This is a genomic window from Halobacillus litoralis (genome assembly GCF_020524025.1).
In the GTDB taxonomy this organism is placed as follows: domain Bacteria; phylum Bacillota; class Bacilli; order Bacillales; family Halobacillaceae; genus Halobacillus; species Halobacillus litoralis_D.
In genome coordinates, this window is the sequence record NZ_JAIVKN010000001.1 from 748,494 (window position 1) to 806,164 (window position 57,671).

54 protein-coding genes and 2 riboswitches (2 of these 56 cut by a window edge) are annotated in these 57,671 nt (G+C 43.7%); of the genes, 49 read left to right on the forward strand and 5 right to left on the reverse strand.

The annotated features are described in order from the left end of the window. The 10 genes from LC036_RS04020 to LC036_RS04065 all read left to right on the forward strand — a co-directional run. Positions 1-428 carry the 3' end of a carbamoyl phosphate synthase small subunit gene (locus tag LC036_RS04020; protein ID WP_226578561.1) on the forward strand. The gene continues 682 nt to the left of window position 1, outside the view, so only the last 428 of its 1,110 coding nucleotides appear in the window; its start codon lies off the left edge, out of view; the stop codon is at positions 426-428. After that, entirely contained in the window at positions 407-3,607 is a 3,201-nt protein-coding gene (gene carB / locus LC036_RS04025) for a carbamoyl-phosphate synthase large subunit (RefSeq protein ID WP_226578564.1), read from the forward strand. Before LC036_RS04020 ends, carB begins: the two co-directional genes overlap by 22 nt. Next, entirely contained in the window at positions 3,604-4,365 is a 762-nt protein-coding gene (locus LC036_RS04030) for a dihydroorotate dehydrogenase electron transfer subunit (protein WP_226578566.1), read from the forward strand. Before carB ends, LC036_RS04030 begins: the two co-directional genes overlap by 4 nt. Then, positions 4,362-5,294, forward strand: a complete 933-nt coding sequence (locus LC036_RS04035) for a dihydroorotate dehydrogenase (RefSeq protein WP_226578568.1) — start codon at positions 4,362-4,364, stop codon at positions 5,292-5,294. Before LC036_RS04030 ends, LC036_RS04035 begins: the two co-directional genes overlap by 4 nt. Then, positions 5,260-5,982: an orotidine-5'-phosphate decarboxylase gene (gene pyrF / locus LC036_RS04040; protein WP_226578570.1), complete on the forward strand. Its 723-nt coding sequence runs from the start codon at positions 5,260-5,262 to the stop codon at positions 5,980-5,982. Before LC036_RS04035 ends, pyrF begins: the two co-directional genes overlap by 35 nt. Next, a complete protein-coding gene (gene pyrE / locus LC036_RS04045; RefSeq protein WP_226578572.1) occupies positions 5,957-6,586 on the forward strand; it encodes an orotate phosphoribosyltransferase in 630 nt (209 codons plus the stop codon). Before pyrF ends, pyrE begins: the two co-directional genes overlap by 26 nt. 39 nt (positions 6,587-6,625) lie before the next feature. Next, complete coding sequence (locus LC036_RS04050) at positions 6,626-6,790, forward strand: hypothetical protein (protein WP_226578574.1); 165 nt, start codon at positions 6,626-6,628, stop codon at positions 6,788-6,790. An 897-nt stretch (positions 6,791-7,687) separates the two neighbouring features. Continuing rightward, complete coding sequence (locus LC036_RS04055) at positions 7,688-9,265, forward strand: BCCT family transporter (RefSeq protein WP_226578576.1); 1,578 nt, start codon at positions 7,688-7,690, stop codon at positions 9,263-9,265. Between the two features lie 278 nt (positions 9,266-9,543). After that, positions 9,544-11,712, forward strand: a complete 2,169-nt coding sequence (locus LC036_RS04060; RefSeq protein WP_226578578.1) for an FUSC family protein — start codon at positions 9,544-9,546, stop codon at positions 11,710-11,712. A gap of 36 nt (positions 11,713-11,748) precedes the next feature. Then, complete coding sequence (locus LC036_RS04065; RefSeq protein ID WP_226578581.1) at positions 11,749-12,225, forward strand: DMT family transporter; 477 nt, start codon at positions 11,749-11,751, stop codon at positions 12,223-12,225. 532 nt (positions 12,226-12,757) lie between these two features. On the opposite strand, the gene LC036_RS04070 is transcribed toward LC036_RS04065, so the two are convergent. Next, the gene (locus LC036_RS04070) at positions 12,758-14,467 is read right to left on the reverse strand and encodes an NFACT family protein (RefSeq protein WP_226578584.1); all 1,710 of its coding nucleotides are present in this window, start codon (positions 14,465-14,467) and stop codon (positions 12,758-12,760) included. A 152-nt stretch (positions 14,468-14,619) separates the two neighbouring features. Here LC036_RS04070 and LC036_RS04075 point away from each other — a divergent pair, with 152 nt between their 5' ends. The 15 genes from LC036_RS04075 (at position 14,620) to spoVM (ending at position 27,946) form a co-directional block, all read left to right on the forward strand. Beyond that, positions 14,620-15,159: a YicC/YloC family endoribonuclease gene (locus LC036_RS04075; RefSeq protein WP_226578587.1), complete on the forward strand. Its 540-nt coding sequence runs from the start codon at positions 14,620-14,622 to the stop codon at positions 15,157-15,159. Then, positions 15,156-15,500, forward strand: a complete 345-nt coding sequence (locus LC036_RS04080; RefSeq protein WP_226578590.1) for an endoribonuclease YicC domain-containing protein — start codon at positions 15,156-15,158, stop codon at positions 15,498-15,500. The genes LC036_RS04075 and LC036_RS04080 overlap by 4 nt, the downstream gene beginning before the upstream one ends. A 79-nt stretch (positions 15,501-15,579) precedes the next feature. Then, a complete protein-coding gene (gene remA / locus LC036_RS04085) occupies positions 15,580-15,843 on the forward strand; it encodes an extracellular matrix/biofilm regulator RemA (RefSeq protein ID WP_027954142.1) in 264 nt (87 codons plus the stop codon). Positions 15,844-15,857: 14 nt separating this feature from the next. Continuing rightward, positions 15,858-16,472, forward strand: coding sequence for a guanylate kinase (gene gmk / locus LC036_RS04090; RefSeq protein WP_226578592.1), 615 nt, complete (start codon positions 15,858-15,860; stop codon positions 16,470-16,472). 2 nt (positions 16,473-16,474) lie between these two features. After that, entirely contained in the window at positions 16,475-16,702 is a 228-nt protein-coding gene (gene rpoZ / locus LC036_RS04095; protein ID WP_226578595.1) for a DNA-directed RNA polymerase subunit omega, read from the forward strand. Between the two features lie 110 nt (positions 16,703-16,812). Continuing rightward, complete coding sequence (coaBC, locus tag LC036_RS04100; RefSeq protein ID WP_226578598.1) at positions 16,813-18,018, forward strand: bifunctional phosphopantothenoylcysteine decarboxylase/phosphopantothenate--cysteine ligase CoaBC; 1,206 nt, start codon at positions 16,813-16,815, stop codon at positions 18,016-18,018. Continuing rightward, positions 18,015-20,423: a primosomal protein N' gene (gene priA, locus LC036_RS04105; RefSeq protein ID WP_226578601.1), complete on the forward strand. Its 2,409-nt coding sequence runs from the start codon at positions 18,015-18,017 to the stop codon at positions 20,421-20,423. Before coaBC ends, priA begins: the two co-directional genes overlap by 4 nt. 16 nt (positions 20,424-20,439) lie before the next feature. Then, positions 20,440-21,387: a methionyl-tRNA formyltransferase gene (gene fmt / locus LC036_RS04110; protein WP_226578605.1), complete on the forward strand. Its 948-nt coding sequence runs from the start codon at positions 20,440-20,442 to the stop codon at positions 21,385-21,387. Further along, a complete protein-coding gene (rsmB, locus tag LC036_RS04115) occupies positions 21,380-22,726 on the forward strand; it encodes a 16S rRNA (cytosine(967)-C(5))-methyltransferase RsmB (RefSeq protein WP_226578608.1) in 1,347 nt (448 codons plus the stop codon). The genes fmt and rsmB overlap by 8 nt, the downstream gene beginning before the upstream one ends. A 70-nt stretch (positions 22,727-22,796) precedes the next feature. Then, positions 22,797-23,558 carry a Stp1/IreP family PP2C-type Ser/Thr phosphatase gene (locus LC036_RS04120; RefSeq protein WP_226578610.1) on the forward strand — a complete coding sequence of 254 codons (762 nt, stop codon included), beginning with the start codon at positions 22,797-22,799 and terminating at the stop codon, positions 23,556-23,558. Beyond that, complete coding sequence (pknB, locus tag LC036_RS04125; protein WP_226578613.1) at positions 23,558-25,534, forward strand: Stk1 family PASTA domain-containing Ser/Thr kinase; 1,977 nt, start codon at positions 23,558-23,560, stop codon at positions 25,532-25,534. Before LC036_RS04120 ends, pknB begins: the two co-directional genes overlap by 1 nt. 12 nt (positions 25,535-25,546) lie before the next feature. Beyond that, entirely contained in the window at positions 25,547-26,428 is an 882-nt protein-coding gene (gene rsgA / locus LC036_RS04130) for a ribosome small subunit-dependent GTPase A (RefSeq protein ID WP_226578615.1), read from the forward strand. A gap of 2 nt (positions 26,429-26,430) precedes the next feature. Then, on the forward strand, positions 26,431-27,081 hold the full coding sequence (gene rpe / locus LC036_RS04135) for a ribulose-phosphate 3-epimerase (RefSeq protein WP_226578618.1): 651 nt from the start codon (positions 26,431-26,433) through the stop codon (positions 27,079-27,081). A gap of 81 nt (positions 27,082-27,162) precedes the next feature. Further along, the gene (locus tag LC036_RS04140) at positions 27,163-27,816 is read left to right on the forward strand and encodes a thiamine diphosphokinase (protein WP_226578620.1); all 654 of its coding nucleotides are present in this window, start codon (positions 27,163-27,165) and stop codon (positions 27,814-27,816) included. Between the two features lie 49 nt (positions 27,817-27,865). Then, on the forward strand, positions 27,866-27,946 hold the full coding sequence (spoVM, locus tag LC036_RS04145; RefSeq protein ID WP_035531293.1) for a stage V sporulation protein SpoVM: 81 nt from the start codon (positions 27,866-27,868) through the stop codon (positions 27,944-27,946). A 194-nt stretch (positions 27,947-28,140) separates the two neighbouring features. On the opposite strand, the gene rpmB is transcribed toward spoVM, so the two are convergent. Continuing rightward, complete coding sequence (gene rpmB / locus LC036_RS04150) at positions 28,141-28,329, reverse strand: 50S ribosomal protein L28 (RefSeq protein WP_226578622.1); 189 nt, start codon at positions 28,327-28,329, stop codon at positions 28,141-28,143. A 240-nt stretch (positions 28,330-28,569) separates the two neighbouring features. Between rpmB and LC036_RS04155 the strand changes: the two genes are divergently transcribed. Together LC036_RS04155 and LC036_RS04160 are read left to right on the forward strand one after the other, a co-directional pair. Beyond that, complete coding sequence (locus LC036_RS04155) at positions 28,570-28,932, forward strand: Asp23/Gls24 family envelope stress response protein (RefSeq protein WP_226578624.1); 363 nt, start codon at positions 28,570-28,572, stop codon at positions 28,930-28,932. Between the two features lie 30 nt (positions 28,933-28,962). Further along, positions 28,963-30,630 carry a DAK2 domain-containing protein gene (locus LC036_RS04160; RefSeq protein WP_226578626.1) on the forward strand — a complete coding sequence of 556 codons (1,668 nt, stop codon included), beginning with the start codon at positions 28,963-28,965 and terminating at the stop codon, positions 30,628-30,630. Between the two features lie 36 nt (positions 30,631-30,666). Here the strand turns inward: LC036_RS04160 and LC036_RS04165 are convergent, their stop codons facing one another. After that, complete coding sequence (locus LC036_RS04165; protein WP_226578628.1) at positions 30,667-31,560, reverse strand: sulfite exporter TauE/SafE family protein; 894 nt, start codon at positions 31,558-31,560, stop codon at positions 30,667-30,669. Positions 31,561-31,672: 112 nt separating this feature from the next. Continuing rightward, a riboswitch (SAM riboswitch) is annotated at positions 31,673-31,770 on the reverse strand. 173 nt (positions 31,771-31,943) lie between these two features. Next, positions 31,944-32,049, forward strand: a riboswitch (SAM riboswitch). Between the two features lie 87 nt (positions 32,050-32,136). On the opposite strand from LC036_RS04165, the gene LC036_RS04170 reads away from it, so the two are divergent. From LC036_RS04170 to LC036_RS04220, 11 genes are all read left to right on the forward strand, one after another. Further along, a complete protein-coding gene (locus tag LC036_RS04170) occupies positions 32,137-32,862 on the forward strand; it encodes a phosphoadenylyl-sulfate reductase (protein WP_226578631.1) in 726 nt (241 codons plus the stop codon). A 16-nt stretch (positions 32,863-32,878) separates the two neighbouring features. Beyond that, positions 32,879-34,024 (forward strand): sulfate adenylyltransferase, encoded by a 1,146-nt coding sequence (gene sat, locus LC036_RS04175; RefSeq protein ID WP_226578633.1) that lies wholly within the window; start codon positions 32,879-32,881, stop codon positions 34,022-34,024. A gap of 5 nt (positions 34,025-34,029) precedes the next feature. Next, complete coding sequence (cysC, locus tag LC036_RS04180) at positions 34,030-34,641, forward strand: adenylyl-sulfate kinase (RefSeq protein ID WP_226578636.1); 612 nt, start codon at positions 34,030-34,032, stop codon at positions 34,639-34,641. After that, on the forward strand, positions 34,642-35,418 hold the full coding sequence (gene cobA / locus LC036_RS04185; RefSeq protein WP_226578639.1) for a uroporphyrinogen-III C-methyltransferase: 777 nt from the start codon (positions 34,642-34,644) through the stop codon (positions 35,416-35,418). A 17-nt stretch (positions 35,419-35,435) separates the two neighbouring features. Then, positions 35,436-36,197 (forward strand): sirohydrochlorin chelatase, encoded by a 762-nt coding sequence (locus tag LC036_RS04190; RefSeq protein ID WP_226578642.1) that lies wholly within the window; start codon positions 35,436-35,438, stop codon positions 36,195-36,197. After that, on the forward strand, positions 36,194-36,826 hold the full coding sequence (locus LC036_RS04195) for an NAD(P)-binding protein (RefSeq protein WP_226578644.1): 633 nt from the start codon (positions 36,194-36,196) through the stop codon (positions 36,824-36,826). The genes LC036_RS04190 and LC036_RS04195 overlap by 4 nt, the downstream gene beginning before the upstream one ends. Next, positions 36,807-37,628, forward strand: coding sequence for a uroporphyrinogen-III synthase (locus tag LC036_RS04200; RefSeq protein ID WP_226578647.1), 822 nt, complete (start codon positions 36,807-36,809; stop codon positions 37,626-37,628). The genes LC036_RS04195 and LC036_RS04200 overlap by 20 nt, the downstream gene beginning before the upstream one ends. A 14-nt stretch (positions 37,629-37,642) precedes the next feature. Beyond that, entirely contained in the window at positions 37,643-39,454 is a 1,812-nt protein-coding gene (locus LC036_RS04205) for an assimilatory sulfite reductase (NADPH) flavoprotein subunit (RefSeq protein WP_226578650.1), read from the forward strand. 68 nt (positions 39,455-39,522) lie between these two features. Beyond that, complete coding sequence (gene cysI / locus LC036_RS04210) at positions 39,523-41,187, forward strand: assimilatory sulfite reductase (NADPH) hemoprotein subunit (RefSeq protein WP_413229849.1); 1,665 nt, start codon at positions 39,523-39,525, stop codon at positions 41,185-41,187. A gap of 70 nt (positions 41,188-41,257) precedes the next feature. Beyond that, positions 41,258-41,710 carry an Hsp20/alpha crystallin family protein gene (locus LC036_RS04215; protein WP_226578656.1) on the forward strand — a complete coding sequence of 151 codons (453 nt, stop codon included), beginning with the start codon at positions 41,258-41,260 and terminating at the stop codon, positions 41,708-41,710. 83 nt (positions 41,711-41,793) lie between these two features. Continuing rightward, positions 41,794-42,177, forward strand: a complete 384-nt coding sequence (locus LC036_RS04220; RefSeq protein WP_226578659.1) for a hypothetical protein — start codon at positions 41,794-41,796, stop codon at positions 42,175-42,177. A 525-nt stretch (positions 42,178-42,702) separates the two neighbouring features. Here the strand turns inward: LC036_RS04220 and LC036_RS04225 are convergent. After that, positions 42,703-43,971 carry an NCS2 family permease gene (locus LC036_RS04225; protein ID WP_226579991.1) on the reverse strand — a complete coding sequence of 423 codons (1,269 nt, stop codon included), beginning with the start codon at positions 43,969-43,971 and terminating at the stop codon, positions 42,703-42,705. Between the two features lie 231 nt (positions 43,972-44,202). On the opposite strand from LC036_RS04225, the gene sdaAB reads away from it, so the two are divergent. The 9 genes from sdaAB (at position 44,203) to rnc (ending at position 52,397) form a co-directional block, all read left to right on the forward strand. Continuing rightward, on the forward strand, positions 44,203-44,865 hold the full coding sequence (sdaAB, locus tag LC036_RS04230; RefSeq protein WP_226578664.1) for an L-serine ammonia-lyase, iron-sulfur-dependent subunit beta: 663 nt from the start codon (positions 44,203-44,205) through the stop codon (positions 44,863-44,865). A 22-nt stretch (positions 44,866-44,887) separates the two neighbouring features. After that, positions 44,888-45,772, forward strand: a complete 885-nt coding sequence (gene sdaAA, locus LC036_RS04235; RefSeq protein WP_226578667.1) for an L-serine ammonia-lyase, iron-sulfur-dependent, subunit alpha — start codon at positions 44,888-44,890, stop codon at positions 45,770-45,772. A gap of 6 nt (positions 45,773-45,778) precedes the next feature. Further along, positions 45,779-47,815: an ATP-dependent DNA helicase RecG gene (gene recG, locus LC036_RS04240; RefSeq protein ID WP_226579993.1), complete on the forward strand. Its 2,037-nt coding sequence runs from the start codon at positions 45,779-45,781 to the stop codon at positions 47,813-47,815. A gap of 260 nt (positions 47,816-48,075) precedes the next feature. Further along, on the forward strand, positions 48,076-48,636 hold the full coding sequence (gene fapR / locus LC036_RS04245; RefSeq protein WP_226578670.1) for a transcription factor FapR: 561 nt from the start codon (positions 48,076-48,078) through the stop codon (positions 48,634-48,636). A gap of 17 nt (positions 48,637-48,653) precedes the next feature. After that, positions 48,654-49,658, forward strand: coding sequence for a phosphate acyltransferase PlsX (gene plsX / locus LC036_RS04250; protein WP_226578672.1), 1,005 nt, complete (start codon positions 48,654-48,656; stop codon positions 49,656-49,658). After that, a complete protein-coding gene (fabD, locus tag LC036_RS04255; RefSeq protein ID WP_226578677.1) occupies positions 49,655-50,593 on the forward strand; it encodes an ACP S-malonyltransferase in 939 nt (312 codons plus the stop codon). Before plsX ends, fabD begins: the two co-directional genes overlap by 4 nt. Beyond that, positions 50,593-51,333, forward strand: coding sequence for a 3-oxoacyl-[acyl-carrier-protein] reductase (gene fabG / locus LC036_RS04260; protein ID WP_226578680.1), 741 nt, complete (start codon positions 50,593-50,595; stop codon positions 51,331-51,333). The genes fabD and fabG overlap by 1 nt, the downstream gene beginning before the upstream one ends. Positions 51,334-51,394: 61 nt before the next feature. After that, complete coding sequence (acpP, locus tag LC036_RS04265; protein WP_027954176.1) at positions 51,395-51,628, forward strand: acyl carrier protein; 234 nt, start codon at positions 51,395-51,397, stop codon at positions 51,626-51,628. A gap of 76 nt (positions 51,629-51,704) precedes the next feature. Next, the gene (gene rnc / locus LC036_RS04270) at positions 51,705-52,397 is read left to right on the forward strand and encodes a ribonuclease III (RefSeq protein ID WP_226578683.1); all 693 of its coding nucleotides are present in this window, start codon (positions 51,705-51,707) and stop codon (positions 52,395-52,397) included. A gap of 96 nt (positions 52,398-52,493) precedes the next feature. Here the strand turns inward: rnc and LC036_RS04275 are convergent, their stop codons facing one another. Beyond that, complete coding sequence (locus LC036_RS04275) at positions 52,494-52,715, reverse strand: DUF1128 domain-containing protein (protein WP_226578688.1); 222 nt, start codon at positions 52,713-52,715, stop codon at positions 52,494-52,496. A gap of 180 nt (positions 52,716-52,895) precedes the next feature. Here LC036_RS04275 and smc point away from each other — a divergent pair, with 180 nt between their 5' ends. Together smc and ftsY are read left to right on the forward strand one after the other, a co-directional pair. Further along, positions 52,896-56,456 (forward strand): chromosome segregation protein SMC, encoded by a 3,561-nt coding sequence (gene smc, locus LC036_RS04280; protein ID WP_226578692.1) that lies wholly within the window; start codon positions 52,896-52,898, stop codon positions 56,454-56,456. Between the two features lie 13 nt (positions 56,457-56,469). Then, positions 56,470-57,671: the 5' portion of a signal recognition particle-docking protein FtsY gene (gene ftsY, locus LC036_RS04285; RefSeq protein ID WP_226578694.1), read on the forward strand. Its footprint extends 85 nt past the window's final position; the window shows 1,202 of its 1,287 coding nt (coding positions 1-1,202); it begins with the start codon at positions 56,470-56,472; its stop codon lies beyond the right edge, outside the window.

Consider the following 57,671-nt stretch of genomic DNA (forward strand, 5'->3'; position numbering starts at 1 on the left):
CAATTCAGACGATTCGGAAGCTGATCGGTCAGGTACCGATTTTCGGCATATGTCTCGGCCATCAACTGATTGCCCTTGCTTCTGGTGCGGATACATCCAAGCTGAAGTTCGGACACAGAGGCGCCAACCAGCCTGTGAAAGACTTAGCAGCGAACCGGACTTACATGACCTCTCAAAACCATGGTTATGCGGTCGATGAAAATTCGTTGGCGTCTACAAACCTTAAACTTACGCAAGTGTCTTTAAATGACAACACAGTAGAGGGCTTAAAGCATACGTATCATTCTGTCTTCAGTGTACAATACCATCCGGAAAGTTCACCTGGACCAGAAGACACCGGCCATCTATTCGATGAATTTTTAACGAACATGGAAGAAGCTCAAGTGAAAACGAAGGAGGATATCTCATGCCTAAACGTACAGATTTAACAAAAATTCTTGTCATCGGATCCGGTCCGATTGTGATCGGTCAGGCGGCTGAATTTGATTATTCCGGTACACAAGCCTGTCAATCTCTGAAGGAAGAAGGATATGAGGTAATCCTTGCAAACTCGAATCCAGCAACGATTATGACCGACCATACCTTTGCAGATCAAGTGTATATGGAGCCGCTCACGCTTGAATTTTTAAAGAAAATCATTCGAAAAGAAACCCCCGATGCGATTCTTCCTACGCTGGGCGGGCAGACGGGATTAAACTTAGCCGTTGAATTACATGAATCAGGAATCCTGGATCAGTATCGTGTTGAATTGTTGGGAACACCACTGGAGGCGATTCAGCGTGCTGAGGACAGGGAAAAATTCCGCTCTCTTATGCATCAGTTGAACCAGCCTGTACCAGAGAGCGAGATTGTCAGTTCCGTAGATCAGGCTCTGACGTTTGCTGAAGAGATCGGCTATCCCGTTATCGTCCGGCCGGCGTATACAATGGGTGGTGCCGGCGGCGGTATGTGCGACAACGAATCTCAGTTGAGAGAAACAGCCCGGAACGGTCTTGCTCTATCTCCGGTCAGTCAGTGCCTGATTGAGAAAAACATTGCTGGATTTAAAGAAGTCGAATACGAAGTGATGCGGGATAAGAGGGACAATAAAATTGTGGTCTGTAATATGGAGAACTTTGATCCAGTTGGGATTCATACAGGAGACTCCATTGTTGTCGCTCCTTCCCAGACGCTTAGTGACCGGGAATATCACATGCTTCGAAATGCTTCGCTTGAAATTATTCAGGCGCTCGAAATCGAAGGCGGGTGTAATGTCCAGCTCGCCCTTGATCCGGACAGCTTCCAATACTATGTCATTGAAGTAAACCCAAGGGTCAGCCGTTCCTCTGCTTTAGCTTCAAAGGCCACCGGCTATCCGATTGCGAAAATTGCTGCGAAAATTGCCGTAGGTCTTACTTTGGATGAAATAAAAAATCCAATTACAGAAACGACCTATGCCTGCTTTGAACCTGCGTTGGATTACGTGGTGACAAAGATCCCGCGGTGGCCTTTTGATAAATTCGCAAAAGGCAATCGTACGCTTGGCACCCAGATGAAAGCGACAGGGGAAATTATGAGTATCGGACGGTCGCTGGAAGAATCACTGCTTAAAGGAGTGCGGTCGTTAGAAGGAGAAACGGAGGAATTTTATCTGCCTTCTGCTGTTCAGTTAACCAATGAAGAATTGAACAAGCGTCTGAAAAAGGCAGATGATGAGCGTATCTTCCTGCTGGCAGAAGCGTTAAGACGTTCTTATTCTTTGGAAGACCTCCACGAACTGACACGGATTGATTTCTTTTTCCTTCACAAACTGAATCGCATCATTGATCTGGAAAAACAGATTCTGAGGGAAGGATTAACCTCAGGATTGTTAGTCAAAGCAAAAAGGATGGGCTTTTCAGATGCTCAAATCGCACGTGTAGCGAATACAACAGCTTCTGAGGTCATGAACGAACGACGCGGCAGTGACATTCGTCCAGTATATAAAATGGTCGATACATGTGCAGGGGAATTCGCTTCGGAGACGCCTTATTTTTACAGTAGTTATGAAGATGAAAACGAATCAGCTGCAAGTGACAATAAAAAAGTCCTTGTTATAGGATCCGGACCAATCCGAATCGGGCAGGGAGTGGAATTTGATTATGCCACTGTTCATTCTGTACTTGCCTTAAAAGAAATGGGTTATGAGGCAATCATTATGAACAACAATCCGGAAACAGTATCCACGGATTTCAGTGTGTCAGATAAATTATACTTTGAACCCCTGACCCTTGAAGACGTTATGAATGTGATTGACCTGGAACAGCCGGAAGGTGTAATCGTTCAATTTGGTGGTCAGACAGCGATCAACCTTGTAGACAGCTTAACTGCACAGGGTGTGAAAATACTCGGCACAACAATGGATGCCATAAATCAGACGGAGGACCGTGACTTATTTGAGCAGCTTTTAAATAAGCTCGAGATTGCCAAGCCGGGCGGAGAAAGCGTAACGAGCGAAGAGGAAGCTTACGCAGCAGCAGAAAAGATCGGCTATCCCCTGGTCGTCCGTCCATCTTATGTGCTTGGAGGAAGGGCCATGGCCATTGTCTATTCACATGAAGAACTGGAATCTTATTTAGAAACCAATGTAACCGTTCATAACGGACATCCAATTCTCATCGATAAGTATATGACGGGTATGGAAATTGAGGTGGATGCGATCTCGGATGGGGAAGATGTATTCATTCCTGGAATTATGGAACATATCGAAAGAGCAGGCGTTCACTCTGGAGATTCAATGGCCGTATATCCAACGCAGCGCCTGACAAAAGAGCTTGAGCAGCAGTGTATTGATGCCACAGCAAAAATTGCCCGCGAGCTGAATATGAAAGGGCTGATCAATATTCAGTTTGTCGTTTATAAAGGAACCGCCTACGTGCTCGAAGTAAATCCAAGAGCCAGCCGGACCGTTCCTTTCTTAAGTAAAATTACAGGGGTGCCTATGGCCAGGCTTGCCACACAGGTTATCATGGGCGAAACTCTGAAAGCTCATGGGTATTCCTCAGGAGTTGCAGCTAAGCCGAATGGTGTTTACGTAAAAGTTCCTGTCTTCTCCTTCGAGAAACTGCGCAGTGTCGATACAACATTAGGGCCGGAGATGAAGTCGACTGGTGAAGTCATCGGGTATGATCAGACGCTCGAAAAAGCCCTTTATAAAGGGATGACTTCCGCTGGGTTGAAGATTCCAACGCAAGGGTCCGTTCTACTGACTGTTGCAGATAAGGATAAGAAAGAAATGCTTGAAATTGCCAGAACGTTTTATGAACTCGGCTTCCAATTATTTGCGACAGAAGGAACGGCAGGCGTCATAGAAGAGGCGCATATTCCTGTAGAATCCGTCGGAAAGGTAGGGTCTGATGAGCTGGATGTCATTGATTTGATTCAAAATGGAAAAGTTCATGTCGTTGTCAATACGTTGAATAAAGGCATGCGGGCAAGATCGGACGGTTTCAGAATCCGCCGGGAAGCGGTTGAAAATGGCATTGCATGCTTAACCAGTTTGGACACAGCACGGTCCATTGTTGACGTAATCAACGCTATGTCCTTTTCAGCAAGAGCCATCACCCCTATGGAAGGGGTGAATGCATGAAACGTGAGTTCATGAAGATCCTCGAACATACAAGCATTGCAAATGATACGTACCGTCTCCTCTTGGAAGGGGAGATGGTCCAAGATATCGTAGACCCAGGGCAGTTTGTCCACGTTCAAATTAGTGATGATTTCTATCTAAGGCGGCCCGTTTCCATTTGTGACTATAACCGAAGCGAAGGCACGATGACTCTCCTGTATAAAGTCATGGGAAAGGGAACGGACGCACTGACCAAGAAAGAAGCGGGCGGTTTCCTCGATGTCCTCGGGCCGGGCGGACAGGGGTTTCCACTGCCTGGAGACGAGCAGACGCACGCCCTCCTAATCGGAGGAGGGATAGGCGTTCCTCCTTTATATAATCTTGCCAAACAACTGAATGATAAAGGAATACGTGTGACGAGTGTGCTGGGATTTCAAACCAAAGCGGATGCCTTTTTAATAGAGGAGTTTGAGAGTTTCGGAGAAGTTTATGTGAGTACCAACGATGGCACACTCGGAACGAAAGGTTTTGTGACAGATGTCCTTTCTCAGCTGGAATCCGTTCATGATACTTATTACGCCTGCGGACCAACGGTTATGCTGAAGGCGGTTATGGATCAACTTGAAGAAGTGCCGGGTTATATCTCAATGGAAGAGCGGATGGGGTGCGGTATAGGAGCCTGCTTTGCCTGCGTAATTGAATCGCGGGATGATAAAGGCTATAAACGCATCTGCTGTGATGGGCCCGTTTTTGATGCAAAGGAGGTTGTCCTTTCATGAATTTGTCGGTTTCCCTTCCTGGGTTACAGTTGAAAAATCCAATTATGCCTGCTTCAGGATGTTTTGGATTTGGTAAAGAGTTTGCTCAGTTTTATTCCCTCTCTGATCTTGGGGCGGTCATATTGAAAGCAGCCACAGGAGAGAAGCGATTTGGAAATCCTACGCCCCGTGTAGCAGAAGCAGCGAGCGGGATGTTAAATGCGATTGGTCTGCAGAATCCGGGAGTTGATTCAATCATTACCGATGAAATCCCTTTTTTAAAAGAACAGGATGTGCCATTAATTGCGAACGTCGCTGGCAGCACGGTTGAGGAATATGAGGAAGTGGCAGAAAAAATCTCAGCTCACGTCGACGCGCTCGAGCTGAATATATCCTGTCCAAATGTAAAAGAAGGCGGCGTTCAATTTGGGACTGACCCTGAACTTGCAAAAGAAGTGACAAGGCGGGTCGTTCAGGCAAGCAGAGTTCCAGTATATGTGAAGCTGTCTCCCAATATAACAGATATCGTTCAGATGGCGAAGGCTGTTGAAGAAGCGGGAGCGCATGGACTATCGATGATCAACACTCTAACTGCAATGCGAATTGATCCAAAGACACGAAAGCCTGTGATTGCAAACCAGACCGGTGGATTGTCAGGTGCAGCTATTAAACCTGTAAGTATCCGCATGATCCACCAGGTTTACAAAGAGGTGAACCTTCCTATCATCGGTATGGGTGGTATAGAATCGTCCGAAGATGTCATTGAATACTTGCTTGCAGGCGCAAGTGCGGTGGCGATTGGCAGTGCAAACTTTAAGAATCCATTGATCTGTAAAGAAATCATGGATGCCCTGCCGCAAACACTGCAAAAATATGGATTCTCATCGGTTCAAGAAGCTATAGGAGGTGCACACCATGAGCAGACTGCAGCCAGTATACTTCGCGCTTGATTTTGAAACTGGGGAGGAAGCTCTTTCATTCCTTGACCTCAACCAACTTAACGGTATTCCAGTGAAAGTGGGGATGGAACTTTTTTATAAGGAAGGTCCGACCATCTTATCAAACTTACATGAGAGAGGACACCCCATCTTCCTTGACTTAAAGCTTCATGATATTCCTGAAACTGTTCGTAGATCAATGCGGAATCTAGCCGGACTAAATGTGGATGTCGTTAACATTCATGCGCAGGGCGGGAGTGAAATGATCAGGGCGGCTAAAAAAGGCCTGCAAGAAGGGGCGGTAGGAAAACCGCCTCTTTTACTGGCGGTAACTATGCTGACGTCAACAGACCAAAGCATAATGCAGGAGGAGATGCTTTTAGCTCATCCGCTCTCCAACATAGTCAAGCATTATAGTGAGCTCGCTGAACAGAGCGGAGCAGACGGGGTTGTCTGTTCTGTGGAAGAGGCAGCAGTCATTAAATCAACGACCAGCCTGCTTACATTAACCCCTGGAATAAGGCTTGTAGGTGGAGAAACACATGATCAAAAGCGTGTAGCCACACCTGAACAAGCCAATCAAGAAGGAAGCGACTCGATTGTGGTAGGACGTGCCATTCGGGATGCTGATCATCCGCGTGTGATTTATGAAACAATAAAGGAGGCATTCACTTATGGACAAACAACAATTGATTCGTGATTTACTGGAAATCGGAGCGGTTAGAATTGAAACGGAAAACTTCTTCACATGGACCTCAGGAATAAAATCACCTATTTATTGTGACAACCGTTTGACGATGTCCTATCCGGCCGTCCGCCGAAGTATCGCCGACGCTTTTGTAGAGAGGATTGAAGCATTAGACCAGCCAGTAGATGCGATTGCCGGATGTGCCACAGCAGGGATTCCTCATGCTGCATGGGTGGCAGAACGAATGAACCTGCCTATGGTCTATGTCCGTTCATCAGCAAAGAAACATGGAAAGGGCAATCAGATTGAAGGTCATATAGAAAACGGCATGCGTGTAGTTGTGATCGAAGATTTGATCTCAACAGGCAGATCCTCGATTGAGGCAGCCGACGCATTAAAGAAAGCGGGGGCGGAAGTACTTCAAGTGCTCTCGATTTTCACGTACGGACTGAACGAGGCAGAAGAATCTTTCAATAGGAATGGATATCCTTTTCAATCGATAGCAAGTTATCATGATCTGCTTGAGCAGCTCGCAAACGATAATGTCTTAAACAAGGAACAAAAAGATCTAATGAATGAGTGGAGCCGGGATCCTTATTTATTTACAAACTCTTAATCATTTAGAATGTTGCTATTTCATACATCTATTAGTACGATGAAAGGAACAAAGCGTATTGGTGATGCTGATGAAATCAAACAAACATTCATTTTTCATATTGATGAACGCTTCTCTTGGGCTCTTATCCTGTTTCGTTTATTTGTATACCTGGGTTTCCTTCTCATTTATGGAGTCTATGTGGTCATGGGAACCATTGCTTAGTGGTGCAGGGTCGTTTGCAATTTTTCTGTTATGGAACATGTATATGTTAAAAAATGAACGAAAGCGTTACTGGGCACAAGCGGTTTTTTCATATTTAGGTTCTATTATCATTTTTGCCTATTTTTTAATCTAGTTCACAGGATAGAAAAGGTGAGGGACGTAGGCATAGTAAGGACATCGGTAGACGAACATAAAATAGAAAAAGGCTGCAGGGTTTCCCGCCCTGCAGCCTTTTTCTAATGGTTTCTTTTATACAGGATTTTTCATACAAAAGCGTTGTTGAAGTTTATTGTTTATTTTTGAGTTGTTCCATAGGAATCCGTTGTATGGAGTTGAAGCTGAAACATGTTCATATGAAGGTGCTGTTACGTTTGTTGAACGGAGGGTGTCTCACTTTCCACGGGCGGGTGTCGTGCCTCTTTCTCATGTAGGATTTCCCCAGTCATCCCTGACTGAATTCTGCGTACGGCACTGTTACTTAAACGTAACGAGGAATGGTTCATCTTCCAGATGCTGGGGTTTAGCATACAGCATAGGTGAGAACCCGGAAGATGGAGCCTGAGGAAGCTCACCACATGCCTGCGGAAGGCGAGTCATTTTCCCAGCCACCACCTCCCCTGGAAAGCACCTAAATAAGACTTTAGAGAAAAGAAAGCATAGGAGGAATCCAAATGAACGAAGGAAGGCAAGGAACACTCATATGCTAAGGAAAGCTTCTAAATCCTCATCATCCTTCTTTAAGTACCGTTTTGACGAATGCGTTTCCCCCTACTATAATGAGTTCTTATGTGAAAAAAATGCACATTAAGGAGATGGCTGTTTTTTAATATCTAAGCAAGTACAACCAAAGACACTTACCAGACATGATAAAAAAAGGACCATCTTAGGAGGAAATTCATGAACGACGAAACAAACAGAGGAAATAAGATTGACTGGCTTACATTTGCCATCAGCGGAGGCTTCCTCGTTTTATTCTTAATCTTTTCTTTAATTAATAAATCTCAAATGGGAGCTTGGATTACCAGCTCTTTTAATTTTTCAGTTACATTCTTTGGAGCCTTTTGGCAGCTGCTTTTATTAGCAACATTTGTAGTAGGGATAGCACTTGCATTAAGTAAATACGGCAGAGTGAAACTAGGAAATAAAGATGTACCGGAGAATGGCTGGTTCCGCTGGGTATCCATGATTTTATGTACGCTTTTAGCAAGCGGCGGGGTGTTCTGGGCCGCAGGTGAGCCTATTTATCATTATTTGACGACACCGCCTTTATTTGATGACGGGGGAATAACAGGAAAGCAGGCCGTCATCCCTGGACTTGCCCAAAGCTTTTTCCATTGGGGATTTACGGCGTGGGCATGCTTAGGTACGGTTGCTACCATCGTTTTAATGTATGCTCATTATCATAAGGGATATCCATTAAAACCTCGTACAATCCTCTACCCATTAGTAGGAGAAAAAATCTTTCGAAAGAAAAGCGTCCTTGGAACAACAGCAGATGTGGTTTCAATTATCGCGGTTGCAGCAGGAACAATCGGACCAATAGGGTTCTTAGGTCTACAGGTTGGATATGCACTGGAGTATTTATTTAATATTCCGGATACTATTTTTACGCAGTCCATTGTAATTATCTTTCTTGTAACAATTGCTGCAATTTCAGCTGCATCCGGTGTGGATAAAGGGATTCAATTATTGAGCCGTTTGAATGTCGGGCTTGCTTTGGTATTAATGCTCGGCATGGTTATTTTAGGACCGACAGCATTTATTATTAATTCCTTTATAGGTGCAGAAGCCTTCCAAATACAAAACTTCGTTCGAATGAGTTTGTATCGTGGAGACAGCGGCTGGTTAGGCTATTGGACCGTCTTCTTCTGGGGCTGGTTCTTAGGGTTTGGCCCGGCGATGGCTATGTTTATCAGCCGGATTTCCCGAGGCCGTTCCATTAGAGAATTGATTCTGGCGGTGGCTATTATTGCACCGATCGTCAGTAACTTTTGGTTCGCAGCCGTCGGTGGATCGGGACTGTTTTATGAATTAGAGAACCCTGGTTCCATCTCAAATGCCTTGAACGAGACAGGAATGCCTGCTGCTGTCATGGCAATTATGGAACAGGTTCCTTTTGGAATGGTTATGGCTACAGGATTCTTAATCGTTACGGTTGTATTTGTAGCTACAACAGCTGACACGATGTCCTATTCTGTAGCTGTAACGTTAACGGGGAATACTCATCCCCCGCGTTTCCTCCGTGTATTCTGGGCTGTTCTTTTCGGGACCATTGCGGCGTCCTTACTCGGAATCGGGGAAAGCAGTATTCAGACGCTGCAGAACTTTATCGTGGTAACAGCTGTGCCTGTATCTTTATTGCTGCTGCCCCCTGTATGGCTCGCTCCTAAAGTAGCTAAAAAGATGGCCATTGATCAAGGCATTATTAAGAAGGAGCCTATGAAGATAGACGTTCAAAAAAGAAAATCTTCTTGATTCTCACATCCTTTATAAAATATATGAGACCATTCAAACGATTAAATTTCGTTTGGGTGGTTTCTCTATTTGTAAAGGATTTTCTCAATATGAGATCAACATTGAGCTTAACAAACACATACTAAAAAACACGCTATACTTAAACAGGAGTGTCAGGCAGAAAAACTTTGTTAACTATTTTTCGTTTCGGAAACCGAAATAGTTGTGACAAGGTAAGAAAATGATTACTATAGGTAACATGTATGGATAATAACAAGAAAGGGAAGGAGGGAAAGTCTATGAAAGCAACCCTTACTCAATCGTATTGGTTCCGCCGGCTGCTTGCTTCAGACCCTGGGAGAAGAAGGCTTAGTCAGGCGGGAAAAGCTACCATTAGTTTGATTTCTTCTGTTTTTACTACTTTATTTCTTCTGAATATGCTTGGACAGCAGCCTTTGTTTCCATCCATTCTATCTGGAATGGCTGGATTAATGGGGATTATGATTGTGATGGATGATACTAAAAGGAAGAAACAAACAACGACTATACTCCTTGCTGTCTCGGCAGCGGCTGGAGTTACCTGCGGATCGTTACTTGCTTCTAATGTCGTGTTGGTTTCTTCTTTGATGATCGTCATTATATTTTGCGGTTTTTACTTTTCAAGGTTTGGCAGCCGCTATTTTTCGTTAGGCATGATTGGATTTTTTACAGTTTATCTTTCTTCTTTTTTAAAACTTTCTACTGAGCAGTTTCCGTGGTTTTATTTAGCCATTGCAATCGGAATCAGCTACGCCTTTCTTTATAATTTCATTGTATTTAAAGATTCTGTCCAGCTCCTCAAAAAAAGCATGGTCTCTTTTCATAGACAGGCGAACTTGACCTTTGAATTGTTGGCGGAGGTGATTGCCGACCCTGTTGTTAAGGAAGCTCGTACAAGGAAATTAGAATACAACGTAAGGAAACTTCGCAAATATGCAAGTCAAGTATCCACTGATCTAAATGAACGGGACATCTCAGAAATTTGGCCGGGCTTAAAGCCAAACCAATTACGATTGTATGTCTTTGACACAGCCATGTTTGTTATGACCCTCTCTGACAGTTTACAAAAGCTGAAAAGGGATGATGCTCTTGAGATGGCTGATCTGCGTGAATTACTCACCCGGTTGATCTCTGCCTTGCAGCAGGCAGAAGTTCTTCAGCCCATTCCTCAGGATCGAAACCTTGAGGAAGCTGATAAAGTAATCCGTTCGCTCCGGTTAATGATTGATGATTTGTTTCAAAACAGAGGCTCTAATCCGGAGGGGTGGTTATACCTGCTTCGGCGCATTGAGGCTATTGCTACTCATGTGACGGAAGGGGCTATGAATATACGATACGATAAAGCGGACCTTTCCATTTCAGAACATGAAGTGGAGGAGGATGCTGAAGAAGAAGTCGGTTCACAAGAAGAAGAAGGAATGAAGCCCACTACAAAAAAAGCTGTCCAATCTTTAATAGCTGGAACGATCGCTATTCTCGTTGGTTATATGATTTCTCCCATCCAGCCATACTGGGTCCTTTTGACAACCTTTATCGTGCAGCTCGGTACAGACACTGTAGGAAGGACTTATCTTAAAGGTGTGGAGCGTTCTGTTGGAACGGTAATTGGAGCATTAATCGGCTTCGTTCTCGCCACCCTTGTGTCAGGCCATTCGGAATTGGAAGTGTTCCTTTTATTCACAGTGATGTTTCTGGCTTTTTATTTACTTCCCGTTTCTTATACACTCACAAGTATGTTTATTACCATGCTGATCGCCTTTATGTATGACCTGATTTTAGGTGGGATTAGTTATCAGCTTCTTGGAGCAAGGGTGCTGGATACAATCGTTGGTGCTTCTATTGCCTATGCTGTTTCTGCTCTTATTTACCCTACAAAAACCATGGATAAAGTCTCTGATGAGATCACAGATTATTTGAATCAACTGGACGGGTACGTGAAGGGTTATGTAGAAAGTTTTGAGAGTACAACCAATGTCAAAAACCTCGCTGAACAGGCTTTTAATCTGGATTTAAAGATTCAAGCGCTCGAAGAAGAGTCAAAACCAGTCATTCAGGGTTTTGGAGGACGAAAAAATACAGACATGGCTGAAGTGCTGACTATTTTTACAGCCATTAATTACTATGCCAAACACTTGGTGGCTTCCTCTTATCAAAAGGATTTTGTTTATCCGGATGAAGTCAGCCGGACGTTACACTCCATCGAACAAAAATTCAGTCATAATGTAGACGTGTTGATTTCTTTTGTTGAAGGAAATGGGAAAGAAGAGGTGGAATCTTTCTATCCCCTGCAGGAAGAACGCGAATTAATTGATGGATTAAAGCCTGGAGTCGACCAGCAGGGAGACCTCGTCCATCATTTGTACTACGTATGGAAGATTAATCAATCCATCTTAATTCTGGGACAACGACTTGGTTTACCCAGAGCTTAAAAGGGATAAAGTCACCTGTTAAGATTCTTACGTTTTTTGTGGATTGTAAAAATTGATGAGTCAGGGGAGTGTTCATTTATGCAGTGGCTGCTCATGGCCTTAGTGTTTTTAGGTGGAATAGGGGTCGCTGTCCAAGCTTCGGTTAACGGCGGCCTTGGTCAGAAGATTGGTGTTTTTGAAGGCGCCTTTGTTTCCTTTTTGGTGGGAACAGTCACCCTTTTTCTTGTGATGTTGTTCTTTGGACGAGGAAATCTTCTGCAGGTTTTTCAAGTTCCAAAGTGGCAGCTGCTCGGAGGGCTGATGGGAGCTTTTTTTGTTTCTATTATGGTTATTTCTGTGCCCCGGATTGGAGCAGGAGCAGCGATATTCACCGTTGTATCAGCCCAGTTAATCGCAAGCTCGCTCATCGATCATTTCGGCTGGCTGGGCGTCAAACAAATCCCTTTAGACGGGCAGAGAATCATTGCTCTTCTTCTAATGATTATCGCCATCACGCTCTATACGAAATCATGAAAAGACCCGGACGTATCAAATCGTCCGGGCCTTTTCGATTATCATTGGAAAGAATTAACGATCATCCAACGCTTTTCCTGCTTTAGATATAGAAATACGCCCTTCTCCTGTACTGGGTTGGACAGCATCTCTGCTCTTCTTCGGATTGCGCTTGGATTTTGAATTCTTTGGCATGACAGCGACCTCCTCTTTCAAGATAGGTGCCCTCTTATCATGCGCTGTTTTCCTTCAGTTATGCAGAAGAAAGTCAAAACGAAAAAGATGTTTTTTCTTTTATTTTAGGTTGTAAATAAGGAAATTTCGATAAGACAGATATTCCTAATACCAGTTAATATCCCCTGATTAATCTCGAACAGTGTGTACATTTACAAAAGTCATTCTTTTCTAATGACAGGAAAGACATCATCTCTCCCTCAAGAAAATCGATCTTAATCTTCCGAATAGGAGAATTCATTTCATGTTAACTAAACCTTTTGAACAGAGCGTGAAAAAGAAATCCCGCTTCACCAGAAGCGGGATTTCTTCATCTGTATTATTTTTTCAGCTTCTTAATGAACGAAGCGTCCGGAGTAACGAAAAGTGTCTGCTGGTTGTCATAGGTGACGTAACCAGGCTTTGCTCCCGATGGCTTTTTAACATGCCTGATCCGGGTGTAGTCTACAGGAACCGTTGATGATCGGCTTGATTTACTAAAGTTCGCTGCGAGCTGTGCCGCTTCAAAAAGGGTATCCTCGCTTGGATTATCGTCCCTGATGACCACATGTGAGCCGGGAATATCTTTAGCATGAAGCCATACATCCGTCTTATTGGCCATTCGGTTGGTTAAATACTCGTTTTGTTTATTGTTGCGTCCGACGAAGATAACCGTGCCGTCACTGGATTCAAAACTTTCAGGCGACGGTTTCTGGGGCTTGTTTTTCTTCTGGCCTTTCTGCAAAGGTTTTTTCTTTAAATACCCCTGTTCACGCAGTTCTTCCCGTATTTCCTCAATATCCTCTTCACGGGCTGACTCCACCTGCTGAATCAAACGCTCAAAATAAGCAATTTCCTCATAGGCTTTCTCAATCTCTTTTTGAACAACTTCTTTGGATTTCTTTAATTTCTGGTAGGTCTGGAAATACGCCTGGGCATTGTCGCTTGGAGATTTATTAGGATTCAGCTCAATCTGCATTTCGTTTTGATCCGGATCGTAATAGTCCACAACCGTAATGGACTCATCTCCTGATTGTACAAGGTGCATATGAGCGGTTAATAGTTCGCCAAGCTTTTGGTATTCTTCCGCTGATTCTGATTTTTTCATGGTCTCTTCATGTTTCTTGATTTTTCGTTTGTTCTTGTCACGCTCATTCTTCAAGAAGCGGAAAAGGTCACCAGCCTGCTGTTTTACACGGTCACGTTCGGCTTTACCTGAATAATAGTCATCAAGCATAGCGCTTACTGAATCATACGTTTCTACATCGTCCTTAAAGGCATGGAGAGGAACAACATAAAATTGATCTTTTTCTCCCCGGTTAATTTGAGGGACGTACCGGTGATCCATAATTCGTTCTCTGATTTGACTGTATGCTTCTTTGTACGCGTTCGGCCCGCCAAGGCCTGCCTGGTGGACAATTTCTTTTGTCATTAACGGGGAAAAACCCATAACAAGATTCAATATTTGTTTATCCATTTTACCTGAATTGAAATCCAGCTTTTTAATGAAGGTTTCAGGATCCAGATCAATTGGATCGATCTTTCCTTGTTCAGGTGGCAGTTTGTACGGCTGCCCCGGCATAATCGTCCGATGACGGTTCTGGGAAGGAGGAAGGTGTTTGATACTGTCAAGCATATGTCCTTCATTCTCATCCACAAGCATGATATTGGAATGTTTGCCCATCACTTCGATAATAAGCGTTTTCAGCGTCTCATCGCCGATTTCATTACGCGTCCTGATCTGGATTTTAACAATCCGCTCCATGCTGACTTGTTCGATGTTCTCGATAAACCCTCCAATTAGATGCTTCCTTAGAAGCATGCAGAGCATCGGTGGCTCCTTAGGGTTATGGTATTGGTCGTCTGTTAAGTGGAAACGAGCATAGCTTGGGTGTGCTGATAACAGCAGCGTATGCTTTTTACGCATCGCACGAACAGTAAATACTAATTCTGTTTCTGTGGGTTGATAAATTTTCATAATTCGACCGGACTGGATCGTTTCATTTAATTCATGTGTAATCGCCCGGGTTACAATTCCGTCAAAAGACATGGTCTTCACCTCTCTACGAGTGAGATTATATCATGTTTGAACAGGAAAGTTCTAAAAGAATCCATTGTAAGGCGGAATCTCTCGCCCTGTAAGGGAGAACTTTGATAAACTAAAATAGGATAAAAAAATTACGGTATAGGTGTGATGGCTTTATGGTGAAAAGTATGACAGGATATGGGAAACAATCCGTTACTATCGGTGAAACGCTTCTTCACGTAGAGGTTCGATCCGTTAATCATCGTTTTCTGGACATATCAGCCAAAATTCCACGATCGCTTCTATTTCTTGAAGAGCGGCTGAAAGGACTGGCAAAAGAAAAGCTGGGACGGGGACATCTGGATATCTTCGTGACCGTTGAGGGACAGGGACTTTTCGAAAAAAAGATCGTTGTGGACTGGCCGGTTGTTGACCAGTATATGAAAAAACTGGAGGACATACAGGATAAATATGATTTGACGGGTCAAATAACTATTGATATGGTATCCAAGTTAGACAATGTTTTTTCTGTACAGGAAGTGGAGGAACATCCTGATCACCTTCAGGAAGCACTTCTACACTCTATGACAGAAGCGCTGCACAGCTTGTTGACGATGCGGAGCAGGGAAGGGGAACAGCTGGAGCAGGATCTGCGTCTGCGGATGGCAAATGTGAAAAAGCTATTCTCGCACTTGATGAACGAAGACCGTCTGTGATTGAAGAGTTCAAAGAGAGAATCCGGTTAAGAGTAGAAGAATACACGAAGGAAAACATCATGCCTGATGAAACAAGAGTCCTTCAGGAAATTGCTCTCTTAGCTGAAAAAGGCGATGTCACCGAAGAAATCACCCGATTGCAATCCCACCTTATTCAATTTGAAAACACCCTTGCAAAAGAGGAACCCATAGGACGCCGGCTGGACTTTATCGTACAGGAGATGCACAGAGAAGTGAATACGATCGGGTCAAAGTCCAACGATGGTAAAATTATGGAATTTGTTGTGAATATAAAGAGTGAGATCGAAAAAATGAAAGAACAAGTGCAAAATGTAGAATAACAATTGTGTTCTCCTCTAGTTTTTTCATATAATAGAGTTAGTGATTCTAGTGTTTGGCCAGAAGAAGGAGGAGTCAGCTTTGAGTTTGAAATTAATTAACATCGGATTTGGGAACGTTGTATCAGCGAACCGTATCATTTCGATCGTTTCACCAGAATCCGCTCCAATCAAGCGTATCATTACGGTTGCCCGTGACAATAATAAATTAGTAGATGCTACATATGGCCGGCGGACGCGTGCGGTCATTATTACAGATAGTGATCATGTCGTCCTTTCTGCCGTTCAGCCCGAGACCGTCGGACAGCGTGTTATCAGTAATGACGAGATATCAGATGAAAACTAGGAGGACTTTTTGCAGTGATTGATCAGAAGGGTATTTTATTTATCCTTTCCGGCCCGTCAGGTGTCGGAAAAGGAACAGTACGTAAAGCATTATTTGAGCAGTCCACCGACCTGCGTTATTCCATTTCCATGACAACACGCTTACCGCGTGAAGGAGAAGTGGACGGGGTGGATTATTTCTTTAAATCCAGAGACGAATTTGAGAAGCTGATCAGTGAAGGACAATTGATTGAGCATGCCGAATACGTCGGGAATTATTATGGTACACCCCGCCAATATGTAGAAAAGACGTTGGATGAAGGCAAGGATGTATTTTTGGAAATTGAAGTACAGGGAGCTTTAAAAGTCCGTGAAAACTTCCCGCAGGGCGTCTTTGTATTCTTAATTCCTCCATCTTTGGAAGAATTAAAAGACCGGATTGTTAACCGTGGCACAGAGACAGAAGACAAAGTGAAGAATCGTCTCCATGCAGCCAAGGAAGAAATTGATATGATGGATGCGTACGACTACGTCGTGGTCAATGATCAGATTGATCATGCTGTTTCCAAAGTGAAATCCATTGTTGCAAGTGAGCATTGTAAACGTGAGCGTGTAGCTCAGCAGTATAAAAAAGCATTGGAGGATGAATAATCATGATGTTAGAACCATCCATTGATTCCCTACAGAAACAAATTAAATCTAAGTATACTCTTGTAACCCTGTCTGCAAGAAGAGCGCGTGAATTGAAGCAGGGGAGTGCACCAATGATTGACAACCCGACTTCTCACCAGCAGGTTGGTGTAGCGTTGGAAGAAATCCGTGATGGCAAGTTGAATTATATTGAATCTGATGAAATTCAAGCACGTACGGAAACCACATAAAAAGACACGTTTAAATACGACGTAGGAAAAGCCGCGCTTCTTAATTGAACTAGCGCGGCTTTTCCTACGTGTATGAGTGACCATATTTTTCGAGTAAAGGGGTCTGTCCGATGTTAAAAGGGAAAAAGATCGTATTAGGTGTATCAGGCGGAATTGCCGCTTATAAAGCAGCAGCTTTAACGAGTAAGCTTGTTCAGGCGGGGGCTTTTGTGAAAGTAATTATGACAGAAAGTGCCCGTCAATTCGTCGCTCCCACGACTTTCCAGGCTTTATCCAGACAACCCGTGTATACAGATACATTTGATGAACAGGATGCATCTCAAATTCAGCATATTGATGTTGCCGACTGGGCTGATTTATTTCTGATTGCTCCTGCAACGGCCAATACAATTGGGAAACTTGCAGGCGGCCTGGCAGATGATATGTTATCAACGACATTATTAGCTACAGAAGCACCTGTTTATATTGCACCGGCTATGAATGTTCATATGTACAGTCATCCGGCTGTTATGAATAATATGAAAAAGCTTGACGGGTGGGGCTTTCGGTTTATTGAACCCGGAGAGGGTTATTTAGCTTGTGGATATGTAGGTAAAGGTCGTTTGGAAGAACCGGAAAGTATCGTACGTGTCCTTGAAAACGAGGGACGGAAGCATAAAATACTTACAGGTAAAAAGGTCTTAATTACCGCTGGTCCTACACGCGAAAAAATTGACCCTGTCCGCTATTTTACCAACCCTTCGACAGGGAAGATGGGCTTTGCTCTTGCCAGACAGGCTTCTTTATTAGGGGCAGATGTAACACTCATATCCGGACCGGTTTCCTTGGACACACCTAAAGGCGTCCGGCGGATAGATATCACAACTGCAGAAGAAATGTATGAGGAAGTCCTTCGTTATTACCCGGAAAGTGACCTCGTCATCAAGTCAGCCGCTGTTGCCGACTATCGTCCCAAACAGACCTATGATCATAAAATGAAAAAATCATCCGGGGATTATTCCGTAGAAATGGAACGAACAAAGGACATATTAAAAGCTTTAGGGGAACAGAAAGAACACCAATATCTGATCGGTTTTGCTGCAGAAACGAATGATCCGGAGCGGTACGGAAGACAAAAGCTCGAGAAGAAAAATCTGGATGCCATTGTCATTAACAACGTAGCAGAGGAAGGGTCAGGTTTTGGCACAGATACGAATGCCTCTCTTTTTATTACTAAAAAGGGAACAGAAAAGACTTACCCTTTGATGACAAAGGATGAGCTGGCCCAAAACATTCTTTCAAGTGCTGCAAACGAGCTGGAGAGTGGAACACAGTGATTGCCAATGTCATCGTAGATGTACCATCGCAAAATACGAATCGTCCTTTCGACTATAAAATCCCTGAACAGTTTGAAGGTATCGTGCAGCCTGGGGTCCGGGTCATTGTACCCTTTGGACCAAGGAAAATTCTCGGGTACGTCATTTCCTTATCTGAAACAAGTTCCTTTTCTTCAGTGAAAAAGATCACCGATGTCCTTGATGTCATTCCAACTCTGACAGAAGAACTTCTTGATTTAGGGAAATGGCTTTCTAGAAATACCTTAAGCTACTACATTTCCTGCCTGCAGGTCATGCTTCCTCAGGTTATGAAGGCGAAGTACCGGAAAGAACTTTGGAAATTGACAGAAGAGCCGTTGGATTCAGACCTGCAACGGGTATTTGATGGCCGTGCCGTCGTTGATTTTGAAGAGTTTGAAAAGTCGGGCATCAGCTACCATCTTCTCCGCAGACATATGCATGAAGGAGAAGTCGATGTCCATTATGAAGTGAAAAGCCGTGAAACGAAGAAAGTAACAACAATGGTAGAGCCTTTAGTAAATGAAATTGAAATGGAAGAGAAGCTTGTGGACCTGTCTTCCCAGGCGAAAAAGCAGCGGATGATTATGGAATACTTCGTGGATAACCCTGAGCCGATAGAAAAGAAACAATTATTGGCTAAGCTTTCGACAACGTCAGCGTCTTTAAAACCCCTCGTTGACCAAAAAATACTCCGGATGTTTAAACAGGAAATTTTCCGTGATCCCTATGGCAATAGAGAGTTTGAGCGCACACAGCCTTTCCCGCTGACAGAAGAGCAGGAAACAGCGATTAAACCGATCCTGAATTGTATCGAAAATGATGTCCATGAAGTTTTCCTTCTGCATGGGGTAACCGGGAGCGGGAAAACAGAAGTCTATCTCCAATCCATTCAGGAAGTCATCGATAAAGGAGAAGAAGCAATCATGCTTGTTCCTGAAATCGCTTTGACACCTCAGATGGTGGAGAGGTTTAAAGGCCGGTTTGGTTCCAAGGTGGCCGTTCTGCACAGTGCATTGTCTGCTGGAGAGAAATATGATGAGTGGCGCAAGATTCAAAGGAAAGAGGTGCAGGTCGTCGTGGGTGCGCGTTCGGCGATTTTTGCTCCCTTTACCAATATCGGTTTAATCATCATTGATGAAGAGCATGAAACCAGCTATAAACAGGAAGACCGTACACGTTATCATGCCAGAGACGTAGCTGTTGAACGCGCTAAAACTCACAGCTGTGCGGTTGTTTTAGGTAGTGCTACTCCTGCGCTGGAGAGCTATGCGAGAGCCGTCAAAGGCAATTACAAACTTTTGACTATGAGTAAGCGGATGAATGAATCGGTCATGCCTGAGGTGGAGCTTGTTGATATGCGTGATGAACTGCATAATGGCAATCGATCGATGTTTTCGCTTACGCTTAAAGAAAAGATTGAAGAGCGCCTTGCCAGAAATGAACAGGTTGTCCTCTTCTTAAATCGAAGAGGGTATTCCACCTTTGTCATGTGCCGTGATTGTGGTCATGTTAGTGAATGTCCGCATTGTGATATCGCCTTAACGTATCACAAAAGGCAGAATCGCCTGAAGTGTCACTACTGTTCACACGAAGAACCGATGCCTGAAGAGTGTCCGGAATGTGAGAGTAAAACGATCCGATACTTTGGTACTGGGACACAAAAAGTAGAAGAAGCTCTTCAAGAACTCATTCCTGAAGCCCGTGTCATTCGTATGGATGTCGATACGACAAGGAAAAAAGGGGCTCACGAGCGTCTGTTGGGCCAATTTGGCGAAGGGAAAGCAGACATTCTGCTTGGAACACAGATGATTGCTAAAGGACTGGATTTTGGAAATGTCACCCTCGTTGGTGTGCTTGCAGCTGATTCTCTTTTAAACCTCCCCGATTTCCGGGCTTCAGAAAAGACGTTCCAGCTTCTTACTCAGGTAAGTGGCCGGGCGGGCAGGCATGAGAAGGCTGGGGAAGTTGTTGTACAGACGTATACCCCGGAGCACTATAGTATTGAACTGGCCAGCCAATATGATTATGAACAGTTCTTTCATGAAGAAATGAAGTTGAGAAAAGCATTCCGTTATCCTCCCTACTTCTTTTTAACATTGTTTACTGTATCGCATCCTAATCAGTTGAAAGTGCAGGAAGTTACCCAGAAGATTACGATGTTTATGGAACAGAAGCTGTCCGATCAGTCTTATGTTTTAGGCCCGACGCCTTCAGCTCTGACTCGGATCAATAATAGATATCGCTATCAATGCATGGTAAAATACAAGAAGGAACCTGAGCAGCGAAAATTCGTTGAACGGATATTGCATTACTATGAAGATGAAATGAAACAAGAGAATGGATTACAGATTACGGTGGACTTTCAGCCGTATCAGTTGATGTAGGAAGGAGCAGTTAGTCATGACACGTATCGCATTTATGGGAACACCTGATTTTGCCGTACCCGTACTCGACCGTATTATCGAAGAAGGGTATGAGGTCGTTCTCGTTATTACACAGCCGGATCGACCAAAAGGAAGGAAAAAGGTGATGACCCCGCCGCCGGTAAAAGTAGCGGCTGAAAAACACGGCATCCCTGTCTTTCAACCGGAAAAGATTAAAGATGAATATAAAGAGGTTCTTGCTTATGATCCTGATTTGATCGTAACGGCTGCTTTTGGCCAGATTCTTCCTGAAGCACTTTTGAAAGAACCGAAGCATGGCTGCATTAATGTCCATGCCTCACTTCTGCCTGAATTCCGCGGGGGTGCACCGATTCATTACAGCATCCTGGAAGGAAAGAAAGAAACAGGCGTGACGATTATGTATATGGTTAAAAAACTGGATGCTGGAGATATGCTTGCAAAAGTTACTGTACCAATTGACGACGAGGATCATGTGGGCACCCTTCATGATAAACTATCGGAAGCTGGAGCGGACTTGCTGGCAGAAACGCTTCCAGATTTATTAGCCGGTCGTATAGAGCCTGAAAAACAGGATGAGACCAAAGTTACATTTGCTTCCAATATTAAGAGGGAACAGGAATTGATTGACTGGTCTCAGGATCAGCAGACCGTCTATAACCATGTGCGCGGACTTCACCCTTGGCCGGTGGCCTACACGTATTGGAACGGAAAACCAATGAAAATATGGTGGGCTGAAAAAACGGCCGGTTCTTATAAAGATCTTCCGGGCGTCGTTTCAGAAATTACAGAAGATGGATTCATTGTTGCTACAGGCGGTGAAAAGGGATTAAAAATCGTATCTCTCCAGCCATCGGGTAAAAAGAAAATGGATGGCCAGGCGTTTATCAACGGGGCTGGACAATCCTTGAAAGTAGGAGATCGTCTGGGGGAGAAGCATGAGTAAGTATGCATTAAGAGAAACGGCCCTTCACCTATTGACACGCATCGGAGAACAGGGAGGGTTCAGCCACGTCCTGCTGAATCGTGAAATTACTAAACAAAACTTTTCCCGGCAGGATGGTGGACTCCTTACAGAAATCGTTTATGGCACACTTCAGCGCAGAGACCTGATTGATTATTCCATTCAGCCATATACAGCAAAACAAAAAAAGATGAAACCATGGGTTCGCTGGCTTCTTTATATGTCCGTTTATCAAATGGTCTTTCTTGAACGTGTTCCTGATCACGCTATTATTCACGAAGCGGTGGAGATTGCTAAAAAACGGGGGCATAAAGGAATTGCCTCCTTCACTAACGGCGTTTTACGTAATGTTCAAAGAAAAGGTGTGCAGGATGTAAACAATATAGAAGATCCAGTTAAACGGCTGGCGGTTGAAACGAGTCACCCGGATTGGCTTGTCAGACGATGGGTGGATCAGTATGGCTGGGATATTACACAAGCGATGTGTGAGGCGAATAATCACCATCTGCCCATGTCTGTTCGAGTCCAGCCTCTGCGTATCAGCCGTCAGGAAGCTATGGAAAAACTTCAGAATGATGGATTCGAGCTTGAAGAAAGCCCATTATCTCCCCAGGGTTTCCTTATAAGGTCCGGGGCTGTTTTGAAACATCCGTTATTTACCGAGGGATATCTGACTGTTCAGGATCAAAGTTCTATGCTCGTAGCTGAAATGATGGATTTATCAGAAGGTATGACAGTCCTGGATGCGTGTAGTGCTCCTGGAGGAAAAACCACACATATCGCTGAAAAAATGTCCGACCGCGGTGAAATTACTGCGTATGACCTTCATGAGAAAAAGGCAAAGCTTGTAAATGAAAAAGCAGAAAAGCTCAAGCTTACGTCGATAACGGCCGGTCAGGCAGATTCAAGGACCATCAGCAGTCTTCATAAACAGGAAACATTTGACCGGATTCTTCTCGATGCTCCGTGTTCTGGTCTTGGAGTATTGCGTGGCAAGCCGGATATTAAATATCATAAAAAAGAAGAAGACATTTTTAATTTAAGAAACATTCAAGATGACCTGCTTGAAGAAGTATCAGCTCTTTTAAAACCTGGCGGGAAACTAATATACAGCACATGTACAGTAGATCGTCATGAAAATGAAGAAGCTGTGCGTCATTTCTTGAGCAATCATCCCGAATTTAAACTCGATCCATCGTTTAAAGAAGAGCTTCCATCCTCCATGCAGGAACCTCTGGGCTTATCCGAGTACGGACTGCAGTTATTTCCGCAGGAGTGGGATACAGATGGATTCTTTTTGACACGATTAGTGAAGCAGTAGGTTCAATCATAGAGGCGCCCGTTCGATGACATCGAGCGGAGCCTCCAATTGACTAAAGGCAGGTGAGTCCATGATAGGGTATTATCTTACAGATCAGGGAAAAGTTCGAAGCCACAACGAAGATGCAGGCGGTGTCTTCCGTAACGAAGCCGGTCAGATACTGGCTGTTGTGGCAGATGGTATGGGTGGTCATCAAGCAGGGGATGTGGCCAGTCAGATGGCAACGTCCCACTTACATAATAAATGGCAGCAGATGGACCAGCTAACCACCCCGGAAGATGCTGAAAATTGGATCAGAGAAGCTGTGCGTGCAGCAAATAATGAAATTAAAGCGTATGCTAATGAGCATGAGGAATGCGCAGGCATGGGAACGACAATTGTTGCAGCTGTCTGTACGGAACAATTCACATCCATCGGACACATCGGGGACAGCCGATGTTACTTTGCTAACACTTATGGGTTTAAACCCGTGACTGAAGACCATTCTTTAGTGAACGAGCTCGTCAGATCTGGTCAGATAACAGAAGAAGAAGCAGAACAGCACCCCAGGAGAAATGTTCTTTTAAAGGCATTAGGCACAGAATTTGACTTGACCGCGGATGTCGTAACAATGGAATTTGAGCCAGATGACCGTCTTCTCTTATGTACAGATGGTTTAACGAATAAAGTAAGCGACGAAGAGCTTAGTGAAATTAAATATTATGAGGGAGAATGGGAATCGTTTACTGAAAAACTCATTCACCTTGCAAATGAGCGCGGGGGAGAAGACAACATTACGCTTGCCGTTGTTCATTATGAGAAGCCTTTACATGAGAAAGAAGGTGTAGATTAATGCTCAATGACCGTCTCCTTAATGACCGTTATCGCGTACAAGAGATGATCGGTGGTGGCGGCATGGCAAACGTATACGTTGCTTATGATACGATATTGGATCGTGATGTTGCCATCAAGGTCTTAAGACTTGAACATGGAAATGACGAGGAGTTCATTGCTCGTTTCCATAGGGAGGCGCAGTCTGCCACCAGCCTTTCCCACCCAAACATCGTCAATATTTATGATGTTGGAGAAGAAGATGATTTATATTATATGGTGATGGAATACGTCCATGGGATGACATTGAAGCAGTACATTCAACAGCACAGCCCCGTGGATGTTTCAGAGGCTGTCGACATTATGCGTCAGGTTACTTCAGCGATTGCTCATGCCCATGACAATGAAATTGTGCATAGAGATATCAAGCCGCAAAATATCCTCATCGATCACTATGGACATGTAAAAGTGACAGACTTTGGGATTGCAATGGCTTTAAGTGCCACGGCATTAACCCAGACCAATTCGGTTTTAGGATCGGTCCATTACCTTTCCCCTGAACAAGCACGCGGGGGAATGGCTACAAAAAAATCAGACGTGTATTCTCTTGGTATTGTCTTTTTCGAGCTCCTTACAGGGAGGCTTCCTTTCTCGGGAGAATCACCTGTCTCGATTGCGTTAAAACACTTACAACATGAAACACCCTCTTTGAAACGGTGGTCTCCGGACCTCCCTCAGAGTGTTGAAAATGTGGTGTTAAAGTCTACAGCCAAAGATCCCTTTCATCGATACCCTTCCGTTTTTGATATGGAACAGGATATAGAAACATCTTTGGAGCCTTACCGGATGGACGAAGCACCATTTCAACTGCCTGAAGACAATGATGAAGATAAAACAAAAGCCATTCCTGTGATTACAAATGAAGTCTACGGGGAAGTTACGGAAGAAAATACAATTATTCATACAGGTGACCATAAGACGTTTACTCAACCAAACACACAGTCACAACCTAAAAAAGAAGAAACGCCGGTTAAAAAGAAAAAGAAGGTCTGGCCCTGGATTCTATCTTTTCTTGTCCTCCTCCTTGTGGGGGGAGGCATAGCGCTCTTTACCATTCCTGGAATCATTCAACCGGCCGATGTGGATATCCCACGTGATATCCCTGGTATGGAATACGAAGAAGCGTATAGTGAATTAAGTGACTTAAATTTAAATGTGAAGCGGGAACCGCAGTATTCAGACGAAGTGGATGAGGGACTGGTTATCGGAACAGATCCTGAGCCGGGCATGACGGTAAAAGAAGAATCGACTGTTACCATTTTTACAAGCCAGGGGAAAGAAACAGAAGAGTTTGCGGATTATCTTGGCCAGGATTATGAACAGGTAGAGGAAGAGTTGGAGAACAAAGGGTATACAAAGATTGAGCGTATTCCTGTCTCAAGCGACAGACCTGCGGGAGAAATTGTCGCTCAGCTGTCCCCCACACCTGGAACGGATGTGGTTCCAGAAGAGGAGCAAGTTATTTTCCGGGTAAGTACAGGTCCACCGACGATCAGCCTAGCCCGTTTAGATCGGATGACGTTAGATCGGGCAAGCCGTTATCTTGAAGACAGAAACTTAAATATGGAACAGACAGAAAAATTCTCTGATTCGGTACCTCAAGGAGAAGTAATCAGTCAGGATCCAGAAGCATTTACGGAGGTCAAGGAAGGATCGACCGTTACGATTACAGTTTCCAAAGGACCGAAAGCGAAGCCGCCTAGAGAAGAAACGCTGTCCATTGAAGTTCCTTTTGACGAAGAAGCGGAATCGGCAGAACAGCAGGTGCTCATTTATGTGGATGATTACAACAATGATATGGAAACACCGGTCGTAGAAGAAACGATTACAGAAACGACGACGTTCCCCGTTCCAGTGACCATCGAAGAAGGTGGAGAAGCAAGCTATAGAGTTCAGAGAGGTGACGAAGTAATTGATGAAGGAAAGGTCCCTTATTAAGAAGGTGAATGCATGGCGTTAGGAAAGATAATCAAATCACTCAGCGGTTTTTACTATGTTTATTCCGATGGAGAAGTGTATCAGTGCAGAGGACGGGGCAACTTCCGTAAAAGGAAAATTTCTCCACTCGTCGGCGATCTTGTGGAATTTAAGGCCGACAACTTAGAAGAAGGGTATATTCTTTCGATTGAAGATCGGAAGAATGAACTCGTACGACCGCCGATCGCGAATGTTGATCAGGCATTAATTGTAACTTCGGCTGTCCATCCCGACTTCAATGCCCTTTTGCTCGACCGTTTTTTAGTGCTTGTGGAAGAGAAGCGCATTGAGCCGTTTATTGTTATTTCTAAAATGGATCAAGTCGATGATGAGCGCAGGAAGGCGATGGAAGCTTACAAAGATCAATATGAAAAGATCGGCTATTCCGTAATTCTTTCCTCTGTGAACGATTCCGAATCCATGGACTTAATCCAGTCCCACTTAGCTGATCGAACGACTGTAATTGCCGGGCAATCCGGGGTTGGAAAGTCTTCCATGTTGAATTCTATAGACCCGCGTCTGTCTATTGATACTGATGAAATATCCGAAAGTCTGGGCCGCGGAAAACATACGACACGTCATGTCGAGCTATATGAAATTTCCGATGGACTTGTAGCAGATACACCCGGGTTCAGCTCTCTGGAATTTGGCGAATTGGAACAGGAGCAGCTTCCTGAATGCTTCCCGGAATTTGTAGAAGTCCAGAATGATTGCAAATTTAGAGGCTGCCTTCACCATAAGGAACCTAAGTGTGCCGTTAAAAAAGCGGTGGAAGACGGAGAGATTGCTAAGAAGCGTTATGATCATTACTTACAGTTTCTGAATGAAATACAGACTAGAAAGCCGAGGTATTAATTATGGTTAAAATAGCTCCTTCCATTTTAGCCTCTGATTTTTCAAAATTAGGGGAAGAAATTAAAGATGTCGATAAAGGTGGAGCGGACTATATTCATGTAGACGTTATGGACGGACATTTCGTTCCTAACATCACAATTGGTCCGCTGATTGTGGATGCAGTTCGTCCTATAACGAGGCTGCCTCTTGATGTCCATCTTATGATTGAGAATCCGGATCAGTATATCGAAGCTTTTGCTGAAGCAGGGGCAGATATTATTACAGTCCACCAGGAAGCATGTCCCCACCTGCATCGTACGCTTCAACTTATTAAGAGTCATGGTGTAAAGGCAGGAGTGGTCATTAATCCAGGTACACCACCTGAAATGATCCGCCCAATTCTTAATGAAGTTGATCTCGTTCTACTAATGACAGTTAATCCAGGGTTCGGCGGGCAGTCCTTTATCTCTTCGGTTGTACCGAAAATCGAAAAAATTGCCCAATGGCGAAACGAAGAAAATCTGTCTTTCGAGATTGAAGTCGACGGCGGTGTCAATAAAGAAACTGCTTCTATTTGTACACAAGCTGGTGCCGATGTACTGGTAGCAGGTAGTGCTGTCTTCAATAAGTCAGACCGGAAAGAAGCAATGGATGAGATTCGTGCCTCTTTGTAAGACAGGGAAACAAGAACAAAAAGCTCAGAGGATGGTGACAGCCATGCACTCTGAGCTTTTTCTTTAGAAAGGATGATAGCCGTGAGGAAGATTGCCATTGTTGGAGGCGGACCGAAAGAATACATTCCTGATTTAGTGCCCTACAATAAAGAAAATTATCTATGGATAGGGGCCGATCAGGGGGCAGAGGTATTAATAGAAAACGGCATAGCACCTGACTTAGCCATAGGTGATTTTGACTCCGTCACAGAAGCCTCGTTTGCAAAAATTAAGGAACAGGCAGAAAGAGTGGTTACCTATCCCGATGAAAAAGACGAGACCGACTTGGAGTTAGCCGTAAATGAGGCACTGGAAAGAGAAGCTCAGCATATCCTATTATTCGGAGTGACAGGGGGAAGAATGGATCACTCCCAGGCGAACATACAGCTTCTTTATCCTCTTATGCAAAGAAAGGTGAAAGGGACGGTCATTGACCGGCAGAACCAAGTGGAAATAGTCACTCATGGAGAACATACCATCAAAGCGGATGAGCAATATCCTTATATTTCTTTTTTACCGGTAACGCTGGATGTTAAGGATCTTACTCTTCATGGGTTTTATTATCCCCTGCAAAGAGCTTATCTTCCTTTTGGCTCCACCTTGTGCATTTCAAATCGACTGATTGAAGATACGGGTACTTTTTCTTTTGAGTCAGGCATACTCTTAGTAATAAGAAGTACAGACTTGAATGAATAAAGGATGAAGAAGGGAGTTCGCATTAGTTCACATAGGAGGAGGGGGCTCTTTGAAGTTTTATACGATCAAACTCCCACGGTTCGTTGGGGGTATAGTGCGCGCAGTCATAAGTACTTTTAAAAAAGATTAGGAAAATGCAGCCGTGCTTTCCCTGAGAAGGGGAGGAATCAGGTGAGGCTTGAGATTCAGTCTCCTGGTGAAAGCGAACCTTCACAGGGAATGGCGCGAAAGCTTGGCACTAGGGCTTTAATACTCATTGTATACAAAAAAAGCACCCGGAATTCCGGGTGCTTTTTTGAGAGCATTTACGCTCTTTAGTGAACATTATACGCGTTGTACTTTGCCAGACTTAAGTTCACGTGCTGTAACGTAAGCTTTTTGAGGCTTACCATCCACAAGGATGCGAACTTTTTGTACATTTGCTTTAAATTTACGTTTATTAGCGTTCATCGCGTGTGAACGGTGGTTACCTGAACGTGTACCTTTTCCAGATACTACACTTCTTCGTGCCATGAAAATCCCTCCTGTTACATACATAAATCATCAGATACTTAGTAACTTTATCATACAGACTGGTTGTTTGCAATAATCTCAGCACAATTATATCAAGAATTTTTTCTTGACAGATAGAATGAATTGTTACACAGTATAATAGGGATATCCGGCTCATTTTCTTATCTTGAACGAGAAATTCATAAGCTCATCTTGTGTTATAATAAGGAGAGAAAATGAGGAATATAAAGGAGGATCTATATGTCCGTTGATTTAAATAATAAATATGGCCATATAACTATAAGCAATGATGTCATTTCAACAATTGCCGGAGGAGCAGCCGTAGAATGCTACGGAATTGTCGGCATGGCCTCTAAAAATCAGATTCGCGACGGCCTATCTGAAATGCTCCGCAAAGAGAATTTTTCAAGAGGCGTTGTTGTCAGACAGGATGAAGATCGCCTCCATATTGATATGTATATTATTGTGAGCTACGGGACGAAGATTTCAGAAGTTGCTCATAATGTTCAATCACAAGTGAAATACACATTAAACAAAACAGTCGGATTGTCCGTTGATTCTGTAAATATCTTTATTCAGGGAGTCCGCGTGACAAGCGAGTAGGGTGCGGTTGTAGTCAAAGGAGGAAGTAACGTGACGTTACAAAAGTTAGACGGCAAAACATTAGCCGAGATGATTTTACAAGGAGCTCATCATTTGAACAAGAATTCTCAAATGATTGATGCATTAAATGTTTTCCCTGTCCCGGATGGAGATACTGGTACAAATATGAATTTGTCCATGACATCTGGTGCCGAAGAAGTGAAAACAGTAGACCAAAACCATGCAGGTGAGGTCGCTAAATCCCTTTCCAAGGGTCTGTTAATGGGGGCACGTGGAAATTCGGGTGTGATCCTTTCTCAGATTTTCCGTGGTTTTTCTAAGGCTGTGGAAGAGAAGGAAGTTCTAACGACGAAGGACTTTTCTGATGCTTTACAGGGAGGAGTCACAACGGCTTATAAAGCAGTTATGAAGCCTGTAGAAGGCACGATTCTGACCGTTGCAAGAGAAGCGGCTGAAGCATCCGTTGAGCTTGCAGAAAATGAAAGTGATTTCATTCCGTTCATTGAAGGAGTCGTAGAAGCTGCGAAAAAATCCTTGAAAGGAACACCGGACCTGCTTCCTGTTCTTAAAGAAGTAGGCGTGGTCGACAGCGGCGGACAAGGTCTTGTGACGATCTATGAAGGTTTTCTTGCTAATCTAAAAGGTGAAGAGCTTCCTGATATTGACGAAACGGTCTCCATGGATGAGATGGTCAGTGCTGAACACCATAAATTAGCTCAGGATTTCATGAACACAGAAGATATTGAATTTGGCTATTGTACCGAGTTCATGGTTAAATTTGAAGAAGATAAGCTGAAAGAAAACCCTTATGATGAAGAGGCTTTTCGTAACCAGCTGAGTGAAATCGGGGATTCACTTCTCGTCGTTTCCGATGAAGATCTGATAAAAGTTCATGTGCATGCGGAGTATCCGGGTAAAGCCATGACGCTTGGCCAGAAATATGGCAGCTTGATCAATATGAAAATTGAAAATATGCGTGAACAACATACATCCATTGTCGGAGATAAGAAGAAAGCCAAGCCGAAGAGTGAAGAGAAGGCTCCTTACGGCATTGTAACGGTCAGCATGGGTGATGGGATTAAGAAACTGTTTGAAAGTCTTGGAGCGACCGTTGTCATTCAAGGGGGACAGACGATGAACCCTAGTACTCAGGACTTGTCTGAGGCTATTAAAGAAGCACATGCAGAGCGTGTTTTCCTTCTTCCTAACAATAAGAACATCATCATGGCAGCAGAACAGGCGGCAGAAATTGCTGAAGTGGAAGTGGCTGTGATCCCAACTAAAACCATTCCTCAAGGGATGAGTGCGCTGCTTGGATTTAACCCGGAAGCAGACCTTGAAACAAATAAAGAGGAAATGAGTAACCTGATGTCTGAAGTGAAGACAGGTCAGATCACATATGCTGTCAGAGATACACAAATTGATGGCTTAAACATTGAAAAAGACCACTTCATGGGAATCGCTGAGGGCAAAATATCTGCTACAGATAAAGACGCCTTAACGACGGCAAAAACACTGTTGAATCAAATGATTGATGAAGATGAAGATGAAATCCTGACCATTCTTACAGGTGAAGGCGTTGACGAAAGCGACGTCTCTGAATTGGAAAGTTTTATCGAAGAGACATTTGAAGATTTAGAGATTGAAATCCACAAGGGTGGACAACCAATCTATGCCTACATCTTCTCTATTGAATAAAAATCTGAAGCAGCCCTTTTTTGAGGGCTGCTTTTTTTATGCCTGATTGCGGATTGCAGCTGTGCGGGTCATTTTTATATAGTTTCGTACAGAAAAGATGAGTGCTGCAATATACCCGGACAGGAATAGCGAGTAGATCAGAAAGAGCGCTGTTCCATTCAACCCGGTATACATAAGCAGGGTTCTCAGGTTTGTTAAAATAATAAACCCTCCAGCAGCTACACCAAGGACAAGAGAAGGCATAATTTTAACAAGCCACGCAGCTATCGGGGCTGCAATGACACCCCCGATAACAAAAGAAAAAACGAGCAGCCAGCTGAACTGTTCCCATCCCAGGAAAATGAAGAAGCCAAGGGTTGCAGATAAGGTTACGATAAATTCACTTGTGTCTACGGTTCCAATGACTTTTCTTGGAGCAATTCCCTCGTTTGAAAGAAGGACAGGTGTATTGACCGGCCCCCATCCTCCGCCTCCAATAGCATCAAGGAATCCACCTGCAAACCCAAGCGGGTAAATAAACCGCTTCTTGAAAGGCTTTCTTTTTGCAGGTTTGCGATGACCCTGATTCAAATATAGAAAGCGGAAAACGATATATACGCCCAATCCTAATAAGAACACAGATATGTAGGGGCGTATGAAATCACCTGAAATCCTACTTAATAATGCCGCACCTAAGAAAGCACTGACTGCTCCTGGAAGGGCAAGTGTCAGAACGAGGCGTTTATCAACGTTTCCAAATTTATAATGGGAAAATCCTGAAGCAGCAGTTGTCGCAATTTGTGAAAAATGAATGGAGGCTGAAGCGACGGCAGGCGACAGTCCATAGGCAAGTAATATAGAGGAAGAACTCAGCCCAAACCCCATTCCTAATGCTCCATCCATAAGCTGGGCAAAGAATCCGACCAATGCGAAAAGTAATAACTTTTTCAAACGAAACCTCTCCTTTTTCTATTAAACATATGAGTTTACTTGGTTTTAGGTGAAAAGAGGTTTCTAAATAATGAATAAAAAAACCTCTTCAAGGAGAAGAGGTTTTATCTTCTCCTTATCTCTCAGAACGTAGTCTGCTGGAATGAGCACCTTTAAACAGGTTGCTGCGGGATCATAAGACCAGATTCCTCCCCCGGCTCTTTATAAGGATGTGTATGTATGAATTTATATTATTCAAAGCTAAAGGACCTCAGAACATTTGTCAAGAGATGACAAAAAGAAGTAACAGAAAAGTTGTAATATTTAGAAAGGGTGTTGACATATCCTTAAAACAGGAATAATATTTGTATCAATTAGTTTTTTCAGAAAACTTCAGCAGCTTTTTCTTATCTAGAGAGGTGGAGGGACTGGCCCTTGGAAGCCTCGGCAACGGATCTCATGATACTGTGCCAATTCCAGCGAGTGCAGGAGCACTTGGAAAGATAAGAAGATGGTTCTTTACTTTGACTAGTAAATACCTTTCTTCTTATCCAAGATGAAAGGTATTTTTGTTTGATTTTGAGAAAGGAGGGGCCCATGAATACTAAGCCGACATATGAACATTTCACCGGTGATCCCTTTGAAAAGGAACAGCCGAAGGACGAAACAAAGGGAGCCTTTCGAGTTATTGAGTGGGCTTATAAACAATATGGCTCTGATATTGTGTATGCCTGCAGCTTTGGAGCAGAGGGAATCGTTCTGATTGATCTGATCTCCAAGGTGAAGCCGGATGCTGACGTCGTATTTTTAGATACAGATCTGCATTTTCAAGAGACCTATGACTTAATTGAAAAAGTGAAAAAGAGATACCCGAAACTACGAATTCATATGAAAAAACCTGATCTGACCCTGGAACAACAGTCGGAACAATATGGCTCTGCCCTATGGAAACGAAAGCCGGACCAGTGCTGCGCCATTCGTAAAATTAAACCACTTGAAGATGCACTTGCTGGTGCTGTCGCCTGGATTTCCGGGCTCAGGCGTGAACAATCACTAAGTAGAAGCCATACCAACTTTGTCAATAAGGATGAACGCTTCCATTCTGTTAAAGTATGTCCACTTATTTACTGGACATGGGAAGACGTATGGGATTATATCCGACTAAATAGCTTGGATTACAATGAATTGCACGATCAAGGGTATCCGAGCGTTGGGTGTATCCCATGTACAGCTAAAGCCGTCGGTGATGACCGGTCCGGAAGATGGCAGGGATTTAACAAAACAGAATGCGGCCTGCACACACCGCGATCAGACGATCAATAATTGAGGAGGAATACACATGTCTATTATCCAGCCACATGGAGGAACATTAATTAACCGATTCAAAAAAAATACTTTAAAGGAGCTTCCTGCTGACAAAATTGAACTCGATTCCATGGCTCTAAGTGATATTGATTTGATTGCCAACGGGGCTTATAGTCCGCTCGAAGGATTTTTGAACCAGGAAGATTACGAGGCCGTTGTAAATGGACTTCGTTTAAAGGATGGAACACCATGGAGTATTCCGATTACCCTGCCGGTCAGCGCTGAACAGGCAGGGACACTGGGAGAAAAAGCTCAGCTTGTTCATAACGGAACATTATACGGTGTCATCACGATTACTGATATTTTCAAACCGGAAAAAGAAAAAGAAGCAGAAAAAGTGTATTTGACAACGGATCCTGCCCACCCCGGGGTGAAAAAGTTATTGGATCGTCCAGATCATTATGTCGGAGGAAAGATTGAAGTTTTTCAAAGACCTCCTAGAGAACATGGTGATCAATATTACCTGGATCCGGTTGAATCAAGGGCGCATTTTCAGGAGTTAGGCTGGAAAAAGGTTGTAGGATTTCAGACGAGAAATCCTGTACATAGGGCTCATGAATACATCCAGAAAGCCGCGCTTGAAACGGTTGACGGGCTATTCTTAAATCCACTGGTTGGAGAGACAAAGAGTGACGACATCCCAAGTGATGTGCGAATGAAGAGCTACCGGGTATTGCTCGACAATTATTATCCCAAGGACCGTGTAACACTTGCTGTTTTCAATGCAGCTATGCGCTATGCAGGTCCGAGAGAGGCCATTTTCCATGCAATTGTAAGGAAGAATTTCGGGTGTTCACATTTTATTGTCGGCCGCGATCATGCCGGTGTCGGTAATTATTATGGAACGTACGATGCACAGAAGATTTTCAGCGAATTTGATGAAGAGGAATTAGAGATTACTCCTTTATTCTTTGAACACAGTTTTTACTGCAATGCCTGTGAAGCCATGGCTTCTCATAAAACGTGTCCACATGAGAAGGAAAATCACGTCATCTTATCGGGAACGAAAGTACGGGAACTCCTTCGTAAAGGTGAAAAGCCACCTAAAACCTTCAGTCGACCGGAAGTTGTCGACATACTCATTGAAGGCATGCAGGAGCAGGCGGAAGTGAAAGGGTGAAGAACATGTCAACGAATATAACCTGGCACAATACAACAGTTGAAAAAGGCGATTATCGAAAGAAGAATGGTCATCACAGCGGCGTTCTATGGTTTACCGGATTGTCTGGATCCGGTAAATCAAGCATTGCCAACCAGCTGAATAAGCTTCTTTATGAAAAAGGAGTCCAGACCTATCTGCTGGACGGTGATAATGTACGTCACGGACTCAATCATGATTTAGGATTTAATGAAGCAGACAGAAAAGAAAACATCCGGCGCATTGGCGAGGTTGCCAAATTGTTTGCTGACAGCGGAACAATCGTCCTAACAGCTTTTATTTCTCCATATCAGGAAGACCGGGACGGTGTAAGAGCATTACTTGGAGAAAATGAATTCCTGGAAATCCATGTAGATTGTCCGTTAAGCGCTTGTGAAAAACGCGATCCTAAAGGGTTATATAAAAAAGCAAGGGCTGGAGAAATAAAAGGATTCACAGGCATCGATGCCCCTTATGAGTCCCCGGATAAACCAGAGGCGGTTGTGAAATCCGATCAGTTCAATGTCCAGGAATGTGCAGAACAGATCCTGACACTCCTGGAAGATAAAAACTGGATTAAAGGAAAGGAGGGCGCATAAATGTCGAAAGTCTATATTGTCGGCGCAGGGCCTGGAGATTATGACTTAATAACGGTGAAAGGATTAAAGTCAATTCAGAAAGCAGACGTCATCCTGTACGACCGCTTAATTAATCAGGAACTGCTTGACGAAGCAAAAGAGGGAGCAGAACTCATTTTCTGTGGCAAACGTCCAGATCATCATGCATTATCCCAGTCGACAATCAATCACCTGCTTTGTAAATATGCACTGCAGGGCAAGGTAGTGACGAGGTTAAAAGGCGGTGATCCATTCGTATTTGGACGCGGAGGCGAAGAAGCTGAAGAACTTACCAAACGCGCCATTCCTTATGAAATCGTTCCAGGGATAACTTCAGGAATCGCAGCACCGGCGTATGCGGGTATTCCTGTCACTCATAGAGAATACAGTTCTTCTGTTGCTTTTATTTCTGGTGTAAGCAGACAGGGCGCTGATGAAGAAGCCTATTGGGAACGTGTTGTGAAAAGTATGGATACCTTATGCATCTATATGGGCGTCCGGAAACTTCCGGAAATATGTGAAAGGCTCATTAAGTACGGCCGTTCGATCGATACTCCAATTGCCCTTGTACAATCTGGTACGACTCCTGACCAAAAAACAGTCACGGGTACAATCGACACCATCATTGAGAGATCAAAAGATATTCAAAATCCGGCTATGATTATTGTAGGCGATGTCGTTCAATTAAGAGATAAACTACAGTGGTTTGAACATTCAGTAGATATAAAACAAGAGACAGTTCAATCTGTTGTCGGCTGAAGATAGGAGGGATAAGGATGGAAGCTGTTTTATATATCAGTCATGGAAGCCGGAAAAAGGAAGCGGCTTCTGAAGCTGTCCAATTTCTTCAGTCTGTTCATCAAAAGATCAACAGCACTGATTTCGAAATCTGCTTTTTAGAACTTGCCAGACCGGATGTATTGGAGGGAGTTGAACGTTTAGTAAAACGAGGTGCTGATCAGATTGTTGTGCAGCCTGTGCTCCTTTTAAGTGCCGGTCATTACTTTAAAGATATCCCGGATGAGCTTGCGAAAGCGAAGTCGCGTTATCCAGACGTCCATTTTTACTATGGTAAGCCGCTTGGCGTTCAGGACCGTATCGTGGATGTGCTTGTCGATCGAATTCACGAGAGCGGTGCTGCACTTGATGAAGACACTCACCTGCTGCTTGTAGGCAGAGGCAGCCGTCACCCTGATACGAAAAGATCTATGGAAACAATTGCTGATAGACTAGGTGAAAAAACAGCCCATTCTAATATAAGTGTCTGTTATTTAGCTGCTTTAGACCCCCGTTTTGATGAAGGTCTTCAACACTCTTTACAAAAATCCCAAAAGACAGTCATTGTTCCTTATTTATGGTTTACAGGACTTTTGGTAGATTCAATAGATCGAAAAGTGGAGACTGCCAGGCAGAACGGTCATGATGTTCGGGTTGTTCATTACTTAAATGATCATCCTCATATGATTGAAGCGGTGGCTGATGAAGTAAAGGAAGCGATCAAAAAAGAACCTCTGCTGTTTGAGAGGCACTCCTTATGATTTCCCTTAACGTTCAGTTGAAGGGGAGAAAAGTTGTTGTCGCAGGCGGTGGCCTTGTGGCGACAAGGAGAGTAAGGAAACTGCTGGATGAAGAAGCTTGTATCACCGTAGTCAGCCCTGAACTCACGGAGGAATTAAAAGAGATGGCAGGGCAGTCAAAGATTAAATGGAAACAAAGAGCATTTACTTCGGGCGATGTAAAAGAAGCCTTTCTCGTCGTTATTGCAACGAATGATGCAGAAGCAAATGAAAATATTGCTTCCTACAGTGTGGATGTACCTCTTGTAAACAGGGCGGATGGCGGGGAAGGTAATGTACAATTCCCTGCACAAGTGGAAAGGGGAATGCTGAAATTTTCTGTAACTACCTCAGGGGCAAGTCCGAAATTAACGCGTAAGATCAAGCGGGACCTGGAAGCACTCTATCCACCGGAGTATGAAGCTTATGTTGATTTTTTATATGAAGCAAGAAAAGTTTTGAAACAAAAAGGGTTGTCAGAGGAAGTGCAGATGAAGTATTTGAAAGACCTCCTCGAAGATCGATTCAAAGATGCAGGTGAACAAAAGAACATGTTGGAAGAAATACATAGAGCAGGAGAGGAGCGGTCGAGTGGCAGGGTTAGAAAATAAAAGAATTGGTATTGCTGCAGACCGCAGATCAGATGCCATATCAAACCTCGTAAAAAATATGGGGGGTCACCCTTACAATTTTCCGATTCAGGGAAGGCAGGTGTTAAATGAATCCCTTTGCGCACAAAACGTTACTGACTATTTAAAAGAAACGTTCGAGTGGGTTATCTTAACGACAGGCATTGGAGCGAGAACACTTGATCATGCAGCGAAAGAAAAAGAAGTGCGTGACTCATTTATTCATAAACTGGCAGCGGAAAAACTGGCAGTACGTGGTTCAAAGACGATCGATTGGCTGAAAGAAAATGACCTGAAGCCGGTTTTAACTGCTGAGGATGGAACGATGAGTAATTTGTTCACCCATATGAAGACTGCTTGTACAGAAGGCCATTCGAGAGTCTTTCTACAGGCCTATAACCAGGATGATGAATTACTGAAGGTCACTTTAGAAAAACTTGGATACTCTGTTTATTTATCAAAACCTTATGCGTTTCATCCCCCTGAATCAGAATATGTTGACGGGTTGAAGAAGAGCATTCTTTTATCTGAAGTAGATGCGGTAGTTTTCACAAGTAAAACCCAGGTAATAAACCTTTTCAAAGAGGAAAAGGAAAAAATAACTGAAGCCTTTAATCGAGATGTATTGGCGGTTGCTGTTGGAAAAGTCACCGCAAAAGAATTGGAAAATCAGGGGATTGTAACGGTTCTTCAACCGGAAAAGCCGAAGATGGGCGCTATGATCGTAACGCTCGATCGTTATTATCAGACTCAGACGGCCGTTACCTTGAAAGGGGAAGAATGATGGAGGTGGAAACGATGCATTTAAATGTTGGGAATAGTCCGTTTAATCCGAAACAGGCAGACCTGTTGAATCAACTATTATCATCAATGGATCATCATCAGAAAATATGGTTGAGCGGATATTTAGCTGCCTCTCAAACGACGGCTGCGCCAACGGATGATACAAAGAAGGAAGTGCAGGGTGGTGTGGAGGAGCCGGCAGCTTCGCGGCAGATTACCATTCTGTACGGGTCACATACAGGAAATTGCGAGACACTGGCTGAAGAATATACAGAAAAGCTGAAAAAGCAGGGGTTCCAAGTCAAACTTCATGACATGGATGAGTATAAGCCGAAGTCATTGAAGGATGAAGAGGACCTGCTTATTTTAACAAGTACACACGGGGATGGAGACCCACCAGATAATGCCTTGTCTTTTTATGACTTTCTATTCAGCAAACGGGCACCTAAGTTAGAAAATGTACGGTTTTCTGTGCTCGCTCTTGGAGATCGCTCCTATGAATTTTTCTGTCAGACAGGTAAGGAAATAGATGAAAGACTGGAAGAATTAGGTGCTGAGCGGCTATACCCAAGGGTGGATTGTGACTTAGACTTTGATGACGATGCCGAAATATGGTGGAAAGGTGTTACCGATAAGCTTGAGAGTAGTCAAAACAAGCGCACGGAAACGACAGCATCAACGTCTCTTCAGGGAGCGGACCGCCCTGTGTATTCAAAAAAAGCACCTTTTCAGGCGGAAGTCCTTGAAAACATCAATCTGAACGGGAAGGGTTCCAACAAGGAAACCAGACATCTTGAAATTGATTTAGAAGGCTCAAACTTAACCTATGAACCTGGAGACAGTCTTGGCATTTATCCGAAAAATGAAGAAACGCTGGTGGATGAATTAATTAAGGAAATGAACTGGGATCCTGAACTGTCAATCACTGTGAATAAGGAAGGGGAAGTTCGAGCATTAAGAGAAGCGTTAATCTCCCATTATGAAATCACGGTGTTGACTAAGCCTTTATTGGAGAAGCTTGCTGCTTTTACAAAGGATTCCTCCCTGAAAGACCTATTAGAATCGCAGGAACAGGTGAAGACGTATATTTATGGAAGAGACTTGCTTGATTTTGTGAAAGATTTTGGTCCCTGGGAGGCAGGGGAAGAGGAGTTTATAGGTGCGTTAAGGAAGATCCCCGCTCGACTATACTCCATCGCCAGTAGTTTAAGAGCAAATCCGGAAGAAGTTCATCTGACCATAGGTACGGTCCGTTATGACAGCTACGGCAGAAAACGCACAGGGGTTTGTTCCGGTCAATGTGCTGAAAGGACAGAAGCAGGAGACCAGCTTTCTGTTTATGTACAGAAAAACTCAAGCTTTAAACTACCCCAGGATCAAGACGCTCCCATCATTATGATCGGAGCAGGAACAGGTATCGCTCCTTATCGTGCATTCCTGGAAGAAAGAGAAGAGAATGAAGCAGCTGGAAAGTCCTGGCTTTTCTTTGGTGAACAACATTTTGTCACAGATTTTCTCTATCAAATTGAATGGCAGAAATGGTTGAAAGAAGGCGTGTTGAGCAGGATGGACGTTGCTTTTTCCAGGGATACAGATGAAAAGGTGTATGTTCAGCACCGAATGATGGAAAAAAGTAAAGAACTCTTCGAATGGATTCAATCAGGAGCCTACATTTATGTGTGCGGCGACGAGAAGTATATGGCAAAAGATGTTCAGGATACTTTACTTACCATTCTCAAAAATGAAGGAAATCTTTCAAATGAAGAAGCAGAAGCTTATCTAACAGACCTAAGAAAAAACAAGCGCTATCAACGTGATGTGTACTAAAGAGAGAAAGGGAGAGGATTTCGTTGGCTGATCATAAGACATTGAAACCAGAAGGACCTCCAGATGAAATGGAAAGAATTAAAGAGGAAAGCCGCTATTTAAGAGGTTCTCTTGTTGAGAGTTTTCAAGACCCCATCACAGCTAGTATACCAGATGAAGATACGAAGCTGCTTAAGTTCCATGGCAGTTACATGCAGGATGATAGAGACTTACGCAACGAGAGAAAAAAGCAAAAATTGGAACCTGCCTATCAGTTTATGGTGCGGGTACGTCTTCCGGGGGGAGTTGCGACACCGGAACAATGGCTGACGATGGATTCTCTAGCTGATCAATACGGGAATGGAACACTTAAACTTACGACAAGACAAACCTTTCAGATGCATGGAATTTTAAAGTGGAATATGAAAAAGAGCATTCAAAAGATGGATGAAGCTTTGATGGATTCGATTGCTGCCTGCGGAGATGTCAATCGTAATGTTATGTCAAATGTGAATCCTGATCAATCCGCCCTTCATGCTGAAGTATACGAATGGTCGAAAAAGATTAGTGAACATCTCCTTCCTAAGACACGCGCCTACCATGAAATATGGCTGGATGAAGAAAAAGTCGTGGATGGCAAGGAAGATGAACCGATATACGGACCTCTTTATTTACCACGGAAATTTAAGATTGGAGTAGCGATCCCTCCATCCAATGATGTGGATGTCTTCTCCCAGGATCTCGGTTTTATCGCTATTTTCGAAGGGAAGGAATTGCTGGGATTCAATGTAGCTGTCGGCGGTGGTATGGGAATGACTCATGGAGACACGAATACTTATCCCCAGCTTTCAAGAGTCATCGGTTTTACACCGGTTGACCGTGTGACGGAGGTGGCGGAGAAGATTGTTACGATACAGCGTGACTACGGAAACCGGTCCAATCGTAAGAACGCCCGCTTCAAATATACAGTCGATCGTCTTGGGGTAGATTATGTATTACAGGAATTAAACACTCGTCTGGGCTGGGATCTGGAATCCTCCCGTGCGTACCAGTTTGAACATAATGGAGATCGATACGGGTGGACACAGGGGGAGGATGGCAATTGGCACCATACCTTCTTTATCCAGAATGGAAGAATAAAAGATCAAGAGAACTATCTTTTGAAAGAAGGGTTAAAGAAGATTGCAGAGGTTCATAAAGGTGAATTCAGACTTACTCCGAACCAAAATGTCATCGTTTCAAAAGTAAAAGAAGAAGATAAAGCGGAAATTCAGGCCATTATCTCAAAATACAGTCTATCCGATGGACAACAGAATTCGGCATTAAGGCGGAATTCGATGGCTTGTGTAGCTTTTCCAACTTGCGGGCTGGCCATGGCGGAATCAGAGAGATACCTTCCTACCCTTATAGATAAACTCGAAGAGATCCTTGATGAAGCGGGTTTATCTGATGATGAAATTATTATCCGTATGTCGGGATGTCCAAACGGATGCTCACGTCCTGCTCTTGGAGAAATTGGTTTTATAGGGAAAGCTCCAGGTAAGTACAACATGTATCTTGGTGCGGGATTCACTGGTGACCGATTAAACAAGCTTTATCGGGAAAACATTGGGGAAAACGAGATTTTAAATGAATTGAAACCTATGCTTTTTCACTATGCTAAAGATAGAGAAGAGGAAGAGAAGTTCGGAGATTTTGTCATACGTACAGGATACGTCCAGGCTGTACCATCTGGACAGGAGTTCCACAGCTGAGATCAGTTTCACCATTCTGGGCATTTCGCATAAAGTGTAGAGGAAACTTTATGTGAAGAGGTGCAGACATATGGATGACAAAAATAAATATTTACCCGGCTTATTTGATCAGCATTTTCATGAAATGGTCAAAGCGGTTGACTCCTTCTTTGGCGACTCCCTTAAGCATGTGAGTCAATTTTTTGAACAATCCATTATTCCAATTGAGGTATTTGAGACGGCTGTAGATTTCAAGATTGAAGCCTATCTTCCTCATGTGGAAAGGGAGCAGATTAGAATTGATCGAGCAGGAAGCCGGCTGAGGATTCTCGTAGAGGAACAAATGATTAGAGAAGTGAATGATGAGAAGAAGGCTTATTATAATCAGTCGCAAAGCTTTAGTAAAAGGGAAAGAATTATCCCCTTACCTTTTGACGTTGCGGATACTTCGAGCAGTGCCTCGTTTAAGAATGGCGTATTAACGATTGTTTTTCCTAAAAAATCATCCACGATCGATCTTATTGACGTGGAAGATGTGGACTGAAAGAAAGAGGAGATGCTGGAATGCATCTTCTCTTTTCTTTTTTCCTTCATATAATGTAAAAGTAAGGAATGGGAGGGTTTGTTTTGTATATCGTCTGGGTACCCTGTTATGTTCCTGTCGTCTGGACTCCGCATTACGGATATGCACACTGGAACGCTTCTTATGCCAGGATATATCCTGACGTGAATGAAGGTTTGTTTATGAAATCTGCTTCCTCTTTGGATCGTATCATGGTGGATGCACAGACCCTAGTGGGGAAGATTAGGAATTCAAAAGAATTTGCAAACGAATTGATGGGAGCAGCTAAGGAATCCAATCAGTCAAAAGTTGATTCCCTTATTAAAAGCACAGGAGTATCTACACCAGTGAAAGCGGAATACAATCCTGATCGTTTAAAGTTACATATGTCCTCGTCTGTTGAACAAATGGAGTGCTGCCAGTTAACCATTCAGTTGAGATGGAGGTGAGATGAAGTCATAGCTGCTAGATAAGGGTGAAGAGTTATGTGATATGGAAGATAAATGATAACTCTCAAGATAACAAGGATAGATGAAAAAAAGGTGTTGGTCATAGTGACCAACACCTTTTTTTACTGCCCATGTATTTTAAGTAAAGGCAATCTTCACTACCTGGAAGTTTCAGCGCCCGGACACTCGAGTCATATTTCGTTCTGCTCTGTGACAATACTCGTCACGACGCAGATCGTCTTATGCTTGTCGTGTCTATCAAGGCACCTCCACATTTCTTTCAGTCGAGTTGCGAGGGGCAGATTTTTAAGCCGTCCATTTCCGTGAAAGAAGACCGCTTCACTGCAATGTTCGGCTTATGCGTGTCAAATCTCCCAACCCCTCTCCACATCCTAATGTTCGTATTGTCTAGTTTCAGTGCCCAGACACTCGAGTCATAAGGCGTTCTACTCTGTGACAAAGCCCGTCACGCCGTAGATCGTCTTATGCTTGTCGTGTCTATCAAGGCACCTCCACATTTCTTTCTTAATGCCCGAGGGAGCGCATGATAAATTCAATGAGAAAGACCATGGCGATGAGTACGACTGGCGTTGATAGTTCTCTTTGTTTTCCAATGGCGAACTTAACGATCGGGTAAGCAATGAATCCAAAAGCCATTCCATCTGCTATGGAGTAGGTGAATGGAATCATGACGATGATAAGAAACGCAGGCATCGCTTCTGATAACTGGTCGAAAGGAATTTCTTTAATGTTTTGAACCATCAAAGAACCAACGATAATCAGAATAGGAGCGATAGCTGTTGATGGAACCATGGATATCCAGGGAATGAAAAACAATGTTCCGAGGAATAGGACAGCCATCGTCAAGGCCGATTTTCCCGTTTTACCGCCGGATGCTATGACCGCAGCACTTTCCGCAGAAGAAACGGTCGGCGAAGTGCCGAGAAATCCGGTGGTTAAAGCCGAGAAAGCTGTTGCCTGATAGGACCGTTTGAATTTGTTTTCCTGATTGAGCATATCTAACTGACCATGAATAAGACCCATGTTCTCGAAGATAAGCACAATCGCAAGAGGGAATACTGCCATCCAGAATTCAAATTGTCCAATACTGCTGAAATCAGGCATGAATACCCACGATTGTTCACTGATGGAAATCCCTTTTCCTGGTTCATCAAGCAGACCGGTAAAATGAGCGAGGATTGTCCCTGCAATCATAGTCACTAAAAAGTTACCTGGTACATTTCTAGTAAACAAGAAAATGCCGATAAACAGTGTCACTATACTTGTAATAACCATCATCGAAGAAGGGCTGCCAAGTGTAATCAGGGAGTGTTCCCCTTTCACAACAAGTCCTCCCTTTTCCAGGCCGATTAAGGTTAGAAATAAGCCAAGTCCGACAGTGATTGCATGCTTCAAAGATGAAGGGATGGCATGTTTCAGCCAATCTCCCAGTCTTGTGAAAGCAGTGATTAAGAAAATGAGGGAAGCGACAATGACGACCGCCAGTCCTTCTTTAAAATCCATCCCCGTTCCTTCAACAATCGAATAGGCAAACAAAGCATTGACGCCCATTCCTGGAATGAGAACCATAGGCGCATCTGCGTATATGGCCATGATCAAACAGCCGATTGCACTGGCAAGAATCGTGGCTACCATTCCGCTTTCAAGCGGAAGGCCGGCACTTTCCAGGATTTGGCTGTTCACGGCGACGATATAAACCGTCGTAAAATAACCGATCAAACCGGCCAATCCTTCCTTCTTCCAGCTTATCTGTTTGTTTTGGTGATTGAACATTTCAATCTCCTCTATGAAATTATCCCTCTCCCGCCCGGTTACCGAGTAACCCACAAACAATTATTTTACTCCCTCTTTTTTAAACTATCAACCTGATTCATTTGATTTTTAGAAAAGGTGAGGTAGAAATTCGATCTTTATGATAAGATGATAGGGGATAATTATGTAGTGGAAAGCGTTTTCACGCTTATTATATATGCAGTTATAGATAGAAAAGGGAAGGTGATGAGAATGAAATACCGTTCCGTCTTCGATATTATTGGACCAGTTATGATCGGTCCTTCCAGTTCACATACAGCAGGTGCCGCCCGTATTGGCAGAGCTGCCCGTCATCTCTTTGGCAGAGAACCAAAGTATGCCCATATCTATTTGTATGGGTCGTTTGCCAAAACCTATAAAGGCCATGGAACCGATGTTGCCATTATCGGGGGATTATTGGATTATGAAACGTTTGATGAAAGAATAAGAGAATCACTGGTAACCGCTAGAAAGAATGGAATGAAGATCCGGTTTCATGAAGAAGACGCTCATACCGATCACCCGAATACAGCAAAAATTAAAATCGGTGATGATGATGGGGAACTTGAGCTTGTTGGGATCTCTATCGGCGGTGGTAAAGCGGAGATAACAGAATTGAACGGATTTGAGCTTCGCTTATCCGGAAGCCATCCGGCTATTCTCCTGATACACAATGATCGTTATGGGGCGATTGCTTCAGCAACGACGATTTTAGCAAAAAATGAAATCAACATCGGACGGATGGAAGTTTCGAGAAAGGCACAGGGTGAGCAGGCATTGATGGTCATTGAAGTAGATCAAAACATTGATGACTCTGTACTGAATGAACTTGAACGTGCCGACCACATCACTCAGGTGGCAAAAATTTCAGACTAATGATAGAAGAAGGGGCGATCCTATGTTTCGTAATGTAGCTGAACTCGTAGAACTAGCAGAAAGTGAAAATATACAACTGTCAGAAGTTATGATCCGTCAAGAGATGGAAGTGAAGCAGCTGACACGGGAAGAAGTATTTCAACATATGGAAAGAAACCTCGACGTTATGGAAAAAGCAGTGGAGGACGGGTTGAAGGGGGTAAAATCACACAGTGGATTAACCGGCGGCGATGCCGTTCTCATCCAAAATTATATGAAGAACCACACCCCTTTATCCGGTCATTTACTTATGGATGCAGTGAGTAAAGCGGTCGCTACTAATGAAGTAAATGCAGCAATGGGCACCATCTGCGCTACACCGACTGCAGGAAGTGCAGGCTGCGTGCCGGGAACGCTTTTTGCTGTAAAGAATCAACTCAACCCAACGCGGGAACAGATGGTCCGCTATTTGTTTACGTCTGGAGCTTTCGGTTTCGTAGTTGCCAATAATGCATCGATCTCAGGTGCTGCCGGAGGTTGTCAGGCAGAGGTCGGTTCTGCTGCCGGGATGGCAGCTGCTGCTATTGTTGAGATGGCAGGGGGGACACCATCCCAATCCGCTGAGGCGATGGCGATTACGCTGAAAAATATGCTTGGCCTCATTTGTGACCCTGTAGCCGGGCTGGTAGAAGTGCCCTGTGTAAAACGAAATGCTATGGGTTCATCGAATGCGGTTGTAGCTGCTGATATGGCTCTTGCTGGAGTGACCAGTCGAATCCCTTGTGATGAGGTAATTGATGCGATGTACAAAGTTGGTCAGCGGATGCCTTCAGCCTTTAGAGAAACGGCTCAGGGCGGTTTGGCTGCAACTCCTACGGGAAGAGAATTAGAAGCAAAAGTGTACGGAATTTCGTTGAAGAAAGAGTGAATGAACGTGTTACAACGATCAATTAGTGAAGTCAAAGGAATCGGAGAAAAATTACAGTCCCATTTAAATGAACTGGGGCTGTTTACCGTGGAAGATCTGCTGTTTTATTTTCCTCACCGCTATGATTCCTATGAAGTGAAACCACTGACGGAGTTGACCCACAATGAAAAGGCAACAATTGAAGGGGAAATCGTTTCGGAGCCTGCTTTAAGTTACTATGGAAGAAAAAAGTCAAGGCTTTCCTTCACATTGCAGGTCGATCAATTTGCTGTAAAGGCGGTTCTATTTAATCGTGCTTTTGCTAAAAAACAGCTGCAGCAGGGAGATACAGTCACGGTTACAGGGAAATGGGATCAACAACGTCTGCAAATTACAGTAAGTCAATTTAAAAAAGGTGAATCGAAAAGTCAGGACCCGATTCAACCCGTCTATACTTTAAAAGAAGGGGTCCCTTTAAACACACTTAAAAAGGTGATTCGAACGGCCTTCGAAGAAAGTGCTGGTGAAATAGTGGACATCCTCCCAGAGTCACTGGCACTTGCATACAAGCTCCCGGATCGACAAAAGGCACTTTATCAAATGCATTATCCAGACTCAAGGGTCATGCTGAAGCATGCGAAAAGACGTTTTATCTATGAGGAATTTTTAGTCTTTCAGTTAAAAATGCAGCTTCTAAGAAAGCACCACCGGGAATCGACTACCGGTCAGGTGCAGTCTTACAATAATGATAAATTAACTTCTTTTGTCCAGTCCATGCCTTTTGAACTGACAAATGCTCAAAAAAAATCCCTGGCTGAAATATTAAAAGATATGAAAAGCCCGCACAGGATGAACCGGCTTTTGCAGGGGGATGTAGGTTCAGGTAAGACGGCTGTTGCAGCTATTGGTTTATATGCTTCCATCACCGCGGGTTATCAGGGCGCTTTGATGGTGCCAACCGAAATCCTTGCCGAGCAGCACTTCCAGTCCCTGAAAACGATGTTTGAAGGAAGAGCTGAAGTAGCTTTACTGACAGGGTCTATTAAAGGGAAACGGCGTCGGGAGATTCTTGCTGCTGTTGAACAAAACGAGATTGATATCCTTGTCGGCACTCATGCGCTGATTCAGGACGAAGTCATCTTTGACAGCCTGGGATTTGTTATCGTCGATGAGCAGCACAGGTTCGGCGTAGAGCAGCGCAGGGCTCTGAGAGATAAAGGACTTGCGCCTGACGTGCTGTTCATGACAGCTACTCCAATTCCGAGAACACTTGCGATTACAGCTTTCGGAGATATGGATGTCAGTGTCATAGATGAAATGCCTGCCGGTAGAAAGCCTGTGGATACCTACTGGGTAAAAGGAGACATGACCAGTCGTGTTCTAAGCTTTATTCAAAAGGAAATTGATAAAGGTCATCAGGCTTATGTGATTTGTCCGCTGATTGAAGAATCTGACCAGCTGGATATACAAAATGCGATTGAAGTCTATGATCAGCTTAGTGCTGTGTTTGAACCGAATATATCCGTAGGCCTTATGCACGGTCGTCTGCATAATGATGAAAAAGAAGAAGTGATGCAGCAATTTGCTGAAAATAACTTGAACATTCTCGTATCTACAACTGTAGTAGAAGTTGGAGTGAACGTCCCGAATGCGACAGTCATGGTCATTTACGATGCTCAGCGCTTCGGTTTATCTCAGCTTCACCAGCTGCGCGGTCGTGTAGGGCGGGGAGCCGACCAAAGTTACTGTATCCTTTTAGGCGACCCTAAAGGAGATGTCGGGAAAGAACGTATGAGGATTATGACAGAAACCAATGACGGATTTGAGCTATCTGAGCAGGATCTAAAGCTTCGGGGACCCGGGGATTTCTTTGGAAAGAAACAAAGTGGACTTCCTGAGTTTAAAGTCGGAGACATGGTGCATGATTACCGGGCTCTGGAAACAGCAAGAAAAGACGCGGCCGAGATAATTGGTGAGAATACACTGGAAAAAGATGAATCTTACCAAGCTCTGAAAGACTATGTATACAGCGATAGGCATTTATTGGGAAATGTCCTGGATTGATAGAGGGCGGGCGCAGACAGCGTCCGCTTTTTTGTTTTCCTTCACCTGCCTTTGTTGAACGGAGGGGGGCGGCTCTTGCAGATGAAAGAGCAATTGAGATTATTTAAAGGTATAATAGAGCCCATTAATAAATAGAAGGACGGGTATAAATTCATTCATTAAGGTTTCAGTCCTTGCGTAAATCGTTTAGGTATTATATATTACTATTAGTACCTAGTCATAAGAATCACTCTTATGATTAAACGAACGGTGGAATCTGTGTGAAAAAGCCTAAGAAATTGCGCCAGGAAGAATTGAGAAATAGGATTGACCAAACGCCATTCATCACGGATGACGAGTTGGCGAAAGCTTTTGGAGTCAGTATTCAGACCATTCGGCTCGACAGAATGGAATTAGGCATTCCTGAACTGCGTGAAAGGATTAAATCCGTTGCTGAACAGGAATGGAATGAAACGGTTAAAGCCTTACCTGTAGAGGAAATCATCGGAGAGGTCGTTGATCTTGAACTCGATGATCGGGCGATTTCCATCTTAGATATACGTCCGGAGCATGTGTTCTCCCGAAACCATATTGCCCGCGGGCACCATTTGTTTGCGCAGGCAAATTCATTAGCAGTTGCTCTAATCAATGATGAGCTTGCACTAACAGCCCGATCAATGATCCAGTTCTCAAGACCTGTAAATCTTGGAGAGCGTGTGGTGGCTAAAGCAACCGTCAAAGGGGAAGATGATAAAGGGCGGACGATTGTTAAAGTCCATAGTTATGTAGAAAATGAAGAAGTGTTTGCGGGTACATTCGAAATGTACCGTTCTAACCAGTAGAAGGAGATGGATGTGAGATGAAGTTAGCCATAGATGCAATGGGCGGCGACAATGCACCTGAAGCCATAGTGAAAGGTGCTGTTGAAGCTGCAAATACGATAGACAATTTGGAAATCACACTGGTAGGTGATGAAGCCCAGATCAAGCCTTATCTAAAAGGGCAGTCAAACGTATCCATTTTACATACGACTGAAGTCATCACGGCTGACGATGAACCTGTCCGTGCAGTTAGAAGAAAGAAGAATGCTTCAATGGTCTTAACGGCTAATGAAGTTAAAGAAGGCCGCGCTGACGGCTGTATCTCAGCAGGAAATACAGGGGCGCTTATGAGTGCAGGGCTTTTTGTGGTTGGAAGAATGAAGGGCGTCGACCGCCCCGCTTTAAGCCCCACCCTTCCAACAGCAGATGGGAAAGGGTTTCTTATGCTGGATGTGGGAGCAAATGTGGATGCTAAACCAGATCACCTTCTGCAGTATGCGGTCATTGGGTCCATATACGCTGAGAAGGTTCGTAACATCCAGCAGCCAAGAGTCGGCCTGCTTAATGTTGGTACAGAGGATGGCAAAGGAAGCGACCTGACTAAAAAAGCATTTGGGCTGATGAAGGAAGCTCCGATTAATTTTATCGGCAATGTAGAGTCCAGAGATTTATTAAATGGAGTAGCCGATGTCGTGGTTACCGATGGATTTACAGGAAATGTGACCTTAAAGACGATTGAAGGTACAGCGTTGACCATGTTCTCTATGATAAAAGAAACGTTTATGAGTAGTTTTAAAACAAAAGTTGCAGCGGGTCTTGTGAAGAATGATTTAAGGCAGCTGAAAGAGCAGCTGGATTACAGCGAATATGGCGGGGCCGGCCTTTTTGGTTTGTCTTCTCCCGTCATTAAAGCGCATGGTTCTTCAAATGAACGCGCAGTTTTAAATGCCATTCGACAGGCTTGTCAGATGATTGAACTGAACGTGACATCTACAATTTCCACTACATTAGAGAAAATGGATGCGAAGGAGGATGAATCATGAAACGTATCGCCTATGTTTTCCCTGGACAAGGGTCACAGGAAGTCGGAATGGGTAAATCCATGTATGAGGCTTACCCTTCCGTGAAAGAATTATTTGATAAGGCTGATGAGGCTCTGGGCTATTCCCTGACAAACCTAATGTTCAACGGCCCATCAGAGGAATTGACGAAAACAGAAAATGCGCAGCCTGCCTTATTGTTAAATAGTGCTGCTATTCAACTAGTCTTACAGGAAGAAGGTGTGAAACCTTCAATGACTGCAGGACACAGCCTTGGGGAATATAGTGCCCTTGTTGCTGCTGGAGCCCTGGAACCAATGGAGGCTGTGCAACTTGTTCATGTTCGTGGAAAGTTAATGGAAGAGGCTTATCCAACCGGAAAAGGGACAATGTCGGCAGTTCTTGGTCTTTCCCAGGAAGACATTGAAGAAGTACTGAGAGACTTTGATGGAGACAATGCTGTAGATCTGGCTAACATTAATTGTCCTGGTCAAATCGTTATTTCAGGAACGAAAGAGGGCGTGGAAAAAGCTTCTGAAGTTCTTTCTGAAAAAGGAGCCAAGCGTGTACTTCCGTTAAATGTCAGCGGACCCTTCCATTCAAGGCTTATGAAGCCGGCTAGTGATGATTTTGCTGATCATTTAGGTAATACGACCATTAATGATGCTGAGGTCCCTGTTTATGCAAACGTCACGGCAGCGCCAGTGACTGAGGCAGAAACCATTGAGAAGCTTCTTGTGGAACAGCTCTATTCACCTGTTCGCTTCCAACAGATCCTTGAAGCTTTTGCAGAAGAGGTCGATGCTATTGTAGAAGTTGGACAAGGGAAAGTGTTGAGTGGACTTGTAAGGAAAGTTAAGCGAAGAATGAAAACATTTAGTGTTCAAGACCCTGATTCATTGCAGGCGTTCATTGAGTGGTATAAGGAGGAATCTTGATGTTACAGGATCAAGTCGCACTGGTAACGGGTGCTTCACGGGGCATTGGCCGGGCGATTGCTCTGGAGCTTGCTTCTCAGGGAGCGAAAGTAGCGGTTAACTATGCGGGAAGTGAAGATAAAGCAGAAGCCGTTGTGCAGGAAATTAAAGATACCGGCGGCATTGCAATTAAAATTCAAGCAAACGTTTCAAGTGACGAAGATGTCAAACGTATGGTGAAAACCGTTGTTGATGAGTTCGGCCGCTTAGATATCCTTGTAAACAATGCAGGCATAACAAGAGACAATCTGCTCATGCGGATGAAAGAGGAAGAATTTGATTCAGTCATCGATACGAATCTGAAAGGTGTCTTCCTATGTACCAAAGGGGTTACACGTCAGATGATGAAGCAGAAGTATGGGCGGATTATTAATGTTGCGTCCATCGTGGGTGTCTCTGGTAACCCGGGTCAGGCAAACTACGTAGCAGCGAAAGCAGGCGTCATCGGCATGACAAAATCGAATGCCAAAGAGCTGGCAGCAAGAAATATTCAAGTGAATGCTGTAGCACCAGGGTATATCTCAACGGATATGACAGATGCGCTTACAGATGAACAACGTGAGCAGATGCTGTCTCTAATTCCGTTGAAACGTCTGGGAGATGGGCAGGATGTAGCGCGTGTCGTTCGTTTCCTCGCATCAGAGGATGCGGCATATATGACAGGGCAGACCCTGCATGTCGACGGCGGCATGGTGATGTAAAAAAAGTTATGGTTTTTCTTTGTGAATTTTACTATAATGACTGAAGGGAGGTGAGGTTCCAATGGCAGAAACATTTGATCGTGTAAAACAGATCATCGTCGACCGTCTAGATGTTGACGAATCCAAAGTAGTAATGGAAGCTTCCTTCAAAGAAGATCTAGAAGCAGACTCTCTTGATGTAGTAGAGCTTGTAATGGAGCTTGAAGATGAGTTTGATATGGAAATTTCTGATGAAGAAGCTGAAAAAATCAATACAGTTGGCGACGCTGTGAATTACATAAGCAGCCAGTCATAAAAAAAGGATCGCTGTCCGTATTATGCGGGCAGCCTTTCCTGTATCTAGAATCTCTATGAAAAGGACAAGGTGATTTATGGGTGATTTTTCCAGTTTCCAGAAGAAAATAAACATTCAATTTGATAATGTCTCGTTACTGGAACAGGCTTTCACTCATTCATCTTATGTGAATGAGCATCGGAAAACGGATCGTGAGGATAATGAGCGTCTGGAATTTCTAGGAGACGCTGTTCTTGAACTAGGAGTCTCTCAATATTTGTATCGGGAGTTTCCTGATATGGCAGAAGGAGAGTTGACGAAGTTTAGAGCCTCGATCGTTTGTGAAGTATCCTTGGTGGAATTCGCCAATGAGCTGAACTTCCAGGACCTTATTTTACTTGGTAAAGGAGAAGAGCTGACCGGAGGCCGGAACAGACCTGCTTTACTTGCAGATGTGTTTGAGGCGTTTATTGGAGCTCTTTATTTGGATCAAGGGTATGACGCAGTCATTCAATTTTTAAAAACTTATGTCTATCCAAAAGTGAAAAAAGGTGCTTTTTCTCATGCGATGGATTTCAAAAGCCAGCTCCAGGAATTTATCCAACGGGATAAAAACAGTAAGATTGAGTACGAAATTGTTGAGGAAAGAGGCCCTGCGCACAGTCGTGAGTTTATTGCCCATGTCCGGATTCAGGATGACATCGGTGGTATTGGTGTCGGGCGCACGAAAAAAGAGGCTGAACAAAAAGCAGCTCAGCAGGCCTTAGAAAACCAAGGGGCACATTCTTAAAGAAAAAAGACCGTTTCATCAGAATAAATTGCTGATGAAACGGTCTTTTTCTTTGACTGCCTTTAAAAGGTTTGCTGGCCTGGCTGTTTTTTATGCTTACTTTCTGTACTGTCCCAGCTCCTGAACAAATGCTTGTATTTCAGAGACACTCAGCTGCCCCTTCATTTCAATGATTTCATGCAGGGATTTGATTTCTTCATATTTGTTTAAGTCGTAATCCTCCGGATCCATGAGGGAACGATTGACGACCTGCAATTTGTCAGCCATATCGTTAATGATAATTTCTAAGTTCTCTTGCTTTGGTTCTTCTAGTTTCACGTTGCTTCCTCCTTAAGTGCTCATGTAATTGCTAGTACATATGATAAAGGACTTTGTCAGATTTTGAAACCCTTCAGCGCTAGGAAAAGTCCCTTGAACCTTCCTACCGTTGTGCAGCCGTTTGTGATAAAATATATTAGTTGAGTGAATGAAAGATTGTGAATATACAGGAGGATGATTATGTTCCTCAAACAATTAGATACGATTGGATTTAAATCATTTGCTGAGCGGGTGACGGTTGATTTCGTTTCAGGCGTAACGTCCGTTGTAGGCCCGAACGGCAGTGGGAAAAGTAACATTACCGATGCGATTCGCTGGGTTCTGGGTGAACAATCAGCAAGATCGCTGCGTGGTACAAAAATGGAAGATATTATCTTTGCTGGAAGTGATACGCGTGCGCCGTTAAATATGGCCGAAGTAACGCTCACCTTGGATAATGAGGATCAAACGTTACCCCTTGATTATCAGGAAGTGAGTGTAACGAGGCGTGTGTACCGTTCTGGAGAAAGTGAATTTTATATTAATAATCAGACATGCCGCCTAAAAGATATTGTCGACTTATTTATGGATTCTGGATTAGGCAGAGAGGCCTTTTCTATTATCAGTCAAGGGAAAGTCGAAGAAATACTGAGTTCCAAGGCTGAAGAGCGACGGTCGATTTTTGAAGAAGCAGCAGGTGTCTTAAAATATAAGCAGCGAAAGAAAAAAGCAGAATCTAAATTGTCAGAAACACAGGAGAACCTCAATCGTGTTGAGGATATCATACATGAAATCGATGGACAGTTGGAGCCGCTAAAGGAACAGGCAGCGGTTGCAAAAGATTACTTAGAGCAAAAAGATGAACTGAAAAACATTGAAATTTCATTGTTGATAACTCAAATTGAACAGCTGCATAGCCAGTGGCAGGAGGTTCTTAAAGACCTGGAAACAGTAAAGGCAGAAGAAAAAGGACTATATGAAAAGATCGAGGTTAAACAATCGTCTGTGGAGAAGCAGAGGCAGGATGTTGAGAAGCTTGATGAGTCCATTGAAACTCTTCAGGAGAATCTGCTCCATTTAACGAAAGAATTAGAGAATCTTGAAGGTAAAAAGCAATTGATGAATGAAAGACACAAGCATTTCGAGGAAAACAAAGCAAAATTAGAAGAAGCCTATAAGGAACTCTCTGAGAAGCTTGTCAGTATTAAAGCGATTGCTAAGGAAGAATCACAAAAGCTGGAAGAAACAAAGAAAGTTAAACAAGAAACCAAAAAAGAATTGAACCAAACGACACAAGCTCTGAATAAAGATATTCACTTAATTGAAGAACAGATTGAAGACTTGAAGAGTGAATACATTGAACTGCTTAATAAGCAGGCAGCGAAACGAAACGAAAAACAGCTGCTTGAAAAACAGCGGTCCAATCTTTATTCGAAGAAAGGAATTCAGAGCGATAAATTTAAGGACTTACGAGCCGAGCGTGAACATCTTGAGGAAACACTTAAGCAGACGTCATCAGCCCTTGAGAAAGTGACCCATGAGCGCCAGAAATTAGAAGAGCAGGTCGGGCAGTTGAACGCTGCCGTTGAGCAGAATAAGCAGACCTATCAGGAATGGCAGGAAAAGCTTTACAAAGGATATCAATATTTAGAGAAAATGCGTTCGAAAAAAGAGATGCTCGAGGATATGAAGGAGGATTTCTCCGGATATTTTCATGGAGTAAGAGAAGTTTTAAAAGCCCGTCAGAAAGGGCAGCTCTCTAATATTGAAGGCGCCGTACTCGAACTTATTGATATCCCGTCCCATCTGATAACTGCGATTGAAACTGCTTTAGGGGCGCAGGCCCAGCATATCGTAGTCCAGGATGAAAAGGCTGGCAGGCAGGCGATTCATTGGTTGAAGAGTCAGAACAAGGGACGAGCAACATTTCTACCGTTAACGGCCATTCAGCCTCGTTCTATACAGAGTGGGTCTTCTCTCAAGCAGCAGGATGGTTTTGTTGGAGTTGCCGGTGATTTAGTTTCCTATGATCCTGCCTACTCCAAAGCCATCAAGCATCTGCTTGGCCATATCGTAATTGCCAGAACGCTTGAGCATGCCAATACGATTGCAAACCTATTAAACCGCAAATACCGTGTGGTGACACTAGAAGGGGATGTCGTCAATCCTGGCGGCTCAATGTCCGGCGGAGCGAAAAAACAGTCGAAGCAGTCCTTATTTACAAGAGAGAAGGAATTACAGGAAACGACTCAGAAAATAAATGAGTATGAATTGAAACTGAAAGACGTAGAGCAGAAAGTTCAACAATTAAAAACAAGCCTTGCTGAACAGGAACAACAGAAAGAACTCAACAGTGAACAGCTCTCTGAGTTTAAAAAGGAAGAATACGAAAAACAATCGGACCACAGAGAAATGCAGGTGAAGCTTAATCACTTGAATGATCAGCTGCAGCTGTTTGATCAGGACCAGGCCCAATACGATCAAGATCGTAACCAGGCAGATCAGCAGTTGAAGGTCATCGAGCAGACACTCGAGACACTTGAAGGCGAGCTTGCAGAAACGCAGAAGAACATTGAAGAATTAACAGCTGCTAAAGACCGGCAGAAAGAGGATGAAGAAAACCTCCAAAGCCGCAGGCAAGAACTGCAGATAAAGCTGGCTGAACAAGAATCGTCCTTTAAAAACCAGCAGGAAAAAGTGGACCGCTATCAAGAAGAAAAAGCACTGATTGAACAAGAGTTGAGAGGGAACAGATCTTCCTATCAACAACTGATGGAAGTGGCAGAATCAAATCAGACAGAAGAGGAAATGACACAACAAATCCTCCAGACGAAACACAAAAAGGAAAATACCTCTACTCTTATTCAGGATCGGAGAGAAGAGCGGCACGTCCTCGCAGAAGGAATTCAAAAATCCGAGCAGTTGTTGAAAGAATTGAATCGCAGCCATCAAAACTATATTCAAGATATTCAACAGAAAGAAGTGAAAGCCAACCGGTTGGATGTAGAGCTTGAAAATCTGCTCACTTATCTTCAGGAAGAATATGTGATGACGTTTGAGAAGGCTCAACGTGATTACGCTCAGGTGGAGGATGTTGAGCAGGCTTCTACGCGCGTAAAGCTTATTAAGAGATCAATAGAAGAACTTGGCACTGTCAATTTAGGAGCTATTGATGAATACGACCGAATTAAAGAAAGGTACGAATTTCTCAAAGGACAGCAGGAAGACCTGCTGGAAGCTAAACAAACCCTTCATTCGGTCATCAATGAAATGGACGGGGAGATGAAACGTAAGTTTGAAGACACCTTTACTAAAATCAAGGCAGAGTTTGGTGAAGTATTCCGGACTCTCTTCGGTGGCGGACGTGCGGATCTGCAGCTGACGGATCCAGACAATATGCTTGAGACTGGTGTAGACATCGTTGCTCAGCCTCCCGGGAAGAAATTGCAGAACATGAGCCTTTTATCAGGTGGAGAGCGTGCCTTGACAGCGATCGCTCTGTTATTCTCAATTTTACGTGTCCGCCCCGTACCTTTCTGCGTACTGGATGAGGTGGAAGCGGCTCTTGATGAAGCGAATGTGGATCGTTTTGCGAAATTCTTAAAAGAATTCAGTGAGAAAACACAGTTTATTGTCATTACCCATAGAAAAGGCACGATGGAAGAATCAGATGTTCTCTATGGTGTGACCATGCAGGAATCAGGAGTTTCAAAACTTGTTTCTGTAAGGTTAGAGGAAACGCCGGAACTATTGGAAGCATAGAAAGGAAGATTGGATGAGTTTTTTCAAGAAGCTGAAAGAAAAGTTTGTTAAGAATCCAGAAACAGATGAAGAAAATAAGTCTCATACTTCAGACGAACCATTAGATGAAGCTCAAGAAGAGGAAACACAGCAGTTGGAAGGTGAAACCGCAGTGGATGAGTCTGTTGAGGAAGAATCCAGTGTTGAGGATGAACCTTCCCTGCAGGAGGAAGACCCAGTCGAAGTAAAAGACGCGGAAGAACAAAGCGATGATCCTTTGGATACAGATGATGAGGATGAGCAGGAAGAAGATACAGAGGAAAGCCGCGAAGAAGAGGACACAGAGGAAGAAAAAGAGTCGATAGCTTTTAAGTTCAAAAAGGGACTGGCTAAAACTCGTAACTCCTTCTCCTCAAAAATCAACGATCTTGTGGCGAGGTACCGCACAGTCGATGAAGACTTCTTTGAAGAACTGGAGGAAGTTTTAATTTCAGCCGATGTCGGTGTAACCACTGTTATGGAAATGATCGAAGAACTGGAAATGGAAGTGAAGCGGAGAAACGTCCAGGATCCTCAAAAAGTAAAAGAAATCATCTCAGAGAAGTTGGTTGATATTTATTACGGGGACGATGATGCAGGGGAAGTTGAAGGGTTAAAAGAAAATCCTGATGGGCTGACGATTTACTTGTTTGTCGGCGTCAATGGAGTAGGGAAGACCACAACGATAGGAAAGCTTGCCCACCGCCTGAAATCTGAAGGCAAAAATGTAACGCTTGCCGCTGGTGATACGTTCCGTGCAGGAGCGATTGAGCAGCTGGATGAATGGGGCAAACGTGTCGGCGTAAATGTTACGAAACACAGCGAGGGCAGTGATCCTGCTGCTGTCATTTATGATGGGATTCAGTCAGCAAAATCAAAAAAGGCAGATGTTCTTATCTGTGATACGGCTGGACGATTGCAGAACAAAGTCAACTTGATGAACGAACTTTCCAAGGTGAAAAGGGTCATTGAACGGGAAGCTCCTGGTGCCCCTCATGAAGTCCTGCTCGTCCTTGATGCAACCACAGGGCAGAACGCTATGAGTCAGGCGAAGATTTTCTCAGAAGCCACCGATGTTTCAGGAATTGTGTTGTCGAAGCTTGATGGTACCGCAAAAGGTGGGATAGTGTTAGCGATTCGAAATGAGCTGGACATTCCGGTTAAGCTTGTGGGACTTGGTGAGAAAGTGACAGATCT

Bases quoted from the DNA above. Each gene is read 5' to 3' on its own strand.
- carB (WP_226578564.1), top strand. From the start codon at position 407: ATGCCTAAACGTACAGATTTAACAAAAATTCTTGTCATCGGATCCGGT.
- LC036_RS04030 (WP_226578566.1), top strand. From the start codon at position 3,604: ATGAAACGTGAGTTCATGAAGATCCTCGAACATACAAGCATTGCAAAT.
- LC036_RS04035 (WP_226578568.1), top strand. From the start codon at position 4,362: ATGAATTTGTCGGTTTCCCTTCCTGGGTTACAGTTGAAAAATCCAATT.
- pyrF (WP_226578570.1), top strand. From the start codon at position 5,260: ATGAGCAGACTGCAGCCAGTATACTTCGCGCTTGATTTTGAAACTGGG.
- pyrE (WP_226578572.1), top strand. From the start codon at position 5,957: ATGGACAAACAACAATTGATTCGTGATTTACTGGAAATCGGAGCGGTT.
- LC036_RS04050 (WP_226578574.1), top strand. From the start codon at position 6,626: ATGAAAGGAACAAAGCGTATTGGTGATGCTGATGAAATCAAACAAACA.
- LC036_RS04055 (WP_226578576.1), top strand. From the start codon at position 7,688: ATGAACGACGAAACAAACAGAGGAAATAAGATTGACTGGCTTACATTT.
- LC036_RS04060 (WP_226578578.1), top strand. From the start codon at position 9,544: ATGAAAGCAACCCTTACTCAATCGTATTGGTTCCGCCGGCTGCTTGCT.
- LC036_RS04070 (WP_226578584.1), bottom strand. From the start codon at position 14,467: ATGTCTTTTGACGGAATTGTAACCCGGGCGATTACACATGAATTAAAT.
- LC036_RS04075 (WP_226578587.1), top strand. From the start codon at position 14,620: ATGGTGAAAAGTATGACAGGATATGGGAAACAATCCGTTACTATCGGT.
- rpoZ (WP_226578595.1), top strand. From the start codon at position 16,475: ATGATGTTAGAACCATCCATTGATTCCCTACAGAAACAAATTAAATCT.
- coaBC (WP_226578598.1), top strand. From the start codon at position 16,813: ATGTTAAAAGGGAAAAAGATCGTATTAGGTGTATCAGGCGGAATTGCC.
- fmt (WP_226578605.1), top strand. From the start codon at position 20,440: ATGACACGTATCGCATTTATGGGAACACCTGATTTTGCCGTACCCGTA.
- rsmB (WP_226578608.1), top strand. From the start codon at position 21,380: ATGAGTAAGTATGCATTAAGAGAAACGGCCCTTCACCTATTGACACGC.
- LC036_RS04120 (WP_226578610.1), top strand. From the start codon at position 22,797: ATGATAGGGTATTATCTTACAGATCAGGGAAAAGTTCGAAGCCACAAC.
- pknB (WP_226578613.1), top strand. From the start codon at position 23,558: ATGCTCAATGACCGTCTCCTTAATGACCGTTATCGCGTACAAGAGATG.
- rsgA (WP_226578615.1), top strand. From the start codon at position 25,547: ATGGCGTTAGGAAAGATAATCAAATCACTCAGCGGTTTTTACTATGTT.
- rpe (WP_226578618.1), top strand. From the start codon at position 26,431: ATGGTTAAAATAGCTCCTTCCATTTTAGCCTCTGATTTTTCAAAATTA.
- rpmB (WP_226578622.1), bottom strand. From the start codon at position 28,329: ATGGCACGAAGAAGTGTAGTATCTGGAAAAGGTACACGTTCAGGTAAC.
- LC036_RS04155 (WP_226578624.1), top strand. From the start codon at position 28,570: ATGTCCGTTGATTTAAATAATAAATATGGCCATATAACTATAAGCAAT.
- LC036_RS04170 (WP_226578631.1), top strand. From the start codon at position 32,137: ATGAATACTAAGCCGACATATGAACATTTCACCGGTGATCCCTTTGAA.
- sat (WP_226578633.1), top strand. From the start codon at position 32,879: ATGTCTATTATCCAGCCACATGGAGGAACATTAATTAACCGATTCAAA.
- cysC (WP_226578636.1), top strand. From the start codon at position 34,030: ATGTCAACGAATATAACCTGGCACAATACAACAGTTGAAAAAGGCGAT.
- cobA (WP_226578639.1), top strand. From the start codon at position 34,642: ATGTCGAAAGTCTATATTGTCGGCGCAGGGCCTGGAGATTATGACTTA.
- LC036_RS04190 (WP_226578642.1), top strand. From the start codon at position 35,436: ATGGAAGCTGTTTTATATATCAGTCATGGAAGCCGGAAAAAGGAAGCG.
- LC036_RS04195 (WP_226578644.1), top strand. From the start codon at position 36,194: ATGATTTCCCTTAACGTTCAGTTGAAGGGGAGAAAAGTTGTTGTCGCA.
- LC036_RS04205 (WP_226578650.1), top strand. From the start codon at position 37,643: ATGCATTTAAATGTTGGGAATAGTCCGTTTAATCCGAAACAGGCAGAC.
- cysI (WP_413229849.1), top strand. From the start codon at position 39,523: ATGGAAAGAATTAAAGAGGAAAGCCGCTATTTAAGAGGTTCTCTTGTT.
- LC036_RS04215 (WP_226578656.1), top strand. From the start codon at position 41,258: ATGGATGACAAAAATAAATATTTACCCGGCTTATTTGATCAGCATTTT.
- LC036_RS04225 (WP_226579991.1), bottom strand. From the start codon at position 43,971: ATGTTCAATCACCAAAACAAACAGATAAGCTGGAAGAAGGAAGGATTG.
- sdaAB (WP_226578664.1), top strand. From the start codon at position 44,203: ATGAAATACCGTTCCGTCTTCGATATTATTGGACCAGTTATGATCGGT.
- sdaAA (WP_226578667.1), top strand. From the start codon at position 44,888: ATGTTTCGTAATGTAGCTGAACTCGTAGAACTAGCAGAAAGTGAAAAT.
- plsX (WP_226578672.1), top strand. From the start codon at position 48,654: ATGAAGTTAGCCATAGATGCAATGGGCGGCGACAATGCACCTGAAGCC.
- fabD (WP_226578677.1), top strand. From the start codon at position 49,655: ATGAAACGTATCGCCTATGTTTTCCCTGGACAAGGGTCACAGGAAGTC.
- fabG (WP_226578680.1), top strand. From the start codon at position 50,593: ATGTTACAGGATCAAGTCGCACTGGTAACGGGTGCTTCACGGGGCATT.
- acpP (WP_027954176.1), top strand. From the start codon at position 51,395: ATGGCAGAAACATTTGATCGTGTAAAACAGATCATCGTCGACCGTCTA.
- rnc (WP_226578683.1), top strand. From the start codon at position 51,705: ATGGGTGATTTTTCCAGTTTCCAGAAGAAAATAAACATTCAATTTGAT.
- smc (WP_226578692.1), top strand. From the start codon at position 52,896: ATGTTCCTCAAACAATTAGATACGATTGGATTTAAATCATTTGCTGAG.